Genomic DNA, 57,671 nt, shown 5'->3' on the forward strand with positions numbered 1-57,671 from the left:
TGGCACATACCATGGAAGGACTGCAGTCCCTTCACTATTTTGTAAGAGAAATAGAAATGAAAACAGGAGTAAAGCCTCCCCTCGTTTTGGAATCAACAGGGCATTATCATATCCCCGTTGTACAATATTTTGAGGAAAAGGGTTACTTATTAATTATCGTCAATCCTCTTATCTCTTATCGGGCGAAAAGTTCCAGTTTACGCAAGGTCAAAACAGATGTCATTGATGCCTATCATCTCTGCGAGCTGTATTATAAAGAGGATTTAGAACCATATAAAAAACGAGGAATTCAATTATTGAACCTTCGTAACCTCACAAGGCAGCATGAGAATATAACAGGCATTTACGTCCAGACAAAATTGCAATTCCAAGCTGTTCTAGACCAGGTATTCCCTGAATATTGCGGGGTTTTTGGTGATTTATATTCTGTGGTTTCCCTGCTTGTTTTACTAGAATATCCCTCTTCCGAGGATGTTTTAACTTCTGGAGAAGAAGCCGTGGCTTATAAAGTCCATGAACTATGTAAGAGCCGTTCTAAAAAGTGGGCACAAGAGCAGACTTTGAAATTAATCGCCGCAGCGGTCCGAAATCCATTCGAGAGAACCCTTTATCAGAGCCATGTTCTCTCACTAAAAATGTATATTCAAATGCTTTTGGAATACCAAAAGCATCTATCCAGGTTAGAAAAAGAGATAGATGCTTTGGCAAAGGAAATGAAAGAATATAAGATTATCCAATCAATCCCAGGTATCGGTGAAAAAATCGCTGCCACGATTATTTCTGAAATTGGGGAAATTGATCGGTTTAATCACCCTAAGAAACTGGTAGCTTTCGCTGGAATTGACCCAAGTGTATATGAATCTGGACGGTTTAAAGGAACAGAAAACCATATTAGCAAAAGGGGCTCCAGCCGACTAAGACACGCCCTGTATATGGCTGTTCGCTGTGGGATTAGGGATTGTCGTAAAAAGAAAACGACAGAGACGATCATCCCGCGTAACAAAAGACTACGCGAATTCTATGATAAGAAACGTGGAGAAGGAAAGCCCTATAAGGTAGCAGTCATTGCATGTGCTAACAAGCTTCTACAATGGATCTATGCCATTTTGAAAAGCGAATCACCTTTCCAAGATCTAGCTTAGTTAATAATATTAACTAAATACAACAAAACCTTCCAGTTATAGCATGATGGAAGGTTATTTGGCATGCTTATTTTTATTATAACATGACCCAATTTCATTTTTTATTGAAAAATCTTGACAAACTATTAGCTGGTTTAGCTTAATAAGAACCACTGTTTCAATTTCGTGAAACAGGTCAATAATTCCTGAAAAAAAGAATTTTTTGGGGAGAGATGAACTTGTTATTATCTCAAGCATGGGAAACGTATGAATCTGATAAACGTATTGAAGGCTTTTCACCGCAAACATTAAAAGCATATAAACTACAGTCCGGCTTACTTATACGCTTTTTTAATGATGTTCAACTTGAGACGATCACTACGGATCAATTAAAAGCTTATTTAGCAAAATCAAGTGAAAGCCTTAAGCCTTCAAGTTTGGCTCATCGAATTCGTTTTATGAAATCATTGTTTCGATGGTCTCATGAAGAAGGGCATATTCCCAAAAACCCAGCAGCTAAAATAAAAGAACCTAAAACCGGGGAACGAATTCCTAAATTTTTGACCGAAATGGAAATTGAACATTTACGGGAAGCCTGTTGTTCCCCAATGGAAAAGGCATTGTTTGAATTCATGTTCTCCACTGGATGCCGAATTGGAGAAGTTGTTACCTTAGATAGAGGCAGAATTAATTGGTTGAACCGATCCGCTATTATCAGAGGTAAAGGCGATAAGGAACGGGAAGTCTATTTCAATATCCGCTGCGAAATTTGGTTAAAACGATACCTAGATAATCGTGAAGACAGGGACACTGCTATTTTTGTCACGGAACGGGATCCCCATCGAATGAGCATTGCCCAGATGCGATACATTATTAAGCGGATTTCAAACCGCGCCAGAATTAACAAAGACATTCATCCGCACCAACTAAGACACAGCTATGCAACCCACTTATTGAATAATGGAGCACCTCTAGATGTTATTCAAAGCCTATTAGGTCATGAAAAAAGTGAAACCACCCGGATATATGCCCAGTTAAGCGGAAGCATCAGGCAGGAATTATATAGGAAGTTTTTTTAGAAATAAATAAGCAACGCATCTCACAATAGCATTGCTTTATTTCACTCTTGCACCCGATAGTTTAAGTGTAATCCTTCACAATCTCTTCTACACCTTAATATAACTCCAATCCCTAATAAGTGTTGTTCCAGAATCCAGTACAATACAAAAAGACGCCTTCTTATTCAAGAAAAGCGCCCTTTAACGGAACGAAGAAAAAATTATATTAGCTGGTATTATGGAATATTAAAGTTTTAATAGAGTATGGAAACGATTCGAGTAATGAGGGCAACTATGGAAAATATTCATAGTGATCCCTAGTCTATCATGTAGTGTTCCTGTTGTAGTTTCTAACAATTTCCATTTCATTATTTTTTAGTGTATGGATAGTGTATCACTCAACAAGCTGATCCTCAATAAAACGCATCCTCTTAATTACCTTTCCTTCCTTACTTTTATCATAAACATTGTATTCTTTTTGTGGTTCAGCATCTGACCAAATGATCGATGCAATGAGATCATGTTTATGATGTTCCATCCGATCCGTATTCATGTAACTGTCATCAGGCTGCCAGTCTCTTGGCAAATCGTCACTTTCCCTATAGAAGGACATATAAAAAATCCTATTTTTTCCTTCTATTACTTTCATTTCACCTTCAACTGGATGATTCTTACTGTGTTTTTTAACTAATTCTTTCAAATCTTTTAAATCTTTTGGTGGATTCAGAATCATGTAATGCTTTCTAAGAGTTACCACTTCTTCATCCTTTTTACCAACGATTTGTTCTGTATTGGCAATTTCGAAAATCTTTGTTTCCCCGCTTGATTCCTCATTCTTTGTACATCCAATTAAGTATAATGGAATGAAGAATATACTAATAATCAAAACTAGAATTTTTAAATTAACTTTAATTGCTCAATTCCCCCTCGAATGGGATATCCATTTCCATTAAAGTAACAAAGGGTTTATATTCCCCATCATAATCTTCATAATGCTGTAAGACAAACCAAGAACGAAATCCTGCTAAGTTGACATACATTTTCTCCACATCTGGCTGATCTAGCCCAAAATGATCATATAAACGAACATGCATGACACCTTCAAAGTGATTGTTCTCTACTGAAAAATCTTTTACGGATATCGTATTCCCCCACGTATCATTTACTGTAATGGTAAGTCCGCCTATTCTATCACTCCAGCTGCTAAACGTCGGGTAAGAAGCATTATCCTGCATATTTTGATAAAATGTATTAGTTGCTTTTGTACTTTCATCAAACCGAAGTGCTCCCAAATTTCCTCCATTTTTCTTTAGCTCATCAACTAAAGCATTTTTGACAAATTCAACATAGTCTTTTGTTGTCTCATGCTCACTCGCTTTTTTAGTTAAAGTCTGATTACTATACGCTGTACCAGTTCCCTCCTCAAAATGATCAATCATATCTAAAACAACATCTTCCATTTCTCCCGTAGAAAATAAGCTTGTGGACATTGTCTCGAACTCATCAAAGAGAATACCTGGGAAATATGATTCTAGTAATTGAAGATGGAACATCCAGCTAATGTCAGTCATTTCATCTCCTGTATAATCATTTGTTGTCATATCATTCGCTACATTTCCATTTTCATCATAACCTTCTGGTCGATCTGATTGAAAAATGACTAAATTGGATAAATTAGCGTACAACGGTTTTGAATCCTCATTATCAAAAATTCCATCTCCATCACTATCTTTTTGGTCTGGTAAACTGGTTGGAAAGAAACCTTCAAAATGAATCGTAATTCCAAAAATCTCAAACGTGAATGTTCTGAATGGACCCATTTCTTGCCCATCGGTTAATCCATCTTCGTCACTATCTTTCATATCAGGATTAGTGTAGATTATACCGTATGGTGTTTTCATTCCTTCCGTTTCATAGGTATCGTATAAGCCATCCCCATCTGAATCTATCTCTTCGCCACCTGAACCATCGCTTTTTACCCCAAGCTTCTTTGAGGAGTCAGTTTCCTTACTCCAAAGCTCCAGCCATTTTTTCTTATCAACAATCATAAATTCACTATGCTGAGTAGTTTCCACACTTATTGTATTCTTACTAGTATCTAACACAGCGTTAAGGCTTTCAAACATTTCCTCATCTTCATTATACCAAATGATGCCTAAATCATGTTCCGATGTGTCTCCAAGCTGTGCTTCATCATAAGTAAACTTAAGGCTTGCTTTATCAAATTCTGATTGAGTATTGATCCCTACCGGAAAACCAATCAGACCGTATAAATTAGCTGTTTTAATATTGCCTTTGTTTGCTGTAATTCTAGTCGTTTTATTTATATTATCCGTTGCACTAAAACTAACTTCTACACTAGTAATTTCTGATTGATCAGGCTGATTCAATGATTGACTAATAGATTGTTTATGGTGTTCTTGTGAATCCGTGATCTCGTCATTATCACTGTCTGCAGTATTCGGATTTGTCTTTAAAGCAAATTCATCTCCATCACTTAATCCATCGCTATCTGTATCATCCTTATTAGGTAATGAATCAAACTGTTGTACTTCAAAACCGTCAGTTAAGCTATCTTGGTCGGAATCTTTCTTCATTAAAGCTGTTTGATAAACCTGCTCGTCTTTATTATTCAGGCCGTCTCCATCGCTATCTTCATCTGCGTCACTTATGCCATTATGATCTGTATCATATTTTGTTGGGGAAATAGATGAATTAATCTCATATTCAATATTGTCCTTTAAACCATCCCCATCTGTATCCATTTTAAATGGATTCATTCCCTCTTGGAATTCTATTCCATCTGTTATCGTGTCACCGTCCGTGTCAGAGGTAGATTCAAAGAATTCTGTGTTAAATGTATAGCCTGCTTTTTCAAGTCCGAATAACACTTGTTTATATGCATTTTGATAGGACTTTGATGCAGGGATACCTAGATCTTTTTCTAGAAACTCATTACCTTTTTCAGACATTTTCACAGCGTTATCCAAATGAGCTTTTATTTTATTTCCATTTTGATCCGATTGATCAGAGATATCTTTTAAGATGCCGATAGCATTTTTATTGACAATTTTATCCGATAAATAAAAATTAAAGAGTATATCTGCAAGTAATACTTCAGTTGGTTTATTAAAATCGTTATTTGATGCATAGCCCCCTAGATATATTGTTAATTTATGTTTGATATTCAAGAGCAGATCACTTTTTAGAACTACCTCTTTTATATACTCCTCTTGAACTGCTTGTTCATATTGGTTAATCAATTGTTCAAACATTTCAAGTTCATTCATATCTGTTTTCTTAAAGTCTCCGGTCTTATCAAATTCCACAATCAGATTATCTAGTGTATTAGAATCTAACTTAGCATTAGAATCTTTTATGACTGTTACGAAACGCTTTAATTCATTTATTGCAACCTTCTCATAGATTAATCCATCTCTGGTATCCTCATAGAATTCATATTCACTTAACCACTGTTTTACATTTTCCTCACTAGAATTCTTTTGTTGTAATTGATTAGCATCATTAATACCCTTAGCCACCACTGTTTGCCCAATTCCGCCGAAAACAATTGCAAAGCTCAATAAAATACTCAGCATACTTTTTATTTTATTTTTCAAAATGAAAATCTCCTCTATTAAAATATTAATTTAACCTATAAAAATATAACGATATTGAGAGAAGCTGCATGCATTTACTAAGGTGGATACTTATAAAACTTATGAGGTTTATTGATCGAAGCATACGATATAGTGGTTCCCATCCAAATAAATATTGTCAAAATCCTTGAGATAATGTCATTAAATCGACTCCTTTACAAGTGTTATTTTTCTAATAGCAACTAGTTGGTACCTATCAAAAGTATATGATGGTAATATATCCCAAATAAAATGAATACTGAATTTTCCGAAAAATTATTAAATCAGAAAGACACCTAATATTTAAATGTCTTGTCTTTTTAAATTTACCGAACATAAATAAATCTTTGACACAATATATTTTCGGCCTGTAAACCAATGAATGAATCCCGTTTCGCTCCCCAACCGTTAATATGAAACGTGTTAGGGGGATGATGCTTTTGGGTCCTTAGACTGTGGCGAAAATGCAAAAAGCATTGTAGAGCATAAAATAAACAGAAACAGCTCTTATAATTCCTTGAGGGATAAATTCATTTTTTCTCTTTTTCTCCCTAAAAAATAATCTTATCAACTAAGTATTAGTTTACAGATTAAAAATATGGATTATAAGGTAAATATTTCCTATTTATTTTTATCAGACTTATGAATTAATGATCTTTCTTTAGAGATTGAACCTATATATAGCAAATTTTCTTTAAAACTTTTGTTCAAGAAAATGGCCCGATTGTTGAACACAAGTTAAACACTACTCTTCAACAAAACTGCCTAGTTAGTTGAATAAGGGAAAACATCTTTTCCTAAATATCGACACCTCAAATGGCGTTAATAATGACTCTTAATTTGTCCTTCATTTTTAATCGTACAATACTTATTGTCCTTATTTTTTTAAAAAAATGATGCCAATTGTTATGTCAAAACCCATAAAAAAAGGTTTAAAATCCTTGGTAAATATAGAAAATGACGTGTGCCAATGAACTATAACCCATAATATGGACAGTTTATTAAAAGTGACTATGCTGCTAACAGATGACCTCGGTATTGTGCGAGGGCACTGAAAAAGTCCAAATTTTAAAAAGGCAGTATAAAGTTCGTTGAAAATGGAACTTTTTTCTGTCTTTTTACTTTATAATTAAAGTTATTTAATTCATGTAGGTGATTTCTAGAATGATTTCATACCAAGAATCTCTTAGTCTTAGTCCATTTATGGCTATTTACGATATTGTTGTTCCAAAGGATAATATGCTTCGTCAAATTAATGAACTTGTTGATTTCTCTTTCATTTTAGAAGAACTAAAAGATAAATATTGTCTTGATAACGGTCGTAATGCAGTACCACCTATTCGGATGTTTAAATATTTACTATTAAAATCAATATTTGATTTATCTGATGTAGATGTAGTAGAACGTTCGAAATACGATATGTCGTTTAAATATTTTTTGGATTTGGCACCAGAAGATCCGGTTATTAATCCTAGTCCATTGACGAAATTTCGTAAACTCCGTCTCTTAGACGTAAGTTTATTAGATACGCTTATCTCCAAGACAGTAGAAATTGCCTTAGAAAAAGAAATCATAAAAAGTAAAACAATAATCGTGGATGCCACTCACACAAAGGCACGTTATAATCAAAAATCACCTAAAGAATTTTTACAAGAGAAATCTAAAATTTTGCGCAAAGCAGTTTATCAAATAGATGAGTCAATTAAGGAAAAATTTCCATCGAAACCCACTTCTAACGAAGTGCAGGACGAAATTGATTACTGTCTAGAAGTTATCCAGGTAGTTGAATCTCAACCGCAAATTGAGGTAATACCTGTTGTAAAGGAAAAACTAAATGTCTTAAAAGAAATAGTTGAAGATTTTGAGGAAAAGTTAAGTTATTCAACGGACCCTGATGCACGAATTGGACATAAATCAGCTCATTCTTCTTTCTTTGGGTTTAAAACACATATTGCGATGAATGATGAACGGATTATTACAGCTGCGGTTGTAACAACTGGGGAAAAAAGTGATGGAAAGTACCTTAAAGAATTAGTTAATAAAAGTAAAGAATCAGGCATGGTAATAGATACAGTCATTGGAGATACAGCTTATTCTGAAAAACACAATATCCAATTCGCAAAAAAAGAAGAATTTCAGCTTGTATCTAAACTTAACCCGCTAATCACACAAGGTAAACGTGCAAAGGAAGATGAATTTGAATTCAATAAAGATGCCGGCATGTATGTGTGTAAAGCCGGTCACATGGCAAATAGAAAAGCACGGATAGGCAAGAAAAATCAAAGTAATAACCAACAACAAGTTTATTATTTTGATATTGAAAAATGTAAAATATGTCCTTTCCGTGAAGGATGTTATAAAGAAGGGGCGAAAAGTAAAACATATTCTGTTTCAATTAAATCCACAGAACATAAGGAACAGGAAACATTCCAAAACAGTGAAGAGTTTAAAGAACTCGCACGTTCACGTTACAAAATTGAAGCGAAAAATAGTGAATTAAAACATGGGCACGGGTATGATACGGCATCATCTGCGGGTCTATTTGGTATGGAAATACAAGGCGCAACAACGATATTTGCCGTCAATTTGAAGCGGATAATTACGCTTTTAAAAGAAAAATAATAGTAGTAGTAAATGAAAATAGGCACTTTCTTAGGAGGGAAATCCAACAAGAAGGTGCCTATTTTTTATGAAGTGACAAAATTTATTAAAAGACGTAAGTTTTTCAGTGCCCTCGTATTGTGCCGGGATCATCTTCTTTAATCCCCACTGATAACGATGATTATTGTACTCCTCTATATATGAATCTACTATTTGTTTTAACTCACCAAGACTATTACATTCTTTATAATCGACTTCGTCTTTAAAATGACCAAAAAATGATTCCATTGGAGCGTTATCCCAACAATTTCCCTTACGGGACATTGATTGAGTTATACCTAGTTTCTTTATCTTATCTTGAAAGACTGGATTGGTATAATGAACCCCTTGGTCTGAATGTATTATTGCATCAGGATGGAACTGATTCTCCATTGCTTCTTTCAGTCTGTCTAATGTTTTATAAACAAGATCCATTTCTAAAGAAGTGGATAAATAATGGGCTAGTATTTCATTGGTACTACCATCTTTAACACAAGATAAATAGGCTTTTTGACCATTAGAATAATAAAGATAAGTAATATCCGTTAACAAAACTTTTCTTGGTTCTTCTTGGTTGAATTCACGATTTAAGTGATTAGGGCATGTTCTATGCTCTTGAGTAGCTTTGATCATCTTTTTATATGGATTTGCTTTCCTAACAATCGTAATAAGCCCATATTTACGCATAAGCCTTCTAATTTTCTTGTGATTCATTATTAGAAAATAATCGTTTTCTAAAATCATTTTGATTTGTAATGCCCCTACTTTTTCCTTTTTCTGTTGGAAGATAAACTTAATGTGTTTAATATCCATTTCATCTTGTTCATCTTTACGATAACGAGTAGAGGCAGCTTCAAGCCAAGCATAGTACCCACTTCTACTTACCCCAGCTAACTTACATAAGAGACTCAATGAGTTCTTTAACTGTTGATTATGAATCGTGTGATGAATAAGTTGAAATTTCTCGGATGGGGTTAAAATCGCTTTTTGATTATCGCCTGCCTTTCTAGTTCCTCTAGCTTTTTTAGAAAGTCATTCTCCGCTTCTAAAAATTTTATTCTAGCTTCAGCCTTTTTGAGCTTTTCTTCAACCGATAATTCACTTGAAGATGGTCGTCCGATACTTCCCTTACCTCTCTGTTCTATTTTGAGTCCAAATTCACCATGGTTCGTAAGGGTTTTGCGCCACCTATGTATAATCTTTCTGGGCTGTTCTCTACCAATAAGCAATAGGTTAAAACCATGATCAATAAAAATCTGAGAGGGTGGCTTTCCACTTTCATATTCCATTACAGCTTTAATCTTAAAGTCTGGATGATAAGATATTGAACGTTCTGAGACACGTAATACGTAAGGATTATTCTCTAGCTCTTCAATCTGCGATTGGGTATATAAATTTTTACTCATGATGTAAATCCTCCGTCCACAATAATTCTTTTATTATAAACGGGTTATCTCACTTAGGACATAGAAAAACCCGAATAACGGTCACTTTTTATTAAGTATCCATTATTCGGGTTATAGTTCACAATTCACACGTCATTTTCTATGTCATTAATAAAGTAAACACCCAAAAACGGAACCCTTTAATTTTGACATCAACAGCGTTTTTATTTTAGCGATAACTTTCGCTACTTACTTTAGCTATTATAAACATCTATTCATTTCCGAACGGTTTTCAGTAAAAAATGTAGTTGAAAAGGGAAAAATCTTCCCCTTCTAAAAAGGGAAAGATGATGAAAATTATTTTTTTATATAATGAAGCATTGCAAGTTGACCTAATTTTTCTACTTTGGATAATGTGTATTGTAAAGTAATATCATCTCCGTTATAAAGGGAGATTCCTTTCCCTAAAATAATAGGGGCAATGGCTAGTTGGAATTCATCAATTAAATTTTCTTTAAAAAATTCACGAGCTAAGTTTCCTCCACCAATAAACCATATATCTTTACCAGGCTTTTGTTTTATAATATTAATGAAAGTTTTGACATCTTCATCAATAAATGAAGCATATTCATCTGATCCACTAACAGATTTAGAAAATACATAATTTTTATAATCACTATAAGGATAATTCATATCAAATCCACGAATGACATCATAAGTTCCTTTTCCCATAACAACAGTGTCAATTCTTTCTAGGAGTGAATGGTAGCCAGAATCTCCCTCTACTTCTGTTGATTCTAACCACTCTAATGTACCATCCTCATTTGCAATATAGCCATCTATTGAAGTACCAATGTATAAAATAATGTTACGCTGTTTTTTCACGTAAATCTCCATTCTTTCGTTTCAGATGATAAAAATAGTATACCAGTCTGTTCAGATACATACCAAATGGATTTTTTCTAGTTTTTCCCTTTAGGTTGAATGAATGTCAATATTCACTCTCCAAATCGCTGGCTATTTCACACCTATTTTGCACATATGTTCTCGCTGTACAACAAGTATTTCACACTAAAAAAACTTTATGCGAATTCATATGAGAATCTTAGAAAAAATCGAGAAAAACGTTGATTTATCAACAAAAATAAAAGCGTGAATTCGTATGTGAATTCACGCTAAAAACTTATTGTTATATACTTTTTTGCACCCGGTATCAGAACCCGTTAAAATTTTTAAAGACTCTATTAAACCGATAATTAATTTTTTCAACCCCTTTTTTCTTTCTATTTCTCAAAAAAATTGTCTGCCTTCACGAGACCCGGTTCCTGACCTTTTCTTTTGGTACTTTGCGGGGCAATGATCTCTCCTTTGAGATCCCGATTTACAACTTTATTTTTAAACATAGAATGTTTACGATAAAAATCCCAGGCAAACATGACAATTTGTTGTATATATCGGTAATTAATCGACATCACCTTGGACCCTCTTTGAAAGCTTAAGCCAGTATCCTGAATATAAGAACGTTTTCGTCTATAAATAGTCTTCGCTCGATCCTCTACTAATAAGAGGTATTGAGTATCACCATTAATTAGTAAACTCACAAGACGAAGCCAATCCCCCTCAAAATCCTACCCTTCACCACTCAAACTGCATCATAGGTTGGTAGAATGGCTTCAATCCTCTCAATTTTCACAATGAAATCTGGTAGTAGATAATTGAACCTCTCACGACTAAAGTCGCGAGATTCCTAAGTAAAGAAACCTATCGGCTTCTAATTGATTAGGCGATTCCCGCAGTCCCTGCGGTTAGAAGTCGTATCGCTTCAATCTTTAGATTTTTTCCTGCGTTAATATCTCTTTGGTGGTGGGTTCCACAAGAAGGGCAATCCCATTCACGGAGTCCGAGGTTTTTAACGTCTTTGTTTTTTGTTCCGCAACAGGAGCATAGTTGACTGCTGGCAAAGTTTTTGGCAACGAGGACGACTTGTTTTCCACCCCATTTCGCTTTATATTCCATCATGCATCTAAATTGAGACCAGGATGCTTCATTGATGGCTTTAGCTAAATGGTGGTTTTGTAACATATTTTTCACCGACAAATCTTCCATCCCGATAATGTCGTGGTTTTTGACAATTTCAGTTGAAATTTTGTCAAGATAATCTTTCCTTGCATTGGCTATCTTTTCATGGATACGAGCCACTTTGATTCTTGCTTTGTTCCAATTCGATCCGCCAATCGTCCGTCTACTCATTGTGCGTTGTGCTTTCGCTAACTTTTCTTCTAATGAACGGAAGAATTTTGGATTGAAGTACACTGTTCCATCAGATAAGGTTGCAAAGTCTTTGATACCGACATCTATTCCAACAGCCGAAAGAGTTTTGGGTAATGCGGTTATCTCCGTTTCTGCTGTTACGGACACAAAATATTTGCCAGATGGATTCCGTCTAACTGTCGCACTTAAAATCCTGCCTTCTACCTCACGGCTTTTTGCATAACGAACGAGCCCGAGTTTAGGTAGTTTTATCTGATTATCTAATATTTTAATATTTCCATTCGTATATTTTGTCGTGTAGGATTGAACCTTGTTCTTTTTCGATTTGAATCGCGGTAGCTTTGTTTGCTTATGATAGTAACGATTATAGGCATCACTTAAATTTTCCACGGATTTTTGTAAGGCGATGCTGTCCACTTCTTTCAAAAATTCATAATGCTTTTTTAATTCTGGTAGTGATTTAATCGTTTCAAATTTATTAAGAAAATCACCTTTCCAATGATTCATTGGGAGCTGACCGTTCTGTTTCATCTCTTCGACTATATACCAATAGTCATCTTTTTCATTTTGTTTCTTAAGAAAGAAATTAAAGACAAAACGGGTACAGCCAAAGGTTTTGTTGATGAGCGTGGCTTGGCCTTTCGTTGGATAAAGCCTAAATTTGTAGGCTTTATGGACAAGCATAGAGATCCCCCCTTTATCACATTATAGCACATACGTTCGGTAAAAGATACAAAATAATGGTCGATTCATCTCATGACTGAAGTCACAAGTGTTCTCGACCCTTTCATAAAGGAGAACACATTCGCTACTTAACGAAATGAGTTCTCCTTTCAATTAATATTTTTAGATACTGGGTTTCTTTATTGAGCACTGGTCATTGGAAATTTGTATCCCGAGCGTTGCTTTTCGTACCATTACAAAATAGGAAAAGAAAGCCAGAAGACTTGAGCAAAAGATGATCACGCCCATAGGAATGCCGGAATTCGCCCCTGCTATTCCCACCAGTGGAGCCGCTAATGAGCCAAGGACAAATGGCAATAAACCTAATAAGGCAGAGGCACTGCCCGCAATATGTCCTTGCGTTTCAATGGCTAAAGCAAAAGACGTGGTTCCAATCATACTGATAGAAGAGATAAAAAAGAAGATCGGAATCGCGACGGCGAAAAGCGGAGCTTTTAATAACAGAGCAATTAGTAAAACTGCACCCGCTATGCTAGAGATGACTAACCCTATCTTTAAGAAAGTTCGCTCCGAAACGATGTCAGCCAATCGGCCGACCAACTGACTCCCAATAATTAATGCTAATCCATTGGTCCCAAATAAAAAACTAAATTGTTGCGGTGTGACTCCGTAAATATTTTGATAGACAAACGGAATCCCAGATACATAGGCAAAGATTCCAGCTGTAGTAAAGCCTGAAGTTAGTGCGTATCCCATGAACGTTCGATCTCTGAATAAAGAACCAAAATTCTTCATAATCTGTGGCAAATTGCTTGGAACACGGTTTTCTTCTGGCAGAGTTTCTTCTAATTTGAATGCAACCGTGAAGAGCAACACCGCACCTATACAAGCCAACGCAAGAAAAACACCATGCCAATTGGTAAAAGCAAGAATTCCCCCTCCAGCAATCGGTGCAACGATTGGTCCAAGGTTACCCACTAACACCATCATCGTAAAGAACTTGGTCAGTTCCCTTCCACTGAATAAATCTCTAACAATTGCTCTAGAGATTACAAGTCCGCCTGCTGCAGCAAAGCCCTGGACTAATCGAGCGATGATAAGGAAATAGATATTCGGGGCCAACGCACAGGTTATAGAAGCAAGTAAATACAAGGTGATAAAGATAAGCAAGGGTTGTCGGCGGCCTTTCACATCACTTAAAGGACCAATAACCAATTGTCCTAACCCCAAGCCTAATAAACAAGAAGTTAAACTAATTTGTACGAGTGAAGCCGTCGTATGATAATCTTTTACAATTATTGGAAAAGATGGTAAATACGTATCGATTGTAAAAGGTCCTAATAGTCCAAGTGATCCAAGAAGTATAGCAAGCTGTATTCGTTTTTTTCCACTAGGTTTATTCAATGTCCATCGCCTTTCTATATAAGAAGTATTTTTTCCTTATTGCATTATTTCGACATCCTAAATAATAAACTTTATTATAACCTGAGCCTTGCTCAGGGGTAAACAAATAAATTCCATGGAAACGATTTCAATTTTCGACCAAAGGTGAAATGGAAACAGGGGAACGGTTCTTTCTGCTCCGTCCCCCCTTCTATGTATAAAATGAAAATCCTATTTTTAACACTATTGTGCATGATTGTAAACAATCGAAAATCTTTTTTCTCCCAACCACTTTTCTCCGTTGTAATCTATTTTAATGGCAGCCGTATAATCCCCTTCCATTTCAAATTTTGCTTGTCCAACATACACACCATTCCCTGTTTCCTGCATTTCCATTGAAATATCTCCATGACTCATCCCTTGCATATCCAATTTCACACTAACCTCAGCACCCTTTACAGGTTTACCATCACGGTCTAAAATTTTTAATTGAATGGGAGTAGATTGGCCTGGTGTAAATGATTTGGGGGTAACTAGCTTGATCTCAAAATTATTTGAACTGCAGCCTGTTATCAAAATTAAAATAAGGCTAATAAGTAAAATCGTAAATTTGTTCATTACTCGCCATCCTTTCTAAATATTTTTTTCTTGTTGAAATAGATGAGGCACTAGCATATAAAATTATCATCTAAAACCAATAAAGATACAAATATTTAAATTGAACGGAAGGGATATATTTTCATCTAAAATAAAAAAATTAAAGGGTCTTAATTCAACCTTCGCAGAGTGAAATCAGCAAATTAGCCTTGATATAACTAGGAAGGCCAGAGATCCACTGCTCAAGTTGACTTTGAATTAACTTTTTGATTTTCTTATTCGTCTGTTTTAGTGCGTCTTGAAGAAGCTCAATCAACTGTTGTAATGCAATAGCCCAATCAAGTTCATTTACTTCATCACATAATTCGTAAAACAGACCTCCTATTGTGCAATGATCGGTATTACAACGATTTTGCCACACAGAACAATAAAACGAGCAAACACTATCGTGGTATGGCTAATCAGCCCATCATAGGAACGACTTTGGAACTCTTTTTGAAGTTTTAAAAATGATTTAGTCGTCTGAATAGATAGACTCTGAACTTAGTACAGTCAACGATTTGCACTGATTTTATTGGTATGAAAGTTGAGTAATATAGAAAAGAGTCGAGATTTCTCTCGACTCTTTATAACCTCCTTAACAATCACTTGCTTATTAGAATGGAACATATTATCTACTAATTTATTTTACGGACTGTTAATACAAAAATTGAATTTATTACAGTCAGTTTTCCCCATTTTAAAACAACTGATTCTATTTGTTTGGTATCGTTTCAATAACTAGATTATCAAGCATAATATCTTTATAGCCATTAAAGTTAGCTTGTGAGCCTTTCACACCTTGAGTATCGGCAGCTTTGTTAGTAGAATAAATACCAAACCAGCTTTGACCTGATTCATCCCCTTTTAAAGTAAAGGAATAAGTGCCAGTTTTTGCATCCTTATCGCTACTTGCTGTTGATTTTAATTCATCCTTAGTTAATACTCCTTTTTCTTCAAATGGAGCATTACCTGTTACTACTGCGTAAGTTCCATCACTACCTACTTCATAATCAAAAGTGATTTTATACGTTACACCTGGTTTGAATTTGAAGTTTTGAGGTATTGTTTGGTATACAAGTGTGTCACGTTCTGTTAAACCATTAGTTTTAATTGACCATTTACCAGCAATAACATCATTTACTAGTTTTTGGTTCCAACCTCTTTGAGTATATGGTGCATGTAATTCAGCAAGGTGAGTTCGATTATCTTCTACACCTTCAATATCACCAATTACAAACGGATAGATACCTTGTGCAACACTTTCAAAGTCTTGTACGAATTTATCACTGCTTACTTGGTTATTAGCGTTATTTTCTACGATACGAATATCATCAAAGTAACTTGCACCATTCCCAGCATCTCTAGACAAATCAATGGTTACATCAGATGCATTATTACCAGTTTCAAAGAATACGTACATATTTTGAAAATAACTTGTTCCATCTATTGTTGAAGTCATTTGACCATCTGCTTTTGCTTGCTCAGAACCTAAAGTATTGTGTGCATAAGCTCTTACATAGTTCTTAGCGATAGATTTACCAGTACTATTTGTATCCTTTTTACCGTTAGAAGTAATGGTTATACTTGCTTGTTCTTCACTTCTGTTGTCAATACCAACATAAGCAGCATACTTAGTATTTGGTTTTAATCCCGTTACTTTTTGAGTAACATTTACTTTCTCTTTATTGTTAGAGATTGTTAACATGTTATTATTACCTTCACTCTTCGTAATCTTAACCGCTTTTGAATCTCCTGTAACTTTCCAATCTTTTAGGGAATTGCTGTTATAGCCAGTATCTACAAGATGCATTCCTTCGCTCCATTTAACATCTTTGTTAGATTTCGCTTTTTTATGAATGATATATGCAGTAGATTTTTTTGCATTTAATGTGATCTTACCATTTTTAATCGCAACGTCTTCCCCATTTTCATTACCTAGTTCTGTTAACTCATAAACTTTAACTGTACCTTCCCAGCCAGATGGAACAGTCCAAGTTGTTTCTCCACCGTTTGTATTCCAATGGTATAATTTTTCATTCGCTGATGATAATTTTTTACCATTTTGATCCCAAGACCATGGAATTAAATACTTTTCATCACCAGATTTACCTTCAAATATTTCCTTACCATTAAATGTCATAGTTCTTGTACGGTAACCATCTTTATCATTTGCAAAATCATTAGACTTTCTTTCAATTTCAAGTGTATTTTTACCAGAGTCATCTTTTAATACTGCCTTCATGCCTGGTACCCAGTTGTAAGTTTTATTATTATCTGTCATTTCAACTGCTTTACCATCTTCCCACTGTGTTACTTTATAATGTTGGATGAATTTTGTAGGAACGTTCACTGCAAACAAGTTATCCATATAGGCTTTGTAGTCACTTCTACCTTGCCATCCTTCAAAGTCTTTCATGCTGTAGCCACCTAATAATGGAGCATCAGCGTCGCCACCATACTTAGGATAGTTACCAATCCATGCATCTTTTTGATGGTTTTTAATGAAACGAGTAATTGTACTATTGATACCTTTTAGAGTATAACCACCATAAGTTAAATCAGCTGCCCAGTGTTGGAATGTAGAATCATACTCGTTAGCATATCCCCACTCACTACCTAAGCGCCAACCTAAACTGTTAATTTCTTTACTTAACTGACGACTTGGCCATGTACTATTATCACCTGACTGTCCATTACCCCAAACGTCTACATAAATAAAATTTAAATCATTCTTTTTGCCACCAAGGACGTCATAAAAATCTTTGAAACGTTGTGCTCTACCATTTCTTAAATCATAATCAGCATCAATGTTTATTCCTTGGTCAATCCAGTTCCAACCATACTTATAAGTTCCATCTGGATTTTTTAATAAACGATCTTCTTGGAAATATTTTGACTCTGGATAAGTTTCACTTGCATTCACGTGAACTCCAAAAGTTGCCCCATATTCTTTACCCTTCGCTAGCAATGTTTTCATATCCGTTGCGCCACCGATACGAGTTCCAACATCTGCATAATTTAAATGACCAGAATCATGCCCTTCACTACCATAACCTTTCAGTAGAATAGATTGCCCTAGTCCATCGGTATTTAAAGAAAACTTCTTAACTCCATCTAAAGCCATTAAGAAAGGATTTTGAGCTTGACCGCCAAAGTTCATGCTAATGCGGTAACCGACTAAGTCTGGAACCTTTTCTGTCCCTAGAGGTTCGTTCATAATTTTTCTATAATCAATAGCTCCGTCTTGCCAGTTTATTTTTTTATCACTATTAGCGTCGGCAGTAATAACAACCTTCGCAGATGGCATTTCATCTACCTTGTTTACTGTTCCATCTTCTAGCTCAAGAGTACCATCTTCCTTACGATGCTCTTCTGATTTTTGATAGGTCCAGAATGTACTACTTAAACCAATTGTTTTTTGCCCTACACTATTAGTCGTAGCCGTAGCTGTAATTCTTTGTGCATCAGTTTTTGCAGCATAAGAATCTGGAGCTAATTTTTTTGCTAAACTATTCTCCGTATTAGACCAGATACCTGCACTTAATACATCATTAGAAAGAAAAGCATACATATATCCTTTTTGCTCTTCATCTTTCGTATTTAAATTTTTATCAACCTTAACCTGTCTGTCACCATTGATATGTGTATTTGTAGACATCTGTACTCCATCTAGTACAGCATCTTTTTGACTACTATTTACAGTAATTAAATTGTGATTTGGAATTTCAATTGTTTTTACGATTTTGTTGTCCACAATTTTTGTAATATTGAATTCTAAAATATTATCTTTAACAACCATCTCTGCAGTAATAACTGCAGAGATATTGTGACTAACGTCTATTAAAGTCATCTCATACATTATTTTATTAGATGAAACTTTTGCTTTTACTTTTGGTTTTACTGCTATGTCATTAATAAGGATTGTATCTAATGCCTCAGTCTGTCCGTAAAAAGTATTCCCTGCTCCATTTCCAGATTTTAAATCGTACTGAATTACTCTTGGAAATTTCACATCGACGAGAACGTCCATTTGATTAGAAGAAATAACCGTTTGTGCACTTCGTGGAATGATTTGACTACCTTCTTGTTTAATATCCGTGTTCCCCTTAGCTAATATCAGAGAACTATTCGCAAACCATGTAGAACCTACCATACAACCAGCTAAAAGTACTGCAATCGTTTTACTATACTTTTTTCTTGTATTTTTCATAAATACCCTCCTCTGCTTGTACTCTAGATTACTTTTGTCAAAGCGCTTTCACAAGAGAGATGTTGTCCTCTTTTTTAGAAATATTGTTTTTTGTAATATTCAATAACTCAACTTTCGCACCAATAAAATAAGTGCAAATCGTTGACTGTGCTAAGTTCAGAGTCTATCTATTCTGTTGATTGACAAACCTAATAAAAAATGAAAAACACCTCGTTCTTTGGTATAGTGTGATTGACTAGAATACACTATCAACAGAAGAGGTGCCTCCTATATGAGACTAAATCACTTTTAAACCTTCAAAAAGAGTTCCAAAGTCGTTCCTATGATGGGCTGATTAGCCATACCACTATTGTGTTTGCTCGTTTTATTGTGCTGTCGTGGCAAAATCGTTGTAATACCGATCAACGCACAATAGGAGGTCTGTTTTACGAATTATGTGATAAAGTAAATGAACTTGATTGGGCTGTTGCATTACAACAGTTGATTGAGCTTCTTAAAGACGCACTAAAACAGACGAATAAGAAAATCAAAAAATTAATTCAAAGTTAACTTGAGCAGTGGATCTCTGTCCTTCCTAGTTATATCAAGGCCTATTTGCCGATTTCACTCTGCGAAAGTTGAGTTAATAACTAAATTTTCCTATATTGTAATAAAGCATTAGGTTTACCTGAGTCACGGTCATTTGGTGGAAGTGGATAGAGCTGACATAGTTGCAGGTTATGTAGGGCAAACGGCAATTAAGACGGTATGAAGACATGGTATTCATTCCTCCTAAAACACCATCAACATTAAATAAAGAGTCTTTATAATAAACTGAGACTAAACAGATACGTTCACTTACCAATTCCTGGGGGATAACAATGTAGATCTTACTATTCTATTTTATCTTTACAAACCCACTTTTCTTCTGGTTCCTCTCGAGTAAAATCCGATCCAAATAGTGTGTAAATTCGGATTCACCGGAATAAGACAAGCAAAGATATTCCTTCGCCCTTGTCATTCCGATGTAGAATAAAGAAACCTCTCTTTCCTTATCCTCTTCAAGGGGAAATGGCATGGAATCCACATTGACAATAAACACGGCTTGGAAGTCGAGTCCCTTACTGCTATCAATGGTACTTATTTTGATCTTTCCATCTTCTTTTTGAAAAGATCGCTTGGACACGTCATTCTCGGTAATCCAGTAGTTAGGCAATCCCAACTCAGCTAATGAACGTTTAATAATATCCACAATCGGATATTTATGTGTCCGCTTTACTCTGTAAAGGATTAACATTTCTTCTAGCGGTACTTTCCTCTCTTCATGGAGCCTTTTCATTTGCCTCGCAACCATTCTCATTTCATCAAAGAAATTGGCTGCTCGAATGATACCAGGCTCTGGCCCTTTCCGTTTTGTGCTTTGCGGAGCAATGATTTCACCTTCAATACTACGATTTACGACCTTATTTTTAAACATCGAATGCTCACGATAAAATTCCCAGGCAAACTTAACGATTTGGGCAGTATTTCGATAGTTGATAGACAATACCTTTGACCGACCTTGAAAAGATAAACCGGTATCCTGCAAATATGATCGTTTTCGTCTATAAATCGTTTGTGCTCGATCTTCTACCAATAAGAGGGACTGGGTATCCGTATTGATTAGCAAGCTGACTAGACGGAGCCAATCCGCGTCAAAATCCTGCCCTTCATCTATCAATATCGCATCATAGGATGGAAGAATGGTTTCTTTCCTATCGATTTTATCGATGATTTCTGAGAGATTCTGCTCGCTTATCTTTAGATCATTCTTAAGCCAAGCATGAAAGTTCCGAACGATTATGTTTTGATTTTGTACAGCCTTGATCGTTGGATCAAAATCAAATAGATCCTCAGGTTCATTCAGCATATGATTAATCATTTGTTGGATCGCATTGGCCAACGAAATATTATAACAAAGGATAAGAATTTTCCAATCAGGATTTTGTTTTGACAACATTTTCGCTCGACTGGCCAATATTATCGTCTTCCCGCTTCCTGCAACGCCTCGGATTAACCGGTTCTTATCACCGATCTGTTTCGCTAAATTCTCCTGATGAAGGTCCATTGTCTTAATATCATGAAGTGACAGTAATAGCTGATCTTGGTAAGGAACAGGTGCCTTAAATTCGGCGCTAATGCGAACCTCAGGAAATAAATGATAGCGAATAGCATTAATGTCTCCGATGGAAAGTGGTTCCTTTAAACGATATGGAATAACAAACATATTCATAATTTTTTCCATCAAGATTTCTTCCGAAAAGCTCTCCTTTTCAGAATCGATTTCATCTCTTGTTAAGCAAAGGTTTGGTTCAATAACCGAGTAAAGCCCATCTTTAATAAAGTCCTTCGTATACAATCTCGTAAAGACGACACCGTGTCCATAAGGGAACTTCAATTTCAATTTATGTTTTCCATCTGTCTCTATTAGATTTTTATCCCTTTTCAGGACATCTGCTATCTTAAACATGTAGTCTCTCGCCTGATTCATGGGGTTGGGGATAATGGTTTGATCACCATTGGCTGCCACGATATGCCATTCTTCATGATTAATTTGCAAGAGTGTATTTCTGGTATAATCCTTCACTTCCAACACAACCATTCCAAGGTCAGGACCAATAATCACAAAATCTGGTTTCCTACCTTGAATTTCCGGTTCAAAATAAACAATATAATCATCTGGCAGATAGGTTTTTAAAGTTCGGAAAAATAACCGCTCACCCGTTGTGGCAGTGGACCTAATCGTTTCAGGTATAGTAATAGCCATAATAACCGCTCCAAAAGTTGCATTTTCCTTCATTATACTACAATTAGTGCAATCGACCTAAATTTTTACATAAATCTTCTATAATTGTAAAACCCCCCTATTATTTTAACAATTATCTACTAAAATACACAAAATTCCCCAAAGGCATTGTTTTTTCAATTTATTCATTTAATAATAGAAATGATAAAATTTACCTACATAGAACACGAGATTGAAAGAAAGTGGAGTGGATACCTTGTTTAAAGGAATTCTTGAAAAATTATTTAATACAAACCAACATACAAAACAAGTAGAGGTCCAAGCGATCAGCCAAGCTGAAGTTGAGGCGTTAGTAGAGGCAAAAATTAGGGAGCATGCGGCAACATTACAAACTACTACAAATGATCAATCGATCCAGAATCAATCCACTAATCAGGAAGATTACACCCTAACCCAAAAGCAAATTGAATATGCGCTCTCTATACTGGAAAAGATCAAGCCGGAATTCGAACTAGCGATCGATCCAGCTCAATTGACTATTAAGGATTTAAATAGATTAATTGCTTATAATCGTTATAAAAATAAAGGGACACTTGTTAATCTAATGAAAAAAGAAGTACTGAGGAAAACGTAGGAAGCTAATAAATACGGTATAGGAGACCAACATGGAGAGAAAAAGACCAATATTACAAAACAAATCGGAAATACCGGTAAACATTTATAAAGGGGAAGATCTACTAGCGGAATGTCCATCCATTCAAGAGGCAGCAAGATTTTTCAAGAATCATACTGGTGCTAAACGCTTTAACTGGTCGGCTATAAATAACGGAATTTGGTTTGATGAACCCTATTCCATAAATGGTGCAACCTATTATTTCTTAACCGATCCAGCGGCTGTTAAGAAGAAACTAGATAACTTGAAGTCAAAACAGAACGAACAAATAGAATTCAATACAAACACAATTTGAAAGATTTATTTGTTCTTCCAATAATTAGAGCTGCCTTCTATTCGGGCAGCTCTTTTAAAGTATACTTTAATATTGTTGACACTTTTTACCCTATTACATTCTCTTAAATCGGTTGTTCAAAAATACTAAGTTAAACTTCCTCAAATTATTGAACAAGGAAATTCTTACCTTTCCGTTCAAAATGATAATGTAGGCGGTATTCACATATTTCTTTTGTCCAGTTAAAGAGAGATATTTCTTCTTCTTTTGCTACTTCAAGGTTTAACATAAATGTATCTTGTTCATATGTAATTAACCCTTTTGAGCTGCCACTCCATTTTGTCATCGGCATTGAAGCAATCAGTTTGCTAACCCCGCTTTCATCATAATCCCATAATTTTTTGGCACCTTTATCGGAGAAATCAATTCTTTTCCGATGTTCTTTTTCCATTAGGTATTGATGAAAGAAAGGTGCTACTTCGATAGAGGAAATGGGATGATACCAATTCGAGACTCCCTGCTCCAACATAGCCATTAATACCACCATTTTATAACTTTTGGCCATACCCGTTTTTTCTACTTCAACGAACCAATTTTCATATCGATCATAAACTTCTATCTACTGATCTGTTAATTCCTCTGCCCATTTAAGAAATCCAAAGTACGAACTAAATTCCTGTCTGTATTGTGGAGAATCTGATGCACCCTTTAAATGTAATTCCAAATACGATGGTCTTCCACCAAGATCTCTTTTTAAATCCATGTAATCATTAATCAACTTCTCCCTTCGCGGGTGGCGTTTCCGGGACATTTCTTTGAGAAGGTTAATTACATTTACATCTAAATTTAGGTCACACGGTCTTCCTTAATGGATTGCAGATTATGTAATTTATCAGCAGTGATGACTTGTATTTCCTCTATTGATAATTCTTTTAGCATATCGATGGTATGTTGTTTTCTTTCATACCAAGGGAGGGTTTTATCAGGTTCAGAAGCAGCTCTTACTAAATCCGCAATATGCTCTCCAAAATTCTCTACTAAAGTTTCATAATTTGTATCGGTATCTTCAAGAGTATCATGAAGGATAACTGCAGCGATGACAGAATCTGAACACTTCTCCTTTTGCAAAAGCATCCCCACCGCAAAAGGATGAGAGATATAGGGAATATCTGTTGATTTCCTCGTCTGATTTCGATGTGCGATAGAAGCAAAATTTATTGATTTTTGAACGATATTCATCTGGATTTCCTCCTTGTGATTTCCACTTTTATTAAGTTTTATTTAATATTGATTCGGCAACCTCTGATTTTATTTTAAAGATATCATTCAACGTTTCCCTCAAGCGTTCCTCTTCCCTGCTCTCAGTAGTTTTCATTCTGAGGATAGGAATCCCATACTTTCGTAAAATTTCATCCTTCATTTTATCACGTTTTAACTGGTTAGGATTGTCGGCGTGGTAGGCATGTCCATCTACTTCAACAACCAAGACAGGCATTTTGTCCAGTTTATTAAAAATAACAAAATCAGTGTGCGTTAAAATGTTCATGGCATATCGGTGTTCGTCCTCCGTTAGCTTTACCGGATCTTTTATCAGCATACGTAATGGCTGATGCAGTAACCAGTCAAGACTTTGGAATTCTGGTAAACTCAACACCTTTTCAATTACAGTATTCATGAGATTTTCCGATTTATAATCCGAAACCTTTTTACTTTTTTTCAACACGTCAAGTAATTTGTCAGAATAGCTGTTGTAAAGCAGGTCAAAAACGGAGTATATTTGGCTCTCGATGATCCCAAAATTATTATATTGAATATATCTTACCAAATCGCCAATATTCGTTCCTTTCCATCTCTCGCTGCCATCAGATACAACCACAATCAAATTACGAACGGCACGTGAAACCGCCACATTGATTAGATTGGAATTGTCAGCAAAGTCATTCGGTTCATTATAATTCACTACCGTAGTAAGGATAATGACGTCTCTCTCTCTTCCTTGAAATTTATGAACGGTGTCTGCATCTATTTTTCGAGTTCCAATCGTCTTTTGTAGTACATCCGTCTGTAAACGGTATGGTGAGATAATCCCTACCGTTTCATTTTCTTCATTTATTTTTTGGTCAGGGATAATTTCGTTAAAAACCACGTCAATTTGACGCTGATTCATCCTTCCCCTTGCATGATTCCCTTTGGCTGTCTTGTACAAAACAAGTGAATGATCATTATCCTGTTCTTTTGTTAATATAATCAGCTCATTATTATAAAACTTTTGATTACAAAATCCGACGATTTTCGGATGACAGCGATAATGCTCTCTTAAGAGTGTTTTAGGAATCGTCTTATATAAGCTCAAGAAAGAAGACAATAAACTATGGTCTTCAAAATTGTAGGCCTCAGCCATTCCAAAAGACTCAATAATTCTCCTCGTTTGATTGGCAACATCGCTCGAAACAACATTCGGGAGCTGTTTAACATCGCCAACAATCACTGCATTTTTAGCGCAAGATAAGGCTAGAGCACCTGTAACTATGTCCACCTGCGATGCCTCATCAATAATGATGTAATCAAAGAGATAGTTTTGGGCTGTACTGTTTCGCAAAGAATGAGTCGTACTTAGAGTAACCGGATACTCATTAATAAAAGACTTATTAAGATTGTCCTTCCACAATGCATCACCTGTAAATATTGGCCTGCTTCCACCCCTGTACTTTTCAGCCAGTTTTGCCTTATATAAGCCCATTGAACGACGGCTATATTCCTTCATTTCTTGTTCAAAGCTATAGTTTTCAAGCCTAATTGAAATTGATTCGATTTGCGAGTTTAACTCGTCCATTTTTTTCTCGTAAAAAGACTTTTGTAAAAAAGAAACCACTTGATCCGGTGGAATTTTATAGAGCTTTAAGTTATAGATTCCATAAACAAATAAATTATAGATTTTATTCTTGAATGTGATCTTACCTTTGTTCAGATTTTGTTTGAATTCTAATAGAATCCTTAAAATCTTTTCAGAACTTAATTTTAAGAAAGACTTTAGATATAAAGGTTTAAACTTTGATTGCTCATAATACCGCATAAAATATTCATATTCCGTTTGAAAATTTGATAGTTCCTGCTTAAGAATAGCAAGCTTATTTTGATACTCGAGCATTTCATCTAATTTTCTTTGCGATGCAACTAATTCAGCTTGAATCGATTTATATTCTGAAAGCGGTAAAGTCCACTCACTCATAGTAGGATATGTATTTTTCTGATTAGCAAAGAAAATAGCTTTGTTTTGATTGTTGCCAAGATAAGCTACAATAAAATCAACGTCGTACTTTTGAAGTTTTTCAAGGACATTAGCTGTAGCAGAATTATTATTACTGACAACCGCAACAGTCTTATCATTCATCACCGCATTCGCGATAATGTTCAGGATTGTCTGGGTTTTTCCAGTCCCCGGAGGTCCCTCAATGATACTAACCTGGTTTATTAAGGCCTTTTCCGTTGCTGATTTTTGGCTGATATTAAATCCAAAAGGATAGAAAGTCTTAACTTGTTTATTTTCACCATCAAAAGGGATCCCGGATAAATAAGCAGCTAAAACACTGCGGGGACTAATCATGGAAATCTTTTCATACTGCTTACTGAGAAAACTATTGTCCTTTTCATCCTTTATACTCACGTATCTGGCTAAAGTTTTTAGATAATCAAACGTACCACGTGCTGAATTATTAGATAAACAGGTTTCCTCGATTACAAGACTGGATCGCTTATAGATCTTTTTATATCCATTTTTAAATACAAGTTTTATATAATCACCAAAATTAAGGATTTTGGTCATTCCTGTTATTGAGTGATTATTTTCGTAAATCAAAATAGTTTTAGGATCCATCAGTTTTGGGTCTTTAAGCCAAATAATATTTTCATAATTATATGGATAAACTGTATTTCCATTCAGGAACTTTACGTGCCATTTATCCTTAACATTTTTACAAAAGTCAATTTCTACAGTTTTATCTATGTCATTAGCAAGAATAAGATTATTTCCCTCGTCCATAATGTCCTCCCTGCCTAAATAAGTGACTATTTTCCTACTAAATAATACCATAATTATCCCATCCTAAGGGATATTGGATTAGTCCTCCAGTGAAATAAAGCATAAACGCACCGGGGCGCTGACTCCAAAAACTCCAAATTTTGTTGAAGTGGTCCATTAAACGGTTACTAGGTACAGCAACAAAAAAAATAATCCCCCATCTTCCTTGATTCGGAACAAACGAGGGATCATTAACTAATATTCTTTTTAGACATAAAATACCTCTCTTTCTTTTTCATTTAAATTCTCTCTAATTGCCTCTTCCCACCACCGATGGCCATCTGGAATACGATTTTTCATAAGATCTAACCGTTCATTCACATGCTTTGCCTTGATTAACGTTTCTTCCTCCTCCAAATTCCACAACAGATTTCATAGATATCATCAAAGTGAGCGAGTGACATTTCCAGCACCTTCTTTCATAGTTTTGAGAAATTATTGAATCTTTGCCCTCCTTCCTTACTTTAATTATATGATGGATATAGCAATAAATTATTTTAAAATTTGTCAATATTTTGAATTTAGACACTCCTTCTCACAGCTACGTCCTTTACAAAATTGAAGTAGGAGTCTTCTGTCGGAGAACGATAAAAAATGAGTTCCAAACCCATTAATAAGGAATCTGGAACTCATAATTTTATAGTTTATAAATCAGAAACAATGATATAAGATAAACGAACAGGTCCATCTACTCCCCATATCTTGTTTAACTCAATGTCAGAGGAACTACTTGAACCACCCTCTATTTGATAGAGAGTGCTGCTATATGAATTGTTGTATTTGTTTACTTTAATATTCTCCTTTATATATAACCAACTGTAGTTACATTCTTAAAATCAACGATAAAGGACATTTCCATCCCTCTTTATTCCCTGACAGCTGGTATCCACATTTAACCACTACAAAACCATTCCAAAGCCTAATGACTCTTATGTTTATAGAAACACTTTGAATTGATTAAAGGATCCTTTTTGGGATCTTTTTTTCGATTTATGTTTGGAAATACAGAAAAACAAAAGAGCTTGGAAAAGGTTCAAGCTCTTAGTCTAGATTATGTTTTTTCTTCCTCTTCAATCCCTCAATCCACTAGATTACTTCCTAATTACGCTCTATCTCCAAGGTTTTCCAAATTTTATATTTCTCAGGGAGACATGCAGCACAGGGCCTGAATCCAGCTTTAATCGCGGTTTCCTCATCCGCAAAAAACACCCTTACCTTTATGTCTCCATACTTAGCAAGAGCCCTTAAAGCAGCAGGACAATCCATTGTGCCGTATACTTTTGTTTTGCGATGACCACCGTATGTACCTGGGGTTTCACTTTGATAAAATTTCCGATCCGCACCCATCAATGTATATGTTTTATAAGAACGACCGTTATCTATATTTTCACCCATTCCATTACCTCCAAAAACTTTAATATATTTACTTATACGACAAACAACTACACAATTCCTCTTGAAAAACGGTGACATAGAACTCTTGAATTCTAAAGAACCTTATCCTCCCAAGGAACCAGCCCTATCGCCCCAATTCCGGATAATTTTTCTTCTTGAGGATACAGTAAAAAAAGTAACAGCACCCTCTATCTGATAGAGAGTGCTGTTGCATGTATGGTTGTATTTGATTACTACTTTAATATTCTCCTTTAATGACAAAAAACGAACCCCGAATCGTTCCAGCTAGTTTAGACTTCTGCCTGGCAAACTTAAACTTCCCCTCTAACTCCTTTGGTACCTCCATCCCCTAAGAAAGCTTAAAACCAACTGCCCGCTTCTTTGGGTCATCAATCGTATACATAGCATTGACACTAAGCCCATCCTCATAAAAAACGTAGGCCATTTTGATATTTTCCACTTGAAAAAGCGAGGTTTCTAAAGGTTTGGCCGCAAACTCAATAGCACGTTCTTTTAAAATTTGGTTCACATAATCAAGAGTTTCTTGGCTTTCGCTAGCTGGTTCTACCGTAAATTCATGCTTGTATTTATTCATAAAGTAACGAGCTTCATTCGCACGTAAACCAGCAAGCGCTTCTGCGACTGGTGAAGACTCTAAACCCGCCGTAGATACATTTTTAAAATCAACACGATAGGACATTTCCATCCCTCCTTATTTCCTGACAATAGGAATCCACATTTCACCAAATACCAAACCGCTTCGCTGCCCCATCACAACCGACGTATTGGGCCCGCCAACATAGGCAAAATCCTGTGCTTCTGGCAAAGCTTGACCGAAAGCAATACCAGTAAGCATATTGCTCAACTCTTCCGCATTGTTCCCTTCCCCTTTAACAACTAGATATTCACCTTTAGGAAATTGGATCATTCGAGTTGCCTCTGGCAGCGAAGTCTCTGTCATAACCCCGGCATAATGCATCATCTTGTTATTCACCGCTTCGTTCACAGCAAAAATGTAGTCATTTGTCGCAACAGATTTTAACGTATTAAGCGTGCCATCTTGTTTGACGGCCTGCCAAAAGTCTGATTTTTCTTTGGTTATACCCGCATAGTCCGTGTAATTACTCTTAAGCTCCGTTCCAAAACCTAACACGGTAAAGCTGTCTTTTTCTTCAATAGTATAAATTGTCATATTCAAAACCTTCCTTTTTTTAAAATGGAATCAAATGATTTCTCTTTTCACCTGATGAGTTTATAATAGCGTTAAATCATGTCAAAAAATGATACTGTTTTGGAGGCCACGATGAAAAAAGTTGAACGGATTAATACCATTATGCGTTATATCAACAACCGTGCCCACTTTACCATTACTGAAATTATGCAGGAATTTAACATCTCTCGTTCAACTGCTATACGGGATATCAAAGAAATTGAAGCCATGGGGATGCCGCTAGTCGCTGAAGTTGGAAGGGATGGAGGTTATTTTGTCATGAACAACTCTGTCCTACCCACCGTTCGCTTTACGGATAATGAAATCAGAGCTCTTTTTATAGCCTTTATGGCCACAAGAAATCAACAACTCCCCTATTTAAAGAGTCGACAGTCGTTAGCTGAAAAATTACTTGACCTCATCTCAGAAAACCAGCAAGAAGACCTTGTACTGTTAAATCAAATCTTGCTTTTTGAAGGGACGAATCCCCATAATCCCGACCAGCTTGATTTATCAGACCTTCCCCATCCGATGTTAGAAAAAAAAGTTTCCATTTCCTATACGGACCCTTACCAAACCACGGCGGTTCTAAAGACTTTTATCAATGTAAATAACACAGAAGAAATGGCCGAAATATCCAATTGGTTGCTTTTCCTAGGTGGGGATATCAAGGTCAGGGAAATGCCGGAAGAAGTCTTGAATGATATAAAAGAGAGATTATTCCTATATTCCCCATAATTACTACTAGTTAAAACCACATATAGATGCGTTAGGTGAACCGTGACAAAATCAAGTGAGGTTATCTCTTTAAATAGAAACAGCACCATTCCAATTAGTGTGGATGGTGCTGTTTACATTAGAGGAACATTTCCTCAAGCAAAAAGATCAAAACAGGACTTCCCTTTTGAGGAGGGACACTATTCTATCAAAACTATATGTAATTAAATCAGATATTTCTCGGATTCCTTCGTATAATGCACGCCTTGATTAAGATGGCCATTTTTGAGTTTTATTGCCCATTCTGGATCCGCTAGTATGGCACGACCAATGGCTACATAGTCAAATTCGCCTGCTTTGATTTTTTCATCTACAATTTTGAGATTGTCTTCTATTGTTACATGATCATTATCCTGATTGCTCAGAAATGCACGGTTAATTCCGACGGAACCGACCGCAATCGTTGGTTTATTGGTCATTTGTTTCGTCCAGCCGGCTAAGGTTAATGATGGGTCTTCCTCTTTAAATTCAGGTTCCCAAATTCGTCTGGTCGAGCAGTGGAAAATATCTACACCAGCTTCTACCAATGGGGTAAGCAATTGTTCCAGCTCCTTAGAGTTCTTAGCTAATTTTGCTTGATAATCAGTTCCTTTCCATTGTGAATAACGAAAGACAATTGGAAAATCAGGCCCGACTTCTCTCCGACAAGCCCGAACGATATCTGCTGCGAATTTTGATCGCTCTCCTATATCCCCGCCATACTCATCTATACGTTTGTTCGTTAGTTCCCAAAAAAATTGATCAATTAAGTATCCGTGTGCACCATGCAACTCAATTCCGTCAAAGCCGATACGCTTCGCATTTGCGGCCGCTTCAGCGTAGGCATCAATCATTTCAGCCACTTCGTCTTTCGTTAAAGCCTTTATTTTCTCATTTCTCTGGCCTCTTAACGTAAATCCGGACGGACTGACTGGGGGCGCGTCAATATTTGGTTCACTGCCTGCTTTTCGGGCTGCACCTACATGCCATAATTGTGGAATGATTTTGCCGCCTGCTTTGTGGACTTCCTTCACTACATTTGCCCAGCCATTTAAGGCTTTCTCCCCATAAAATCGGGGAATATTGGGGCTCATAACTGCAGCTGGATGATTAATCGCTGTCCCTTCCGTAATGATGAGCCCAATCCCATTCTCGGCACGTTTTCGGTAATATTGTGCAACATTTTCTCCCGGGATCCCTTCCGGCGAAAACATTCTTGTCATTGGGGCCATCACTAACCGGCTAGCTAACCTTTCATTTCCAAATGGTACAGATTGTAACAAAGTATGACCTGCAAACTTTTGATCCAAGGCGAGCACTTCCTTTTTATTTATTCGTTTTAGCCTGCTCCTTTTATTCTATAATTCTACTTTATAAATATAAACTGATAAGTTCTATGTTTATACTAATATTAAAAACATTGGCGATTTAGCAGGTTATTTATAAAACGACAAACAAACTAGTCGCGGTACTTTTTATCACAGGAATTCCTACCACAAAACAAAATAGAGTGCAAGGAAACCCACATTATTGGGTGTTAGTAAGCACTCTGTATAAAATTCTAATATTTTTTTCTTACTTTCTCTTTTACAGATTCCTTCTTCAATAATTCCTTCACTTTCTGAAAATAGAGAAATGTTAGTTCACCGCTCTTTGTAATCTCGAATTCAATTCAATACGTAACAATTTAATAGCATTTTGGACTTCCTAGTCTAATAGCATTTTATTTTCGTATTCGGAGGCAAGTGCTTGGGCGTAGTCGCTGAAGATAGTTTTACTGCGGGATGGTCCCATGTCGATGTCAGCGTAGTTGGAGAAGATGAGTTTTCTTAGTTCGTTGGCATTGTACTTAATTTGCTGTTGTTTGAGTTTAGTTTGTTCGGCTTGGTTGGATTTTTTATAGGCTTCGCTTTCAATATAATTGGTTAGATTAGGAGGTGGAACAGGTTTGTTATTGGCTGTACCAGGTTTTAGTTTACTTCCTAAGAAGACCTGGATTTCTCCTTCATCCTTGCCAACGGTATCAAAAAGAGAGAAGGAGGCGGTCTTGTCTTGGTCTTCTTTTGTGGCTATGGTTAGATGTTCTTTTAATATGGACATCACAGCTTTACTATCCTCATCATCATAATTAAAAACCATATAAAGGACTGTGCTTGTATCGACTAACGGCTTCATTGCCCCAAAGAGTTCAGCTGACTGAAAAATTTGTCTTAGTACGTTTTTCACATTATGTCGGCTGGGCTCAATTAGAAAATAACTCATTTGATTCGTTCCGGTGAACCTTATCAGGTTTTTGCAAACCAATATAATAGGATCATATTCAATTTCAATCTGTGACTTACTATTATTATGAATTTAATATTACTGGAACTTCCAATAACCATCCAACTGCTTTCCTTCAAGTGCTTGCAGCAACCAATCTTGATTATCATTATCCACGTTTTTGTTGAAAATGTTTACCTTAAAATTCCTCAATCCTATAACCCTAACATTACCCCGATGAAGCATGGGATTTCATTCGAATTTCGTAGGAGCTGAAGACTTTTCCATATAAATAAGCAAAACTGAATTGTAAACCAGAAGCTATGTAGAAAGGCAGGGCCAGTGAACCAAATCCAAAAAGATAGCCGGTAAAATACGGTCCAATCGAGATGGGCAGCCTGATTGAAAAGATATTGATGCTTGATGCGAAACCACGGCGCATGTCACGAGTCAAACTCACACTCAACGCTTGCTGTGCCCCTTGTGTACCTCTGTTTAAAGCCGTTCGTATGATATACAAGACAGAAACAAGTGCATAGGACGATAGTAAGGGCATCAAAATCAAAAGCAGGCTTGCAATAAAACGAACCAGCACAATGGACCTTATTGTCCCGTGTTTGTTGGATAATCTTGCTTGTAAGACCGAGGTAACACCTGTCGCAAAAAAAGTGACAGCCAATGTGCTTCCAATCTGTATACTGCTTACCCCGAATTTAGCCGAAAACCAATACGACATCATGGGTCCCGTAAGCCCAATGGCAATCCCGTTAAGTATGTTAATGGCTGCGAGCTTAAAGACCGCAGAATTTTCTTCGCGCAGGATTCTCTTTTCTTGATTCCCTGACTCCTCTTTTATATATCCTGGTTGATTATCAATTTTTCCTTCCTGAATGGTTAAAATGATTGACGCTGTCACAAAGGATAAAACGAAGATAAAGAAGAATATAGGGCGATAGAAAGTGTCTCCTTTAAGATTATGATTCCATAAGGCCGTGATCCCCGCCAGCACTGCACCTGCCGCCATTCCGAAAAAGCTAAGAGCATTATTCAGACTATATACCTTTCCACGCTCTTTTTTTGGGATAAAGGCCGCCAGCCAAGCCTGCTCCGCCGGGGCACAAGGACTGGGAGAACCGGCGTCCGCTTTCCCAAAACCTGAAAGTGTGATTGCAATAAATAACAAAATAGTATTTGTAGATAATATCCCAATCAACGCACATCCGGCAATTAATAGTTCAGAAAAAAGGATAAAGGGTTTTCTCCCCAGTCGATCGCTATAAATACCTATGACTGGGGCTAGTCCTACACCAAGCAAACCTCCGGCAGCAAGCACACTTCCAATCGCCGCTGTGCTCCAACCCAGTGCAGCGAGGTATAGAGACAAATCAACAACTAGCATGCCTTGTCCAATACTTCGAATAGCATTGACCAGCATAAGTTTTTTGGCCGCCGGATGAATTTTTCCGGCTCCTTCTTCATCGTTCTTACCAAACACAAACTTCAACTTTATCACTTCTTTTCTATTTTTCTTACATCATTTTAAATAATTACGTGGGGATATCGGTAAACCATTGTTTATTTACTCTACTTAAAAGAGTTCCAAATTCTCCTGTCATTTATTCACATCCATTACGGTTTACCTATAAAGGAAACATCACAATGGGTGCATTATGTCTTTAGAAAAAAAAAACCAAATAGCGGATACGCATAAGTTGTTTAAAATGGTGATGTTCGAAGCAAAATAATCCGAAAGGATCTGGCTGAACGATGAAAAACGAGGATAGTTTATTAGAGAGGGAAGGAAGCGACATGGTTAAGCATCTAAACAAATGGAAGGAATTCATACAAAATATTAAACAAAATATCTATATTGTGTATCTTGCATACCGTTATCCGAAAACACCATGGTATGCTAAAGCATTTTCATTATTGATTGTTGCCTATGCGTTAAGCCCCATAGACCTTATTCCAGATTTCATTCCAGTATTAGGTTATTTGGATGAAGTTATTCTGCTTCCCTTGGGGATATTAGGAGTGTTCACCCTGATACCTAATCAAGTATTGCAAGAATGCAGGGTGATGGCCTCCCGAACGCCTAAAATGCTGCGGAAAAATTGGGCAGCAGCGATTGTTATTCTCCTCGTTTGGATCAGTCTCGCGACCACTGTTCTTTTCAAATGGGTCATATAAAAAAGGTGCAAAGGTTATGTATGGAGTCCCTTAGCACCAAATTTGCAATCACATATTTTTATTAGAGTTTTATGTTTTTTTTGATGCGGGTCTATCTAGCCGAAATCTCCGATAGATGATAGGTGATGACTGTATAATGGGGGTGCAATTAGCGTCTTGTACAGCTTTTTCAATCAGATAATGTTTTGGCGCCCATTGGCAGACTGGATCCGTCGCATAAGCGTCCCCAGTTAAAGCAAAAGCCTGGCAGCGGCACCCACCTCCGTCTTGGTGTCTTAGTTCACACGAAAGGCAGGGTTCTGGCATCCATTCTTCACCGCGGAAATGGTTAAAAGACTCTGATTCATACCAAATATGACTTAGTGACGAATCAAGAACATTTTCAAAGGAAAGACCCTCAATCATCCCGGCTGTCGGGCAAGGAAGGACTGCCCCATTTGGTGCTACCGTTAGGCCAATCGTCCCCCATCCCCCCATACAAGGCTTAGGTGCCTGAGCATAATAATCAGGAATAACCCAAATGATTTCGATTTTTTTCCCAATGCGCGCTTTTGCGGCGTCATAGATTTCACGGGCAGCTTTAATCTGAACACGGCTTGGCAAAAGCTGCTCCCGATTGAGCAAAGCCCAGTTATAATACTGTGTATTCGCCAGTTCCAGACGTTCAGCACCCACCTCCTCGGCGAGTTTAATAATCTCATCCAAATGATCAATATTCATTCGGTGCAATACGACATTTAATGATAAATACAATCCGGCTTTTTTTACCGCTTTGCAAGCTTCCCTTTTCTTGTCAAAAGCCTTAAAACCGCCGATGATGTCCGAAAGCTTTGCTTCGCCTGCCTGAAAGCTCACCTGCACATTTTCCAGTCCGGCATCACAGAGCCGGGCTGCCTTTTCAGTTGTTAATCCAATGCCGCTGGTTATGAGATTGGTATACATCTCTAATTTATTTGCATGGCGGATAAAAACTTCCAAATCGCCTCGCAAAAGTGGTTCTCCACCGGAAAAATGAACTTCTACAACTCCCAGATCAGCCGCCTCAGACAAAACACGGCACCACTCCCCGGTCGATATTTCCATTGCCTTTGATATCATTTCTAAAGGGTTCGAACAATATGGACAATGTAAAGGACAGCGATGAGTTAACTCCGCGACCAAGGAAAATGGGGGGGGAGCCCCATTATTGTTCTTTGTTATCGACTGAACCATGTTTATGGATCACCACCCAACCCTGATCCTCCATCTCCCGGAGAAACTCAGAAATATCTGCTTTCATCGTTTTCAAATCAAGCAGAGCACTTGTATCTGCAGTTTCTGTGTCTGCCTGCAGGGAAGCCCTTATTTTTTCAGTGATGGTGTTCACCGTTTGTCTCCCGTCACATAAAGTAAGTATAGATGCAGCCGTTTCGTTCAAGACCACGACCTTTTCCGGTAACAAAAGAAGATTCTTTTCCCTTACTTTATCAAATTTTAATCGCGCCTTTGCTGCGAGTCTTGGAATACTGTCAGCTAAAATTGACTCCACCACCTTTCATTTATTTTTCGGGTGAGTGATAAAACCATCGTTCATTCTTATAGAGGATATGCATTTTCGATGGCATCAAGCTGTGCCCACAACACATCACACTTGAAACGCAGTGCGGCAACAGCCCGCCTTTGATCTTTCGGAGTTTGGCAATAGGTAGTCACAAGTTTAAGGGCTGTATCGGCATCACGCGGCGCCTGTGAAAGGCGATTTTGAAAATATTCCAGACCTGCACGGTCAATCCATGGATAAAGCCGCTCAAGGATCTTCATTCTCTTTGACATTAAATCAGGAGAAAACAATTCGGTTAGGGAGGAAGCAACGGCTACCATCCACGGTTTTGTCCGCGCGAAGTTTACATAGGCATCAACAGCAAATCGAACACCCGGAACGACTCTGACTTCCTGCGTTACTTCTTCCCGGGATAACCCCACAGCCTCACCAAGCCGAAGCCATGCTTCAATTCCACCTTCTTCCCCTTGCGTTCCGTCATGATCAATGATTCGCCCAATCCATTCACGTCGCATATCCCTTGACGGCAGCCTAGAAAGAATAGCTGCATCTTTAATCGGAACTGATTTTTGATAATAGTACCGGTTAGCCACCCAACCGCGGATCTGTTCTCTGCTTAATTTTCCTTTATGCATCGCTACGTGAAATGGATGTTTGTCATGATAGAAGGAACTTCCAACAGCTTTTAATTGCTCTGTGAATTCATCCCTCGTCCATAATTCTTCCTTTGTATCATTTAACACCCTTTCTAGGCTAAGGAAATCACCTTGATCCAAAATGTTCACACCTCCACTTCCATACCGTCATAGGCAATCTCAAAACCAAGCCGTTCCAATGTATGCCTTTCCATTGAGTCCTTCTTAAGAATAGGGTTGCTGTTGTTAATGTGAATCAGGATTTTCCGCTTGGCTGGGAATATGGCTAACTTTTCAGCAATGCCCGATGGACCACTAATTGGTAAATGTCCCATACTTCTTGCATCGCGCTTGGTTGCACCCATCTCAACCAATTCGGTTTCTGACCAAAAGGTTCCGTCAACCATCAAGATATCCGCCTTCTGAAAGCAAGCTTCTATAGCCGGGGTGATCCTTTCTAAAGTAGGAAAGTAAGCAAGGCATCTGCCGGTACTCTCATTATAAAGAACCAGCCCGACCTCCCATAAAACTTCCGGGTCATTCTCCTCCTTGTTTGACTGGGTATAAAGCGGCGGTTTTTTAGAAACGGGGACCGTCTCGATGATGATGGTTCCTTCTTCTCCTACACCCGGAAGTCCTATCCGCTTGCGATTATCAGGGTGAAGAGACTGCCATTCCCATGAACAATAGTTTTTCAGTATGGGTAACACTGGAAAAAATGACTGCAAACTCTTTCGTACAGTCTCGGTTCCATAGATGGTTAAACAAGAACCCTCCCGTAATGACAATAACCCAATCGTATGGTCGAACTCGGCATCGGTTAAAATAACACCAGCCAGCGGAGTCTCTCTTATACCTGGACCCGGATGCAGGGCAGTAAACGATTCAATCTGCCTGTGAACATCCGGTCCCGCATTAATGAGATACCAATCCTTTTCATTCGCACTTACAGCAAGCGATGATTGTAATAACGGCTGGTGCGAATCGTTTCCTTCGCGGACACTATGGCAATTTGGACATGCACAGTTCCACTGCGGAAAGCCGCCACCAGCCGCTGCTCCTAAGACTCTAATTCGAATTTGGCTTCAGTCCTTTCACTGGAGACTTGAATACCTTCTTTGCCAATATCCCTAGGTTTACCTAATGCCCTTCCAACTTGCCACCCAATCGCTATATTCACTACAGCCATGAGGGGATACAGGAGATAGTCACCCACTGGTTCTGGAAGCAGGAGATCGACGGCCAGCCATCCTCCGGCTGTTGCACACCCAATAATCGCGCCAATCATTGATTTTAGGTAACGCTTTATTTTCATATGCACTACCTCCATTGATTTATAAAACTATTAATTGCATGCGCAAGCGAGCCGTGCTGCTAGCCAATATAGGCATACATTGTCACCTCAGGAGATGTATTGATCACTTTATACTCAGGCTTCACCCACATGTTAGATACCCCCTTTCATGACACCCACACTGAAAATTCTCCCCTGCGCGGGGGTGTCGGATTTTCCCTTTCAAAATAATCTATGTAGATAGATATCTCAAAATAACCAGAATTTTGACCTGAAGATGTCTTAATGTGGTATTGGATTTGGCAATATATTGCAAAAAGGGACAAGAACAAAAAGAAACAACCTAAGTCCGGATGATGATTGAACTCAGGTTGTTTACATCGTTCCCTTGCTTTTTCTGTGACTGTATTAAAAATAACCTGAGCTTATCAAAACTCAGGTTAAAAACATCCATTTTTTACAAATTTATCCAATTAAAAGCGCCATTTATTACTTCAAAAGACTTATCCCGTACGATTTAAGAATGATACGGGATATCTTATAATTTTTCAACATCTATCTCAGTACTGACTGCTCCTTAAATGAAAATTAACTGTCCATTGTCCATTTTGATTCATTATTCCATGTGTGTGAAATGATAATTCAGAATTATCTGATCTGTAATGTTGCAGCTGTGCTATTATCGTTCCTTTATACTCATTATTACTTATTTTCTGAAACGATTCTGATTCCTCACGAACTAACGTATTCCCAATCCAAATATACGGGTTTCCAATCAAACTTTTAGTGTTCGAACTAACTGGTATATTTGAATTTGTGGTTATCGTATAATGCAGCTGAATGTCTTGGCCATGGTTTATTATCGAATAGTCATTGATGGTTAACCTGATTCCGTTATCCTCGGATGAACCTAAGCCATTACTTGACTGAGCATTGGTCAATGTTGGGTAGGCAAATCCAAAGAGTAAGGAAATGCATAAGGCGGCACCAATGAATCGCACGTTATAAATCGGTAATTTCCTCATTTTAACACCATCCTTATTTTTCGTGAATATCTGATGTTTCGCCAATTTATAATTATCCTTTTAAGAAACAATCTGAGTCCGAATAAGGGAATCAGACTCGGATTGTTTCAAGAGTAAAAATCATTTCTTTTTGGATAGCCATTCCGCTAGTGCTTCAGCCTCTGCACCTTTGGCCATACCTGCTGGCATGCGGTCGCCACCATTAAGAATTTTATTCAAAATGTCCTCTTTAGACATAGTTTTACCTATGTGTTGAAGATTTGGTGCTGTTGCGCCTTGAAGATTATCCCCGTGACAGGAAATACAACTTCTTTTGTAAACCTTTTCCGGATCGATAACAACGTCTGCTTCCCCTTGTAATTTTGCATTTTTATTTATAGCTCCAGGTTTTAACTTACCTCCGAGACCATAAACAACAACCTTCGTACCACCAGTAATGACTGCAACATATTCTTTGCCGTCAACAGTATATATGGAAGGTGCCATTTTGATTTGTTTTCCTCCACTTTGCATGCTCCATAATACTTTACCTGTTTTAATATCAAGAGCATTTACCTTTCCATCCAATTCCCCGTAGAAGGCAAGACCGGCAGCCGTACTTGTGAATCCGCCATACATCGGATCGTCCGTTTTATTTTGATATACTTTTTTCCCTGTATTCATATCAATTGCTGTAATGGTACCAGAAACATCAACATCCTTTGGCAAAGGAAGGATCTTTGTTCCTGGAAAGGTATTATTATCTTTTGCAATCTCTTCTGCATCTTTAGCTGCTACCATTAGATTAGGACTATTAATACCTGGAATAAGCACATAGTTGGTGTCAGGGTCATATGTCTGTGGAGCATAGCTTTCTCCACCTGGTGTTCCTGGCCATTGGAGAACTGCTTTACTCTCATCGCTTGGTACGTCCGAATGCTGAATTTTTACAAAAGGTACCCCATCATAAATGGTCTTCCCTGTTTTTGCGTCCCACGCATACCACTTTCCATTCTTACCGCCTTCAACCACAACCTTTTGCTTTTTCCCGTCGACCTTTGCATTGAGAATCATCGGTGTTGCGGCAGCGTCATAATCCCATATATCATGATCAACTTGAGTAGATGACCACTTAAACTTCCCTGTTTTACTATCTAAAGCAGTGATAGAATCGGTATATGGATTTTTTCCTTTTCTATCTGCATCATAAAAGTCCGGAGCTGGATTCCCTACTGCAAAATACATCATATCAGTATCTGGATCAAACGACATCGGTGTCCATACGGAGCCTCCGCCTGTATATTTACCCTTCGCCCAGCCAGTTCCTCTCTCAGGAACGGTCCAAAACGGCTCTTTCCATAGCGGTTCCAGAGTATCTGCTTTAAACGCCCAAACAAAACCTCGTGTACCATTATCACCGCCGCTGCTTCCAACGTAAACGTTCCCATCATAATACATCGGAGCTGAAGATTCATAATATCTGTTTTCTAACTTAATAGTAGGTTCATGATCCCAAAAGTTAACCATTTTTAACAGTTTTCCGTTCTTCGCATCCAGTTTGGCCAGCCGATTATCGATCATCAAGACAAATACATTCCCATTGGCCACTGCGACACCCCTACTCGCCACATTGGACTGCCATGGCAAACCATTAATATGATCAAGTACGTCCTTGGGCGGCGTCCATGCCCAAAGCTTCTTTCCACTTGCGGCATCGATTGCAAACACATGATTTTTCGAACTAGTCACATACATGACCCCGTCGTGGACGACAGGGAAATCTTCTTGTAAATTTGGAATATCCTTATTCCAATCTAAGATATCCTGCTGCCATGCAATCCCCATTTTTGTTACATTCTCTTTTGTTATCTCTTTATAAGGCACATGTCGGGTATGTTGAAGGTCATACCCCCAATTTGGGAATCCTGTCACATCTTCCTGACTTGCCTGGTTGGATTCCTTGGTTTCCTCTTTTTTGTTATTAGCATTATTCTTCTTATTATTTGACTGACAGCCAACTATAACGATACTTGCTAACAAAACTAAACCTAATGACTTTAAATATCGCATCACGAAAATACCCTCCTGACATTATGAAATAATACATCGATTTTTGATGATGAATTTTTCCACTTTCAGTCTTTAAACCTCCTTAAGATATTCAAATTTTTATAAGAACATTGGTATAATTACCTAAGGCACAAAAATTATTCAAATAGTGACTAATTCTTCCTTCCCTCTTTTAGTTTAATTGTACTGTTGGACGACCCATTACTCATTTAGGCATAAAAAAAGGCAAAATGGGTCAGTCCCCCAGTGATGTAAAGCTTCACCGCGCCGGGGGACTGACCCAAAATTCTAAAAAATTTTTTTGCCTTAAAGATTTGTGCTGGGCCCTTTCCATTAATATTCTCTCTTACAGTTTTTATCTTAAAGTCAGGTGTATATGAAATCTGCGTTCTGACACATGGTTAACATTGGGATTACTCCCTAATAACTTATTCATATAATCTTACTCATCTTGATTTTTCCTCCGATTATGTCCTTTTAATTGATTTTAAACAGATTTTAATCCAAGGAATACAAAAAAAACCCGAACAATGGACTTTTTTAAATGTCCATTATTCGGGTTATAGTTAAAATAGCATGGGGATTGTAGCTGCTATTCTGGTCGTTCATCCAAGGTGTGATACCAAACAAGCGGACCAAGGTGACCGAACTCCCCAACCGCCTCCTCCATCAACCGGTGTGCCTCTTCATATGCGTAGGCAGGTAAAATATCCAATTCATGATACCCCATATTTCCATAGTTATAGACAAGCAAAAACCTATCTGTCTCCCAAAGCTCAAGTCGAAACACATGCCAATGGTTCATCACTTTCAATTGAATTCCTGTGAAGAATGTTTTCTCCCCCAGCTGTTGATAAGCAAACTCCGCTGTCCCTCCTTTATAGGACCTACCCTCCTCCAATACAAGTGGGTAACCTTTCGTATATAGTTGTTCCATACCTTTCAAGGTTTCAAGACTGGTTTCCCTTTTTGTCGCCACAATCACAGGAGACAGCCTATCTACTCCTATTTCATGGTATTCGATGGTACCACTGTCATCCCATTGAATATGCAAACCCGCATCCTGAAGCACATTCGCCCACCTTCCGAGATCTGCGGAATTTTTCAATTGTTCGCAAGAGAGATACAATCCATCCTCCGTTAACAAACGATGGACTATTTCTAAATAACAACTGTCACCATAGGTCGGATTCTCCTTCATGTACTCTAGAAGTGACCAATAGTTTGAAATCATAATAGGCCCCATAATCTCATGAAAGGTCCGTGATGAAATGATTAAATCAAAAGAATTCAGGGAAAAGTGTTCAGTTACCTCCATAAAATCCATTTGGTAAAAACTCACGTTATTAAGCCCTTGCAGCATGGCCAACTGCTGTGCACATTGAATTCCATTTCCACACTGTTCAATGCCAACGATCTCCGCATCTGGAAAAATCGAGGCGTACCAACAAGACAGCAACCCATTATCACACCCAATTTCCAAAATCCGCTTCGGCTTTAAATGAGTTTGCTGATTGATCCAGTTGAGAAGGGACTGATGGAAATTCATCGTCCATGATTCTACCGCCAAACTGAAGGCCAGTGTTCGGTTTTTCACTTCATAAAGATTCCCTTTTAGTTTGCGCTCCATAATGGGTTGGAGTTCCTTAGCCAAGAAGGAGTCAACATGGGTTACATGGGTCCAAAAGTCTTCTTTGGTTAAGCAGTTTTTGATACCCAGTGACTTAAAATAGGCAGAGACACTTTGTGACTTTAATTTAGTATTTATTAACATAGTATTATCTCCAGTTTAGGCGTATTTAGTTTGTTTCAACAGGGTCAATACCTATTAGTTGATATTATTATCTGGTACTAATTATAGCATAAAAAAAAGCTTTACTCCTTAGTGAAGTAAAGAAAATGGAAGAAATTTGGAATGCCCAAAAACCCCCCTAAAAATATTCCTATAAATCTTAGAAATATACTTGACTAATCGTAAGAAGAGACCGCCGAAGCGATCTTCATCTTTATCTAATCTGCCCCTATAGTTAAATAGAAATCTTCACAATCCAAAAATATACCTTCTTATTCATGAAAAGCGACCGGTTGTTGAATATCTTAATTAAAATATATTATTTATAGATTTTTATATTCCTGAAAATAGTTAATACAATGCTCAATGAAAGCTTGTGATATTTTTGTCGGATATAAATATTTATGCTTTAATAAACCAATTGTACGTTTAAAATTTCCGTTTTCAATTTTTAGATGCTTGATTTTATCTTCATATAAATTAACCGATGTTTCGGGTGTAAATGCAGCCCCTCGACCATTTTTAACAAGTTGTAATATGGTAGTAGCTTCTTCTACTTCTACTTGATAGAAAGGTGTATATCCTACCGATTTGCAAAATTGGTCAGTAAATTGACGAAAACTGTATTGCTTTCTCAGACCAATAAATGGAAGGTTACCTTCTATTTCTATTAGGTTAATTGTTTGTGCATTTGCTTCTTTGAATGATTTTGGCACAGTTAAATAAATTTCTTCTTCAAATAATGGCACCCACTCAACATTCGAATGATTAATATTCTCTGTTGTAATACACACATCATATTTTCCATACTCAATAAACTGCTGCAGGTTTTCTTTCGATAATGGAACTTGCTGACATCTTACATCGGGATAGTCATTAAAAAATAAATCGATAAGATTGGTAAAAGTATATGGAAGTGTTGTAACGATTGACAAGTTTCCGCCTCCATCCTTTCTTCTCTCATTTAATGAATGCTCTAGATTGGTGACTTCTGAAAAAATCCGCTCTGCTCGTTGAAATAAAAATCTCCCATTATCGTTTAGTGAGATCCTCTTTCCATTACGGAAAAATAGATCCATTTGTAATTCAGATTCTAAGTTAGTTATTGCCTTACTTAAAGCTGGTTGAGAAATTAAAAGTTCCTTAGCAGCAAGCGAAATATTTTCCAATTTTGCTGTTGTATAAAAGTATCTCAATTTTATTAGGTCCATCTCTTCCCTCACTCTATATAACTTATGGTTATATATAAATAGTTTTTTAGTATTTTTCATTATAACTAATTATGTATAAAATGTGAACGTAAACGTTATCAAAAATAAATTTTAGGAGATGTCATAGATGAGATTAAAAGACAAAGTTGCAATTATTACAGGTGCTGCATCTGGTATGGGACAAGGTGAAGCAATCCGCTTTGCTAAAGAAGGCGCAAAGGTGGTTGTGGCTGACTTAAATTTAGAAGGTGCCCAAGCAGTAGCCGAAGAAATTAAAGCATTCGGTGGAGAAGCGATTGCTTTATCGGTAAATGTTATGAAAACTGAAGATATTTTAAACTGCGTCAAAGTAACAGAAGAAACATTTGGTCCAGTTGATGTATTAGTAAATAATGCTGGTGTATTTGACAAATATGCGAAATCTTTAGATACAACGTTAGAACAATGGAATTTCCTATTAAATATTAACTTAACAAGTGTATTTGAATTCTCGAATGCTGTGTTACCAAGCATGATTGAACGTGGTACTGGTTCAATAGTTAATATTGCTTCAGTTGCTGGACTTGTTGCAGGAAAAGGTGGCGCTGCTTATACTGCTACGAAACATGGTGTAATTGGATATACAAAACACTTGTCTTCTGAATATGCTCGCTACGGTATTAAAATTAATGCAATTTGCCCAGGTACAATTGAAACACCTTTAGTTAAAGATGTTTTAGCTGGCATTCCTAAAGATTTAGTACCAACTCGTACATTTGGACAAGTAGATGAGATAGCAGATTTAGCAGTATTTTTAGCATCTGATGAAGCAAAATTCATGAGTGGAGCAATTGTTCCAATTGATGGCGGATTCACTATTCAATAATTATGAAAGACTCTCTTTTACTGATCAAAAATTACAAATAGAGAAGCAGAAGTTCGTGCTTCTCTATTTTTATGAGGTGAACATATGAAAAGGCAAGGAAAAATACATTATGCTTGGTGGATAATGGTAGCAAGTGCCGCTATTTACGCAGCTAGTGTAGGTATTATCGTTAGCTGTGCGCCAATCTTATATCGTGCCGTAGCAGTTGACTTAAAAGTTGGTGTTTCTGAAATTAGTTTATATACATCGTTAATGTATTTAACAATCACTATTTTATTACCTTTTGCAGGGAAAATATTGAACAAGTATGATATACGTTATATTTTAACTGTTGCTGGAATTATTAACGCTTTAGCATTTTGTTTAATGGGTACTTATCATTCAGTTTTCCCATTTTATATTTCGGGAATTGCGTTAGGGATTGGTAGTACATTCTTAATTTACGGATCTATTCCCTTAATCATGAACAACTGGTTTAAAGCAAAAGTTGGTACTTCTTTAGGAATCGCGATGGCATTTATGGGTATCGGTGGTGCAATCTTCGCTCAAATTACAGGTGTCTTGATTGAATCTATTGGTTGGCGTTCAACCTACATCGCATTGGGTGTTATTGTCGCAATATTAATTTTACCATTCACAATTTTTGTTATTCGCTCAAAACCAGAACAACTAAATATGACTCCTTATGGTGCTGCTGAAGTGGATGCTAATGTTACTAATGTAAAAAAAGCACCTGAAACGGGTGTCTTAAAAAGTGTAGCAATAAAATCACCAGCATTTTATCTAGTGCTGTTATTTACGGGATTATTTGGTTTGGCTTCAACAGTTAGCTTCCACGTACCAAACTTTGTACAATCGGTAGGATTTACTGCTGCAATGGCAGCTACAGGAGTAACTTGTATAACGATTGGACAAACAGGTGGTAAATTCTTACTTGGAGCAATTAATGATAAATTCGGTATTAGAGCAGCCCTATTCATTGGGATTGGTGGTGGAATGATTGGTGTAGTTGCATTGCTAATATCTGATTCATTCGGAATTGGTATTCTTTATGCTGGTGCATTACTATTTGGTATTGGGTTCTCTGGATCTACCTTACTTCCTCCAGTAGTAATTCGAGAGGTATTTGGTGGACGTGATTATGCATCAATTTATACAACAATTATGTCAGCTTCTACGTTAGGTGTGGCAATCGGTACAACATTATTCAGTTATCTTTATGATTCAACTGGTTCTTACTATATTGTATTCATTATTGTAATCGCACTCTTTATTATTACTATTTCTTCTAGTCTATTCTCTCTAAACTGGAAGAAAAAATTAAATTACTAAACCTTTAAACACCTACAAAAACCTATAATTTGTAGGTGTTTGTTTATTGCAAAAGGTTCATCGCAAAAAATCGATTCTGCTCCAATACACAATGTAGAACGACCAATAACCCTTAGCACTTATCTGCCAGCCGCAATTAGCTTTATTATCAAAAAATAGGGGATTGGCCCCAAAGTTTCCCATCAAAAAAAGAGAGTGCTAGGTAATCCCACATTAATGGCACTTACCTTGCACTCCGTAAAAATATATTATTTAATTGCTAACTTTCTCTTTAACAGTCTCCTTCTTCAACAATTCCTTCACTTTCTGATCAATTCGCTCAATCTCCGCCGAAGAGTTCTTCCACCAATTTCGACTCCAAATCCGTTCGATGGTCCAGCCTCTGCTTTCTAGGAACCGTTGACGGTAAACGTCTCTTTCCTTCGCATTTGCGGAGCTGTGATACATAGCTCCATCGCACTCAATTCCCAAAATATATCGCGAAGAATCATGCGGGTGTACAATGGCCATGTCAATTCGGTAACCTGACATCCCTACCTGAGTGGTAACCTCATAACCGAGGTTTCGTAGTTGATGATACACTTGCTCTTCAAACGGTGAGTCGAAGTGTAATTCTTTTTCCTGTACATGAGTATTTACATTTTCATTGACTTCTTGGACAACAGCATTGATCTGCTCCACTTGTGAGTTTGAAACAGCCCTTACATATTTTAGATAGGCCCTTAGTAATTTCGGACCTATTTGAGAAGTGTTTGCCACGTTTAGTTCTTCTGGCTCAATACTTGAAACCACCGTGATTCCTTCTTTAGCCCGTGTAACCGCAACGTTCAGACGGTTTTCTCCACCCTTTTGATTCAGCATCCCAAAGCGGTTATACACCTTTCCTTCCTCGTTTTTCGCATAAGCGATCGAGAAGAGGATAATATCCCTTTCATCCCCTTGCACATTTTCAATATTTTTTACGAAGACGCGTTCATCGAGATCCCTGGTCAAAATTTGATTGTACACGGAGCTAAATTCCTCATCTTCACTCACTAGTTTATCAATCTGGTCCTGAATTTTCGATTGCTGCTTGGAGTTAAAAGTGATAATCCCTACGGTTTTTCCAGGCTGATTGATTAATATATCTTTAAGAATATTGACGACTTCAATCGCTTCCACTTCATTGGACTGGTTAACCCATCTTCCTTCGACTTTTTTCCATTTAATCGCTGGTGGATTTTTAAATGGAATCACATTGGGTGCTATTTGTACATGCCCGTTGTAAAATGCATGATTGGAATAATTGATTAACTCTTCATATTTAGAGCGATAGTGCCACTGAAGCAGCCTTTCAGAAAACCTTCTTTTCGCTAAATTTAGCAAACTAATGGAATCATCCGTATCGTATTCTTCCTCCTCATCATCGTCATTAACAAACGAGGACTGAAACAGATTAGATGGTGGCAATTGTTTCTCATCACCCGCAATAATTACTTGTTTAGCCCGGTAAACTGCCGGAATCCCGCTTTCCACCGTACACTGGGAAGCTTCATCAAAAATAACTAAATCAAACAATCCTTCTTGTAATGGAAAAATAGACGATACAATCTCAGGTGAAGCGAGCCACACTGGCATAATATCGACAAGACCATTGCCAGCAAATTCATTAACTAATCTCCGTAGCGGCCAAACTTGCCGCTTCTTACCAACCTGATGTTTCAGCTCTCTTATATTCCTTGAGTGAGTGGTCTGAACGGTATCCACTTTTTTGGTAAGGCTATGCAGTAAAAACTGTGTCCCAACCTTCCTTTTTTCCTCAATAAGACCCGCAAAGGATTCTCTAATTCTTGAAAATTCATTAGTTGAAATTTTCTGGACCTGTGGATGTTTCCTTTCCGTTTGGTCAATCCATTGGACGTAGGCGGAGTTTTTTAATAAGTCCACCCAGTAATCAGAAAGCGTTAATTCGTTCTTCACTGTTTTCTGTTGAAGGAGAAGAAGCACTTTCTTCTCGACCTCCGAACATTGATTCCAGTATACATCCATTAACTGCAGTTCTTCAAAATCACGATGGATGTATTCGACCATTTTATCTAATTCTGTTAACGGAATATCACCTTCTGATATTCTCGTTTTTAAACTGTTTACTTTTGAATCCTGAAGATATTTTTTTAGCTTGTCTACTTCCTCTGCCATTTCTTTTGTCACTTTACCCAACTGATGCATAATTACTAAAGATTTCTTGATCTTAAGCCATTCTGACGAACTTGTTCCTTTAAATTTTTCCCCATCAAGCAATTCTTCAATGATGTTTTTACCAGAAACTGAAGTCCACCACCAAAGTCTTAAACCTTGTAAGGTTCTTTTCGTGCCATCCTCTAAATCGGGATAAATCTTCTCTAACTTATTTTCTATGAGCCACGTGTACGCTGGCGTAATTTTTTCATGATCTAGGGAGTTGAGGTATTCGACCGCTTGTTTCGCTTTATCAACCACATCATTCAATAGCTCGATCGCTTCCAATTTTTCTTTCATATTAAAATTCGCGAATGTTTTTCGCTCTTTAAGTGGGAAATCCTCCTCGCCAAAACGATCATACCATTCCGCATAGGTGTATACTTTTTCAGAGATATCCACTAACAAATCTTTATTTATAGACGACAGTACCTCATGAAGATCAACAATTTGCGTGGTTTCCCCGATTGGCTTCGCTAATCCATACAAATCATATAACCGTAATCCAAAATCTTGGTAACTGTACAAGGCAGAAGCAATACTGTTCAATAACTCTTCTTGTGAGGATAACTTTTTGGAAGTAGAAGATAACTGATTCATCGCATTTTCAAAAGACACCTGATTTTGCTCTAGAACCGCTCCCACTTTTGCATAAAGCTTTTTGCGATCATTCTTTTCATCATGGACAAGTGCAACATGATTACTTAAGCCCAATCCATCCAGACGTTGGTAAACAACATCCAAAGCCGCACGCTTTTGACAAACAACGAGTACTTTCTTCTCCTGCTGAAGCGCATCCGTAATGAGATTGACAATAACTTGAGATTTGCCTGTTCCGGGCGGTCCATGAACAACAATCCCTTTTTTATAACGAGCTTCTTTAATAATCTCTTCTTGTGACCCATCCGCTTGTAATAGATTTAAAATGTCAGGGGTATTATTATTCGCTTTTTCTGTTTCGCTCGGTTCCCCATCAGTCTCAAAATCTTTATCCTGCGGTTCGATTAGTTCCCCAGCTAAGGATAGATCACTTTCTTCTGATCGGACAATGAGTTCCTCATAATCTTTAACAAGCGAAGACCCGCCTTGTGGGAAATTCCCTATTACCGCATTCTCCAACAAAGTTAAACCTGCTTTTTCCGGAACCTCTTCTTTTCTATATTCCTTCAGTTTGCTAATGCCTTTAGGTGTAAATGACACATTCATTTCATGATTTTTTAAAAATTGGAGCCACTCTTGATAGTTATACTTCGTTGCTAGCTCCGCAGCTTGATCAAAAAAATCTTCTGTAAATGTTTGGTTGTTTAGCTTTTTAAATGCTAAGAACAACGTCCGATTGATTTGAGGACCACCTTCATCTATTCTAATCACCCATTTTTGAGCATTCACATTGTTCTTTTCAAGCCTTATCGGATATAAAAATAATGGAGCTTGAAAAAACGTGCCATCAGACAATGTGCCTGACAAAAACGGAAAACCAAGATAAAAATCATGAATACCTGTTTCCTCTTCAATTCCCTTAATATTACGATATAAATCAGTGAGTTTTCTTGAAAGACTCATTGAAAGTTCATTATTAATAGTTGGCTTAAGTAAGATGACATCATTCTTGGTTTGATTGATGATTTGTTCAACTATAGCTGCACTTACCTTTTCTTTAGATAACCTTGAGAGGTTATCCAGATCAGTTAAATCAAAACTCCACTTATTATAAAGCTTCAATAATCGAATCGAACGATTCCGCCGACTAATGTCATTGAGCTTGTCCCTCATATGTATTAATTTGTCTTTCATTACAAGACCTCTTTCCATTGTCCAAATATCCATTAATACTCATTATACTTGTTATATATGATGGGTATTCTTGTTCCAAGAGAATATTATTTTAGATATATCGAAAATCTTATATCAATAAATTGGAAATACATTGAGATATCTTTTATCATTATAAGGATTCGATCCTAACTGGCATCAAGTTTCATCAATTTGGCGGTGCATTTTAATCCATTGGAAACTAATTTCTCACCGATTTTACTATTAACTATGGTCCAATAATACAAAAATGCCAGAACACTCCATAAGGATATGTTCTGGCATTCCAACTGTAGAAAATAATTCGAAAGCATTTGTCTGTTAATTTTATAATTTGCTGCGACTTATAAATTAATTTAAGAACCCCTAGTGAACTCTTCCCTTTCAGGGATTACATAAATACTAAACAAACAAACCTGGCACACAGGTCTCAAGCAGTTTTGAAGTTAGTAGGAAGGTATTATTTCTCTGTATCTTTTGATAACTTAGGTTGTCGAGAATCCTTGATTTTTAGGGATTCTCGAGCAACTTAAGATTGTTTAGTAATTTTTAATTTTTGTTTATGAATTATGGTATGTTACCAAAAGGTGACCATACTACAATTTTTTATTAGAGCAATACCTATAGTTACCGACAATATTTGCAGATTCTATCTTTGAAGGGTCTGCAGATTTTTTTATCAACCATTTAAGCCAAGTGGGAATATAATACCTGTAATAAAAATTTGCTATAGTGTAATTTTATTATATGTTTATATTATATGCATAAATTGCGGGAAATCAACGTTTTGGATGATTAGCTGTAACATCTTTAACGGTGATTTACCGTTTTTTAAGGGGAAGCCGTTATCAAAATGTTAGCATCTCAAAAAATATTCTGTAACAATTGTTTACACACTCCACATAGGGCAAGATGATGTTTAAGTGTCTACGTCTGTGAATACATCTCGAACAGTATTTTTTGCCCTATTAGTATGCTTGTAATTAATCCCAATATTCCGTTTGTTCATTCTTCTCTACAGAAGTTATTTTTTCAACTGTCCAGCCCCATGTGTTTCTCTTCCTGTTGAACCTTCTCTTCTTAATATAACCCACCTTATCATAATCTTGAATTTTGTGTTCCTCAACTAATTTAGGAGAAATATAAACATCATCAACAAACGCAAATGAGTTCGTGTATTCTTTGTCAACATAACCGATGCCAGTTTGAATAAAATTAGCTAAAAAAGTTTCATCCCCTGGTGCAATTTTATAAATTTTAAATAAGTTCGTTCTTTTTTTATCTGCAAACATCCTTACTTTCAAAACTTCATCGGTTTCCCATTTATGATCCTCTTGAATGGAATCGATGTAGAAATATCCTTCTTTTACTTTTGAAAGAGAGCTATCTCCTATGTATGCAAAATTAATTATACCTTTATCTTTGTTTATATTAGTAACAATAATATCGGTAAAAGGAAGCGTTCGATAAAGAATTTCTTCAGCGTTGTCCGCGTATTCTTTTAAAGAATCTCTATTTTCAGTCGACTGCGCTTCAATATACCAAGTTTCTTTTTTCCACTCTCCAAGTTGCTGAGAAATTTTTCCCCATTTGTTCATTCGTGTAGAAATTAATTCATTGAATTCATATTTTGCATTTGAAAACATCTTTTTCCTCACAAGAATAGGGATGATTTTTTCCTGCAATCCAACGATCATATCCGGTTTTGATTTACAAAGTAATCCTGCACATAAGCAATTGAATTTTTCCTCATCATTTACAAGTTCGCTAATTAAATCCCAAACCCAAAAATCCTTGCTTCTCATTCTTGCAAACGCAGTAACTGTTTCTAGAGCCTCATCTTTCCTGTTCACTTTCATCAATAATTTCGCTTTATAATACGGGAGCCATTCAAAAGAAGGATTACTTTGTATTTGAGTATTTAGCACGTCGATAAATGAATTAATCCTTTGTTCCGTTGCCATAGAAATATCCAATGATAACAGTTTTTTCGCATAAAAATTCAGTACATCTTCTGTCAATGACCTAACTTCTACATTCTCGCCTTTATCATTAGTAAAATTAGTCTTTTTATAATCTCCTTTGTCAAACCAACCGAATCCAATAGTGTCCATAAATGTAAGATAGTTTGTATTGTTTAATTTGGTTTGAAGTTCTTTGATAAGTGAACGCGAAGCTGAAGTTTCATTATTAACATAAAACCCTCTGTTCTCAATAAACTTCGCTTCATTCCCACAAAACCTCAACAACTGTGGAAAAACTTTATCAGCAAACTGCTCTCCTTGCATCACAACCCGTCGAATGGACCAAAGTATTGAATTTACTAACGTTTTCTTGAAATCGTTAGTAGTAACACTATTGAAAGGATTGTTATCAAAAGTAATAACTGCATTATTGTTAAGAATCACTAAATTGTGTATATAATTGTCAATGTTCCCTTCAGAAGTCTTCAAATAATCATACATGATCCAGCCAAAAGTGATTACTGCATCCTCATCGTCTTGATTTGCTTTAAGATACGGAAGGAGTGCAATGTATGCCTCTTTTCGCTTCCCTGTTTTCCTCAGTTGCTTTGCTTCTTCAATTGGGTCTGGGTCCAGTTTCCCACCGTTCCGAGCGATTTTCTCAAACAACTTATCTAATTCGGTTAATATTTCAGTTATTTCCGAATACTCCTTTTTAAGTTTTAATTGCTGCACGAAATAATTACGATCGATGCGATTATATGAGTAATCTTGCAACAAATTGAATTTCACAAAGTACTTGGAACAAATTCGGTACAAGTCATCTTTAAAATTTTTGGTTGTGTACATTCTGTTCACTTCCTTTAGTCAAGAACATAGATTTCTTTTATCAATCCAACAATTTCTGAGAAAAGTTCCTTACTTCCATCAATGTAATAGAATTTAGAAATCATGCCATCACCGGTATACCAAAGTTGGATTCGTACGTTATTCTCTTTATTGGAAAAACTTAATATCAAATTCCAATCATGAAAGTCCAAAACCTTCATTTGAATATCATAATTTTCTAAGATAGCAACAAACTCTTGCAAAAACGAGTGCATTACTCCACTTGGAACATCCTTTGAAACTGGTTTTAATAAAGGCAAAATATGTCCAAAATCCTCCTGTTCACCTGACTTTAACCTTGGTATCTTCATTTCTCCTCTGCCGTTATAGTCGAAGAACAATTCAATTTTACGGTCATTCATCTCCAAAGTGACAATCTCTAAATAATTTCTTGGAGCTATATTTGAGATAGTTGCCACACCTGACAATTGGGTTTCCAAATAGTTTTGAAGCTGTTCGGTAGAAGTTTGGTCCCCATTAGAGAGCGATAAAATGATATTACTTTTATTTGGAGCTGTTATGGATGTTGACTCACTAAATTCTGTCTTCAAAAAAGGAGAGATTGGTTTCCAATTGATCAGTTGAACATTATTTAACCCGGTCGATATCCCAGTATAAATCCATTTGAAATATGCCTTATTCGTTTTTCCTCGGTTTTCATCTTGCTGTGTATTAAAAAACACCGTTTCAAAAGAATAAGCCATTGCCTTATTTACTGTCATCGCCCAGCCAAACTTTACTCTCGCTGCATTTAAAAGCTTAAAATATTCGCTTGTTGGCACTTTTAATTTTTTCAGTACCCGATCTCTGTACGCCTTTTCAAAACGAGTCAACTTCCGTTTGTCTTTGGAATCCCTATAAATTTCTTTCCCATCTTTTTTGGATATAATATATAGATCAGGATGTTGTAACATTTCTTGGTATTCCACACTTCTTTCAAAAGGTTCTTTATCAAAAACCTCCTTTTCATAACTCGATAATACGATTTGATAGGCAATAATCTCGTTTGTTTCCAGCTCATTCTTTGTAGCTTTCAAGTAATTATCGAATACAAGAGTTTCAATGATACTTCCATCCTGAAGCTTTATTTGACAAGGGATAAATCGCAATATTACTTTTTCGTCTTTAATGACCACAGTTTTTTCGATTATATGATCATGATCAACAGTGATAACTTCGCCAAAATAACCGTTGTCCACCCTTTTAGGTTCAACAAAAGAAAAAGGTTGTTCATTATTATCAAATGGTGATAAATCATTTTCCACCAATCTTGGTCCATAAGCTTGAATCGTAGTATTAAAAACAATGTAATCCTTTGCCCCTATTTCTCCACCATTTTTAATTAATTGCTTCTTTATCCAGATATTCACTTGATTTGCTTGCTTATTGGAAAATAAAAGAATACTACTGCTGGTTGGATTCAACCAAGCTTCCCTCAATACATTTGTTTTGTCTTCCCTTTCGCAAACGGAAATCTCTTCACTAGAGTATATAAATAACTCATTATATCGGTCTTCCCCTATATTCTTTGAAATCTTATTACAAACTTTAATGATTTCAGAATCCCCGTCATTATCTGGCAACTCTGTTTTCCCGATTTCTGAAAAGATATTTTTAATATCAAGAAGGGCTTTCAAGTATTCTGGATTAAGTGCATTTTCAGTGTTTGACCCATAACTCAGCTTATTTTTATCTCCAATGAAAATAACCTTTCTCTCGGGATTGGACTCCAAATCGATATAATTTAAGACATCATCTAATAAATGCCCTGAACCAAATTGCAGCAAATCTGAATCGAAATTCGAATTAGTAATCAGCTGACTATCATCGATAATATACAAGGCTTTATCTTGATCATGGATTTCATCATGTCCTTTTATTGGAATAGTCTTTTTGTAAAATTCATCTATTGTATCACTATTGAAATCAAATACCGTATTAAATAGTGAATCGACTTCTTCTAGTTCTGGATTGTTCCTCAGCATCTTCCTTCTCAATCGATTAGAGTAAGCAAATACTGGGGCATCTGTAAAACCTAAATCGAAAGCAATTTCCCGAATATCAGGAATTAGCGCTGTTTTGCCACTTCTCGTATTACCTGTTAAGGTCATAATTTTGCTATCAGATATTAGAAATTCCCGAATTTCTTGCAAGGAATTTATATTTTTAGTTCGTTCTTCAACACGCCGTTCGTGAAACTCCGGTTCAAATTGAATATAAAACTGGTATTCATTCGCAACAAACAAAGTCTCTGTAAAAGTTTGTCTCCCCTTATCCGACAAATAATTCATATTCCTATCAGCCATGACATCAAGGATGTCGACAATTTTGTTAAGATAATTGTTAGAATCAACAATTGAAAAACTGACTTGGAACTGGCGGGGTATTCTACCTACGACTTCTATGTTATCGTGAAAACACACTACAGTTGATATAGACTTACGTTCAAAATCGTGCAAACGATATTTAAGTTCATCTATCAGCTTTATTCGCTGCTTGCCAAGTTGACTAAATGGATTCGGAGAGCTTCCTCCTTTAACAGTTACATCACCATTTATCACCCATCTACCAAATCCGAAATTTTCCTCAGATGGAAGTTCTAGTGTCCCGCTATAATCTTTAAAATCAATAATAATAATTTGACTTTCAGTAACCAACAAGCAGTCTATTTGCAAATCTTCTCGCACAATGCACTCCGGCATTCCTAGTAAAATACCATCCCATTGCCTTTGCTCAAAAACTTGTGACAACTCAACCGATATTTTCCTGAAAAATTCATTTTCGTACGATTTTGAGGATTTGCCTTTACGAACCTCTAACATATTATTTTGCCTCCGTGTGCAGTTCATCTCTAAATATTATATCATTTCAGCTGAATTTCTAGTTAATTATCCTTAATCTTAATTCTAAAAACCAATGCAAGTCCTAAGATCCAAGAGAATTATCCTTTTCTCTTAAATTCCAACAATTTGAATATACCTTCGTAATAGGTCCCAAATGATTAATACTATATTTTGTGTTTATATTCTCGGAAAATTTGATAACGCCGTTCTATTTTATTTCCTATTTCCTCCAATCTCCTTTTGTTATCAAAAATGTTATACTTCTTCTCATCATTAAAATTACTACTTATCGCTATATCGAGTTCATCAAATGAATTAATTAAATCAAAGTAACTTTGTGAAGCAGTTTCGTCTTCAAAGGTTCTATACATATTATTTATTTCATTAATTACAAAAGTTCTAAACTTGTATCTATCTTCAACATTACATCTAAATATGGCGGATGAAATGCCGCCAGTAACTTCCTTTACAAACTCCATTATTTTAAGATTTTTTATTAGATCTATAACCTCTTCAAAAGTTTTTCTATCCTCACCATATATATTATTAATTAATTTCTTCACAACAAAAAACTCATACAATTCTTTATGCTTAATCAATAAATTAGATATATCAGCATTTTTAAGAATATCAATTTCTTTTATGCTATCCTTATTATTCTTTATAAACTCTTCCCAGAATCCAATTCTCTCATCATTATCAAGATCCTTTGGAACACACAAAACCCACTTTGTAATATTCTTATTGAATTTCTTTGCTGTTTCTAATCCTTTATTGAAGGAGTTTTGAATTTCTGTTTTGTTTTCCATTAAATCAGTCTTTATAAAAAATTTACATTGATAAAACGATCCAGTTATCATCAATTTCATGAATGATATCTAAACCACCGTCTCCCCTCCGTACACTTACATGAAAAACGTTACCCCCAACTGGCAGTTGTAATGAATAAATATCTTCTTTTGAAGATTTTAATATTTCTCTTTTACAATCACTAAGTTCACTTTTCTCAAATTTAATAATTGAGTTATGTTCTTGAATAATAATTTGCGCACAAATTGTTTCAAATATATACCTTGCTCCATCACCATATAGCCCTTGCAATAAATAGCCTATATCCATAAGTGATTTTAACTCCCTTTTTACTAATTATCTATTTCAAAAGTGCCATTTTTCATATCTCTATAAGAGAAGCCCTTTTATTAACGACTCAACTGATTTTGTCAAAGCAGGATTCTCATACGTAATTATGAGCTGATCAGGAAAATATTGTTGGTAGATTGACTGTTTCTCTAACCAACGTGTATCATAATCATCTTTACCAATCATCCCCAAATGCTCCCAGTAGTACTCTTTTCCATTTACTGCGAGAGTAAAATCAGGAGAGAGACGTTTGTTTCCGCCATAGTATAATTCCTTTTCATACTCATAGAAGATTCCATGTTGGTGCAGCAGGTTTGCTATGATCACTTCTGATTTAGATCGCACAAGATCGCCTTTTGTCGTGGCATAAATTTTGCTTAAAAGGAACTTTGGAACACCTAAGTGACGGCCAATTTCTTGATGCAATTCCCTT

At 36.6% G+C, this 57,671-nt stretch carries 41 protein-coding genes and 5 pseudogenes (1 of these 46 running past the window's edge); 10 read left to right on the plus strand and 36 right to left on the minus strand.

Features of this window, described 5'->3' with window-relative positions; genetic code table 11:
• Together KW850_RS05710 and KW850_RS05715 are read left to right on the plus strand one after the other, a co-directional pair.
• A partial coding sequence (locus KW850_RS05710; protein ID WP_218346622.1) for an IS110 family RNA-guided transposase occupies positions 1-1,142 on the plus strand: 1,142 nt, incomplete at its 5' end.
• A 218-nt stretch (positions 1,143-1,360) separates the two neighbouring features.
• Positions 1,361-2,200, plus strand: a complete 840-nt coding sequence (locus tag KW850_RS05715) for a tyrosine-type recombinase/integrase (RefSeq protein ID WP_218346623.1) — start codon at positions 1,361-1,363, stop codon at positions 2,198-2,200.
• A 373-nt stretch (positions 2,201-2,573) separates the two neighbouring features.
• On the opposite strand, the gene KW850_RS05720 is transcribed toward KW850_RS05715, so the two are convergent.
• The gene (locus KW850_RS05720; protein ID WP_218346624.1) at positions 2,574-3,065 is read right to left on the minus strand and encodes a hypothetical protein; all 492 of its coding nucleotides are present in this window, start codon (positions 3,063-3,065) and stop codon (positions 2,574-2,576) included.
• Between the two features lie 22 nt (positions 3,066-3,087).
• Positions 3,088-5,799: a DUF3289 family protein gene (locus tag KW850_RS05725; protein ID WP_218346625.1), complete on the minus strand. Its 2,712-nt coding sequence runs from the start codon at positions 5,797-5,799 to the stop codon at positions 3,088-3,090.
• Positions 5,800-6,981: 1,182 nt separating this feature from the next.
• Between KW850_RS05725 and KW850_RS05730 the strand changes: the two genes are divergently transcribed.
• Positions 6,982-8,439, plus strand: a complete 1,458-nt coding sequence (locus KW850_RS05730; RefSeq protein WP_218346626.1) for an IS1182 family transposase — start codon at positions 6,982-6,984, stop codon at positions 8,437-8,439.
• A gap of 114 nt (positions 8,440-8,553) precedes the next feature.
• Here KW850_RS05730 and KW850_RS05735 read toward each other — a convergent pair.
• From KW850_RS05735 to KW850_RS05765, 8 genes and pseudogenes are all read right to left on the minus strand, one after another.
• A pseudogene (locus tag KW850_RS05735) lies at positions 8,554-9,863 on the minus strand (IS3 family transposase); the annotation flags it as partial.
• 336 nt (positions 9,864-10,199) lie between these two features.
• Entirely contained in the window at positions 10,200-10,727 is a 528-nt protein-coding gene (locus KW850_RS05740) for a dihydrofolate reductase family protein (RefSeq protein WP_218346627.1), read from the minus strand.
• Positions 10,728-11,125: 398 nt separating this feature from the next.
• Entirely contained in the window at positions 11,126-11,443 is a 318-nt protein-coding gene (locus tag KW850_RS05745) for a hypothetical protein (RefSeq protein ID WP_218346628.1), read from the minus strand.
• 178 nt (positions 11,444-11,621) lie between these two features.
• Positions 11,622-12,797, minus strand: coding sequence for an IS200/IS605 family element RNA-guided endonuclease TnpB (tnpB, locus tag KW850_RS05750; RefSeq protein ID WP_218346629.1), 1,176 nt, complete (start codon positions 12,795-12,797; stop codon positions 11,622-11,624).
• A 162-nt stretch (positions 12,798-12,959) separates the two neighbouring features.
• The gene (locus KW850_RS05755) at positions 12,960-14,201 is read right to left on the minus strand and encodes a Bcr/CflA family multidrug efflux MFS transporter (protein ID WP_218346630.1); all 1,242 of its coding nucleotides are present in this window, start codon (positions 14,199-14,201) and stop codon (positions 12,960-12,962) included.
• Between the two features lie 222 nt (positions 14,202-14,423).
• Positions 14,424-14,798: a FixH family protein gene (locus KW850_RS05760; RefSeq protein WP_218346631.1), complete on the minus strand. Its 375-nt coding sequence runs from the start codon at positions 14,796-14,798 to the stop codon at positions 14,424-14,426.
• A gap of 154 nt (positions 14,799-14,952) precedes the next feature.
• A pseudogene (locus KW850_RS33165) lies at positions 14,953-15,302 on the minus strand (IS4 family transposase); the annotation flags it as partial.
• Positions 15,303-15,531: 229 nt separating this feature from the next.
• Positions 15,532-19,029, minus strand: coding sequence for an endo-alpha-N-acetylgalactosaminidase family protein (locus KW850_RS05765; RefSeq protein WP_218346632.1), 3,498 nt, complete (start codon positions 19,027-19,029; stop codon positions 15,532-15,534).
• Positions 19,030-19,305: 276 nt separating this feature from the next.
• Here KW850_RS05765 and KW850_RS05770 point away from each other — a divergent pair.
• A pseudogene (locus tag KW850_RS05770) lies at positions 19,306-19,650 on the plus strand (IS4 family transposase); the annotation flags it as partial.
• A 256-nt stretch (positions 19,651-19,906) separates the two neighbouring features.
• Here the strand turns inward: KW850_RS05770 and KW850_RS05775 are convergent.
• Positions 19,907-21,814: a 3'-5' exonuclease gene (locus KW850_RS05775; protein WP_218346633.1), complete on the minus strand. Its 1,908-nt coding sequence runs from the start codon at positions 21,812-21,814 to the stop codon at positions 19,907-19,909.
• Positions 21,815-22,040: 226 nt separating this feature from the next.
• On the opposite strand from KW850_RS05775, the gene KW850_RS05780 reads away from it, so the two are divergent.
• Entirely contained in the window at positions 22,041-22,427 is a 387-nt protein-coding gene (locus tag KW850_RS05780) for an ABC transporter ATP-binding protein (protein ID WP_308128759.1), read from the plus strand.
• A 31-nt stretch (positions 22,428-22,458) separates the two neighbouring features.
• Entirely contained in the window at positions 22,459-22,761 is a 303-nt protein-coding gene (locus KW850_RS05785) for a hypothetical protein (RefSeq protein WP_218346635.1), read from the plus strand.
• A 145-nt stretch (positions 22,762-22,906) separates the two neighbouring features.
• Here KW850_RS05785 and KW850_RS33170 read toward each other — a convergent pair.
• The 7 genes and pseudogenes from KW850_RS33170 to KW850_RS05830 form a co-directional block, all read right to left on the minus strand.
• Positions 22,907-23,596 (minus strand): annotated as a pseudogene (locus KW850_RS33170) (hypothetical protein); the annotation flags it as partial.
• Entirely contained in the window at positions 23,587-23,979 is a 393-nt protein-coding gene (locus KW850_RS05800; RefSeq protein WP_218346638.1) for an HD domain-containing protein, read from the minus strand. The gene KW850_RS05800 and the pseudogene KW850_RS33170, both read right to left, overlap by 10 nt.
• Positions 23,980-24,010: 31 nt before the next feature.
• Entirely contained in the window at positions 24,011-26,779 is a 2,769-nt protein-coding gene (locus KW850_RS05805) for an AAA domain-containing protein (RefSeq protein WP_218346639.1), read from the minus strand.
• Positions 26,780-27,025: 246 nt separating this feature from the next.
• On the minus strand, positions 27,026-27,175 hold the full coding sequence (locus KW850_RS05810; protein WP_218346865.1) for a hypothetical protein: 150 nt from the start codon (positions 27,173-27,175) through the stop codon (positions 27,026-27,028).
• A 741-nt stretch (positions 27,176-27,916) separates the two neighbouring features.
• Positions 27,917-28,213 (minus strand): Ada metal-binding domain-containing protein, encoded by a 297-nt coding sequence (locus KW850_RS05820; RefSeq protein ID WP_256358113.1) that lies wholly within the window; start codon positions 28,211-28,213, stop codon positions 27,917-27,919.
• A gap of 238 nt (positions 28,214-28,451) precedes the next feature.
• A pseudogene (locus KW850_RS05825) lies at positions 28,452-28,913 on the minus strand (phage tail protein).
• Positions 28,914-28,925: 12 nt separating this feature from the next.
• Positions 28,926-29,405 (minus strand): GyrI-like domain-containing protein, encoded by a 480-nt coding sequence (locus KW850_RS05830; protein ID WP_218346641.1) that lies wholly within the window; start codon positions 29,403-29,405, stop codon positions 28,926-28,928.
• Between the two features lie 111 nt (positions 29,406-29,516).
• On the opposite strand from KW850_RS05830, the gene KW850_RS05835 reads away from it, so the two are divergent.
• Positions 29,517-30,161 carry a helix-turn-helix transcriptional regulator gene (locus KW850_RS05835; RefSeq protein WP_218346642.1) on the plus strand — a complete coding sequence of 215 codons (645 nt, stop codon included), beginning with the start codon at positions 29,517-29,519 and terminating at the stop codon, positions 30,159-30,161.
• 203 nt (positions 30,162-30,364) lie between these two features.
• Here the strand turns inward: KW850_RS05835 and KW850_RS05840 are convergent, their stop codons facing one another.
• The 3 genes from KW850_RS05840 to KW850_RS05850 form a co-directional block, all read right to left on the minus strand.
• The gene (locus KW850_RS05840) at positions 30,365-31,489 is read right to left on the minus strand and encodes an NADH:flavin oxidoreductase (RefSeq protein ID WP_218346643.1); all 1,125 of its coding nucleotides are present in this window, start codon (positions 31,487-31,489) and stop codon (positions 30,365-30,367) included.
• 397 nt (positions 31,490-31,886) lie between these two features.
• Complete coding sequence (locus KW850_RS05845; RefSeq protein WP_218346644.1) at positions 31,887-32,441, minus strand: hypothetical protein; 555 nt, start codon at positions 32,439-32,441, stop codon at positions 31,887-31,889.
• Between the two features lie 229 nt (positions 32,442-32,670).
• Positions 32,671-33,936 (minus strand): MFS transporter, encoded by a 1,266-nt coding sequence (locus KW850_RS05850; protein WP_308128763.1) that lies wholly within the window; start codon positions 33,934-33,936, stop codon positions 32,671-32,673.
• 314 nt (positions 33,937-34,250) lie between these two features.
• On the opposite strand from KW850_RS05850, the gene KW850_RS05855 reads away from it, so the two are divergent.
• Positions 34,251-34,631 (plus strand): YkvA family protein, encoded by a 381-nt coding sequence (locus KW850_RS05855; protein WP_218346646.1) that lies wholly within the window; start codon positions 34,251-34,253, stop codon positions 34,629-34,631.
• Between the two features lie 69 nt (positions 34,632-34,700).
• Here KW850_RS05855 and pqqE read toward each other — a convergent pair whose 3' ends face one another.
• The 9 genes from pqqE to KW850_RS05900 all read right to left on the minus strand — a co-directional run bounded on the left by pqqE (position 34,701) and on the right by KW850_RS05900 (position 44,177).
• Positions 34,701-35,843 (minus strand): pyrroloquinoline quinone biosynthesis protein PqqE, encoded by a 1,143-nt coding sequence (gene pqqE, locus KW850_RS05860; RefSeq protein ID WP_218346647.1) that lies wholly within the window; start codon positions 35,841-35,843, stop codon positions 34,701-34,703.
• A complete protein-coding gene (gene pqqD / locus KW850_RS05865; protein ID WP_218346648.1) occupies positions 35,815-36,159 on the minus strand; it encodes a pyrroloquinoline quinone biosynthesis peptide chaperone PqqD in 345 nt (114 codons plus the stop codon). Before pqqD ends, pqqE begins: the two co-directional genes overlap by 29 nt.
• A 47-nt stretch (positions 36,160-36,206) precedes the next feature.
• Entirely contained in the window at positions 36,207-36,947 is a 741-nt protein-coding gene (gene pqqC / locus KW850_RS05870) for a pyrroloquinoline-quinone synthase PqqC (RefSeq protein ID WP_218346649.1), read from the minus strand.
• 5 nt (positions 36,948-36,952) lie between these two features.
• Complete coding sequence (gene pqqB, locus KW850_RS05875; RefSeq protein ID WP_218346850.1) at positions 36,953-37,885, minus strand: pyrroloquinoline quinone biosynthesis protein PqqB; 933 nt, start codon at positions 37,883-37,885, stop codon at positions 36,953-36,955.
• The gene (locus KW850_RS05880; protein ID WP_186328624.1) at positions 37,867-38,121 is read right to left on the minus strand and encodes a hypothetical protein; all 255 of its coding nucleotides are present in this window, start codon (positions 38,119-38,121) and stop codon (positions 37,867-37,869) included. The genes pqqB and KW850_RS05880 overlap by 19 nt, the downstream gene beginning before the upstream one ends.
• A gap of 539 nt (positions 38,122-38,660) precedes the next feature.
• Positions 38,661-39,125, minus strand: coding sequence for a hypothetical protein (locus KW850_RS05885; protein WP_218346650.1), 465 nt, complete (start codon positions 39,123-39,125; stop codon positions 38,661-38,663).
• A 120-nt stretch (positions 39,126-39,245) separates the two neighbouring features.
• Complete coding sequence (locus KW850_RS05890) at positions 39,246-41,174, minus strand: outer membrane protein assembly factor BamB family protein (RefSeq protein WP_256358124.1); 1,929 nt, start codon at positions 41,172-41,174, stop codon at positions 39,246-39,248.
• Between the two features lie 592 nt (positions 41,175-41,766).
• Entirely contained in the window at positions 41,767-42,948 is a 1,182-nt protein-coding gene (locus KW850_RS05895; RefSeq protein WP_218346652.1) for a methyltransferase domain-containing protein, read from the minus strand.
• Positions 42,949-43,289: 341 nt separating this feature from the next.
• Positions 43,290-44,177 (minus strand): LysR family transcriptional regulator, encoded by an 888-nt coding sequence (locus tag KW850_RS05900; protein WP_218346653.1) that lies wholly within the window; start codon positions 44,175-44,177, stop codon positions 43,290-43,292.
• Between the two features lie 127 nt (positions 44,178-44,304).
• Between KW850_RS05900 and KW850_RS05905 the strand changes: the two genes are divergently transcribed.
• A complete protein-coding gene (locus KW850_RS05905; protein WP_218346654.1) occupies positions 44,305-45,042 on the plus strand; it encodes an SDR family NAD(P)-dependent oxidoreductase in 738 nt (245 codons plus the stop codon).
• 84 nt (positions 45,043-45,126) lie between these two features.
• Entirely contained in the window at positions 45,127-46,374 is a 1,248-nt protein-coding gene (locus KW850_RS05910; protein WP_218346655.1) for an MFS transporter, read from the plus strand.
• A gap of 252 nt (positions 46,375-46,626) precedes the next feature.
• Here the strand turns inward: KW850_RS05910 and KW850_RS05915 are convergent, their stop codons facing one another.
• The 6 genes from KW850_RS05915 to KW850_RS05940 form a co-directional block, all read right to left on the minus strand.
• Positions 46,627-50,385, minus strand: a complete 3,759-nt coding sequence (locus tag KW850_RS05915) for an AAA domain-containing protein (RefSeq protein WP_218346656.1) — start codon at positions 50,383-50,385, stop codon at positions 46,627-46,629.
• 1,001 nt (positions 50,386-51,386) lie between these two features.
• Positions 51,387-53,216 (minus strand): DUF7017 domain-containing protein, encoded by a 1,830-nt coding sequence (locus tag KW850_RS05920; RefSeq protein WP_218346657.1) that lies wholly within the window; start codon positions 53,214-53,216, stop codon positions 51,387-51,389.
• A gap of 14 nt (positions 53,217-53,230) precedes the next feature.
• Entirely contained in the window at positions 53,231-56,077 is a 2,847-nt protein-coding gene (locus KW850_RS05925; RefSeq protein ID WP_218346658.1) for a nuclease-related domain-containing protein, read from the minus strand.
• Between the two features lie 185 nt (positions 56,078-56,262).
• Entirely contained in the window at positions 56,263-56,907 is a 645-nt protein-coding gene (locus KW850_RS05930; RefSeq protein WP_218346659.1) for a hypothetical protein, read from the minus strand.
• Between the two features lie 22 nt (positions 56,908-56,929).
• Positions 56,930-57,217: a hypothetical protein gene (locus tag KW850_RS05935; protein WP_218346660.1), complete on the minus strand. Its 288-nt coding sequence runs from the start codon at positions 57,215-57,217 to the stop codon at positions 56,930-56,932.
• A 60-nt stretch (positions 57,218-57,277) separates the two neighbouring features.
• A protein-coding gene (locus KW850_RS05940; protein ID WP_218346661.1) for a RecQ family ATP-dependent DNA helicase crosses the window boundary here: on the minus strand, positions 57,278-57,671 show its 3' portion. Its footprint extends 1,574 nt past the window's final position; 394 of the gene's 1,968 nt are visible here — the last part of the coding sequence; its start codon lies off the right edge, out of view; its stop codon occupies positions 57,278-57,280.

The organism is Bacillus sp. sid0103, from assembly GCF_019219025.1.

What these genes read in the sequence shown, in the direction of transcription:
- KW850_RS05730 (WP_218346626.1), top strand. Translation starts at nt 6,982, where the DNA reads ATGATTTCATACCAAGAATCTCTTAGTCTTAGTCCATTTATGGCTATT.
- tnpB (WP_218346629.1), bottom strand. Translation starts at nt 12,797, where the DNA reads ATGCTTGTCCATAAAGCCTACAAATTTAGGCTTTATCCAACGAAAGGC.
- KW850_RS05760 (WP_218346631.1), bottom strand. Translation starts at nt 14,798, where the DNA reads ATGAACAAATTTACGATTTTACTTATTAGCCTTATTTTAATTTTGATA.
- KW850_RS05765 (WP_218346632.1), bottom strand. Translation starts at nt 19,029, where the DNA reads ATGAAAAATACAAGAAAAAAGTATAGTAAAACGATTGCAGTACTTTTA.
- KW850_RS05775 (WP_218346633.1), bottom strand. Translation starts at nt 21,814, where the DNA reads ATGGCTATTACTATACCTGAAACGATTAGGTCCACTGCCACAACGGGT.
- KW850_RS05785 (WP_218346635.1), top strand. Translation starts at nt 22,459, where the DNA reads ATGGAGAGAAAAAGACCAATATTACAAAACAAATCGGAAATACCGGTA.
- KW850_RS05800 (WP_218346638.1), bottom strand. Translation starts at nt 23,979, where the DNA reads ATGAATATCGTTCAAAAATCAATAAATTTTGCTTCTATCGCACATCGA.
- KW850_RS05805 (WP_218346639.1), bottom strand. Translation starts at nt 26,779, where the DNA reads ATGGACGAGGGAAATAATCTTATTCTTGCTAATGACATAGATAAAACT.
- KW850_RS05820 (WP_256358113.1), bottom strand. Translation starts at nt 28,213, where the DNA reads ATGGGTGAAAATATAGATAACGGTCGTTCTTATAAAACATATACATTG.
- KW850_RS05830 (WP_218346641.1), bottom strand. Translation starts at nt 29,405, where the DNA reads ATGACAATTTATACTATTGAAGAAAAAGACAGCTTTACCGTGTTAGGT.
- KW850_RS05835 (WP_218346642.1), top strand. Translation starts at nt 29,517, where the DNA reads ATGAAAAAAGTTGAACGGATTAATACCATTATGCGTTATATCAACAAC.
- KW850_RS05845 (WP_218346644.1), bottom strand. Translation starts at nt 32,441, where the DNA reads ATGAGTTATTTTCTAATTGAGCCCAGCCGACATAATGTGAAAAACGTA.
- KW850_RS05855 (WP_218346646.1), top strand. Translation starts at nt 34,251, where the DNA reads ATGGTTAAGCATCTAAACAAATGGAAGGAATTCATACAAAATATTAAA.
- pqqE (WP_218346647.1), bottom strand. Translation starts at nt 35,843, where the DNA reads ATGGTTCAGTCGATAACAAAGAACAATAATGGGGCTCCCCCCCCATTT.
- KW850_RS05880 (WP_186328624.1), bottom strand. Translation starts at nt 38,121, where the DNA reads ATGAAAATAAAGCGTTACCTAAAATCAATGATTGGCGCGATTATTGGG.
- KW850_RS05885 (WP_218346650.1), bottom strand. Translation starts at nt 39,125, where the DNA reads ATGAGGAAATTACCGATTTATAACGTGCGATTCATTGGTGCCGCCTTA.
- KW850_RS05890 (WP_256358124.1), bottom strand. Translation starts at nt 41,174, where the DNA reads ATGCGATATTTAAAGTCATTAGGTTTAGTTTTGTTAGCAAGTATCGTT.
- KW850_RS05895 (WP_218346652.1), bottom strand. Translation starts at nt 42,948, where the DNA reads ATGTTAATAAATACTAAATTAAAGTCACAAAGTGTCTCTGCCTATTTT.
- KW850_RS05900 (WP_218346653.1), bottom strand. Translation starts at nt 44,177, where the DNA reads ATGGACCTAATAAAATTGAGATACTTTTATACAACAGCAAAATTGGAA.
- KW850_RS05905 (WP_218346654.1), top strand. Translation starts at nt 44,305, where the DNA reads ATGAGATTAAAAGACAAAGTTGCAATTATTACAGGTGCTGCATCTGGT.
- KW850_RS05910 (WP_218346655.1), top strand. Translation starts at nt 45,127, where the DNA reads ATGAAAAGGCAAGGAAAAATACATTATGCTTGGTGGATAATGGTAGCA.
- KW850_RS05915 (WP_218346656.1), bottom strand. Translation starts at nt 50,385, where the DNA reads ATGAAAGACAAATTAATACATATGAGGGACAAGCTCAATGACATTAGT.
- KW850_RS05920 (WP_218346657.1), bottom strand. Translation starts at nt 53,216, where the DNA reads ATGTACACAACCAAAAATTTTAAAGATGACTTGTACCGAATTTGTTCC.
- KW850_RS05925 (WP_218346658.1), bottom strand. Translation starts at nt 56,077, where the DNA reads ATGTTAGAGGTTCGTAAAGGCAAATCCTCAAAATCGTACGAAAATGAA.
- KW850_RS05930 (WP_218346659.1), bottom strand. Translation starts at nt 56,907, where the DNA reads ATGGAAAACAAAACAGAAATTCAAAACTCCTTCAATAAAGGATTAGAA.
- KW850_RS05935 (WP_218346660.1), bottom strand. Translation starts at nt 57,217, where the DNA reads ATGGATATAGGCTATTTATTGCAAGGGCTATATGGTGATGGAGCAAGG.